The sequence below is a fragment of the Serinicoccus sp. CNJ-927 genome (assembly GCF_001942435.1).
Taxonomy (GTDB): Bacteria; Actinomycetota; Actinomycetes; order Actinomycetales; family Dermatophilaceae; genus Ornithinicoccus; species Ornithinicoccus marinus.
In genome coordinates this window covers 1-46,400 of sequence record NZ_MKKF01000012.1, presented here as the reverse complement: position 1 = coordinate 46,400, position 46,400 = coordinate 1, and the positions used below count along the sequence as shown (strand labels likewise).

General features: G+C 73.4%; 46 protein-coding genes and 7 pseudogenes. 26 read left to right on the top strand and 27 right to left on the bottom strand.

What is annotated here, in order from left to right:
- Window positions 1–285 precede the first annotated feature (285 nt).
- The 11 genes and pseudogenes from BJF86_RS06185 to BJF86_RS06130 all read right to left on the bottom strand — a co-directional run bounded on the left by BJF86_RS06185 (window position 286) and on the right by BJF86_RS06130 (window position 11,043).
- Window positions 286–1,293 (bottom strand): phosphodiesterase, encoded by a 1,008-nt coding sequence (locus tag BJF86_RS06185; protein WP_321166156.1) that lies wholly within the window; start codon window positions 1,291–1,293, stop codon window positions 286–288.
- 151 nt (window positions 1,294–1,444) lie between these two features.
- Window positions 1,445–2,196 (bottom strand): annotated as a pseudogene (cobS, locus tag BJF86_RS06180) (adenosylcobinamide-GDP ribazoletransferase).
- A gap of 6 nt (window positions 2,197–2,202) precedes the next feature.
- Entirely contained in the window at window positions 2,203–3,330 is a 1,128-nt protein-coding gene (cobT, locus tag BJF86_RS06175; protein WP_075817480.1) for a nicotinate-nucleotide--dimethylbenzimidazole phosphoribosyltransferase, read from the bottom strand.
- A gap of 5 nt (window positions 3,331–3,335) precedes the next feature.
- A complete protein-coding gene (cobU, locus tag BJF86_RS17405) occupies window positions 3,336–3,860 on the bottom strand; it encodes a bifunctional adenosylcobinamide kinase/adenosylcobinamide-phosphate guanylyltransferase (protein WP_022923631.1) in 525 nt (174 codons plus the stop codon).
- A 73-nt stretch (window positions 3,861–3,933) separates the two neighbouring features.
- A pseudogene (locus BJF86_RS18755) lies at window positions 3,934–5,096 on the bottom strand (CobD/CbiB family cobalamin biosynthesis protein).
- Complete coding sequence (locus tag BJF86_RS06155) at window positions 5,093–5,782, bottom strand: adenosylcobinamide amidohydrolase (protein WP_237768106.1); 690 nt, start codon at window positions 5,780–5,782, stop codon at window positions 5,093–5,095. The pseudogene BJF86_RS18755 and the gene BJF86_RS06155 overlap by 4 nt, the downstream one beginning before the upstream one ends.
- Window positions 5,779–7,407 (bottom strand): cobyric acid synthase, encoded by a 1,629-nt coding sequence (locus BJF86_RS06150; RefSeq protein WP_075817474.1) that lies wholly within the window; start codon window positions 7,405–7,407, stop codon window positions 5,779–5,781. The genes BJF86_RS06155 and BJF86_RS06150 overlap by 4 nt, the downstream gene beginning before the upstream one ends.
- Complete coding sequence (gene cobO, locus BJF86_RS06145; RefSeq protein ID WP_075817472.1) at window positions 7,408–7,983, bottom strand: cob(I)yrinic acid a,c-diamide adenosyltransferase; 576 nt, start codon at window positions 7,981–7,983, stop codon at window positions 7,408–7,410.
- Complete coding sequence (locus BJF86_RS06140; protein WP_083652761.1) at window positions 7,980–8,930, bottom strand: ABC transporter ATP-binding protein; 951 nt, start codon at window positions 8,928–8,930, stop codon at window positions 7,980–7,982. The genes cobO and BJF86_RS06140 overlap by 4 nt, the downstream gene beginning before the upstream one ends.
- Complete coding sequence (locus BJF86_RS06135) at window positions 8,927–10,006, bottom strand: FecCD family ABC transporter permease (RefSeq protein ID WP_075817470.1); 1,080 nt, start codon at window positions 10,004–10,006, stop codon at window positions 8,927–8,929. Before BJF86_RS06135 ends, BJF86_RS06140 begins: the two co-directional genes overlap by 4 nt.
- A 29-nt stretch (window positions 10,007–10,035) precedes the next feature.
- Window positions 10,036–11,043: an ABC transporter substrate-binding protein gene (locus BJF86_RS06130; RefSeq protein ID WP_075817468.1), complete on the bottom strand. Its 1,008-nt coding sequence runs from the start codon at window positions 11,041–11,043 to the stop codon at window positions 10,036–10,038.
- Between the two features lie 237 nt (window positions 11,044–11,280).
- On the opposite strand from BJF86_RS06130, the pseudogene BJF86_RS19515 reads away from it, so the two are divergent.
- A pseudogene (locus BJF86_RS19515) lies at window positions 11,281–11,337 on the top strand (hypothetical protein); the annotation flags it as partial.
- A gap of 97 nt (window positions 11,338–11,434) precedes the next feature.
- Window positions 11,435–11,935, top strand: a complete 501-nt coding sequence (locus BJF86_RS06120) for an SRPBCC domain-containing protein (RefSeq protein ID WP_075817466.1) — start codon at window positions 11,435–11,437, stop codon at window positions 11,933–11,935.
- Here the strand turns inward: BJF86_RS06120 and BJF86_RS06115 are convergent.
- Complete coding sequence (locus tag BJF86_RS06115) at window positions 11,919–12,830, bottom strand: aminotransferase class I/II-fold pyridoxal phosphate-dependent enzyme (protein WP_075817465.1); 912 nt, start codon at window positions 12,828–12,830, stop codon at window positions 11,919–11,921. The two genes, BJF86_RS06120 and BJF86_RS06115, sit on opposite strands and share 17 nt — an antisense overlap.
- A 121-nt stretch (window positions 12,831–12,951) precedes the next feature.
- On the opposite strand from BJF86_RS06115, the pseudogene BJF86_RS18750 reads away from it, so the two are divergent.
- The 3 genes and pseudogenes from BJF86_RS18750 to BJF86_RS06105 all read left to right on the top strand — a co-directional run.
- Window positions 12,952–13,059, top strand: a pseudogene (locus BJF86_RS18750) (IMP dehydrogenase); the annotation flags it as partial.
- 130 nt (window positions 13,060–13,189) lie between these two features.
- Entirely contained in the window at window positions 13,190–13,462 is a 273-nt protein-coding gene (locus BJF86_RS06110; protein ID WP_022923642.1) for an HU family DNA-binding protein, read from the top strand.
- Between the two features lie 146 nt (window positions 13,463–13,608).
- Window positions 13,609–14,433, top strand: coding sequence for an SGNH/GDSL hydrolase family protein (locus tag BJF86_RS06105; protein ID WP_075817463.1), 825 nt, complete (start codon window positions 13,609–13,611; stop codon window positions 14,431–14,433).
- A 38-nt stretch (window positions 14,434–14,471) separates the two neighbouring features.
- On the opposite strand, the gene BJF86_RS06100 is transcribed toward BJF86_RS06105, so the two are convergent.
- From BJF86_RS06100 to BJF86_RS06090, 3 genes and pseudogenes are all read right to left on the bottom strand, one after another.
- Window positions 14,472–14,936, bottom strand: a complete 465-nt coding sequence (locus BJF86_RS06100; protein ID WP_075817461.1) for a GNAT family N-acetyltransferase — start codon at window positions 14,934–14,936, stop codon at window positions 14,472–14,474.
- Between the two features lie 79 nt (window positions 14,937–15,015).
- Window positions 15,016–16,277: pseudogene (locus BJF86_RS06095) on the bottom strand (AAA family ATPase).
- Window positions 16,278–16,418: 141 nt separating this feature from the next.
- Window positions 16,419–17,180 carry a HEAT repeat domain-containing protein gene (locus BJF86_RS06090; protein WP_075817459.1) on the bottom strand — a complete coding sequence of 254 codons (762 nt, stop codon included), beginning with the start codon at window positions 17,178–17,180 and terminating at the stop codon, window positions 16,419–16,421.
- 126 nt (window positions 17,181–17,306) lie between these two features.
- Here BJF86_RS06090 and BJF86_RS06085 point away from each other — a divergent pair, with 126 nt between their 5' ends.
- Window positions 17,307–18,230 (top strand): cation diffusion facilitator family transporter, encoded by a 924-nt coding sequence (locus BJF86_RS06085; RefSeq protein ID WP_075817457.1) that lies wholly within the window; start codon window positions 17,307–17,309, stop codon window positions 18,228–18,230.
- 20 nt (window positions 18,231–18,250) lie between these two features.
- A complete protein-coding gene (locus BJF86_RS06080; RefSeq protein WP_075817455.1) occupies window positions 18,251–18,640 on the top strand; it encodes an ankyrin repeat domain-containing protein in 390 nt (129 codons plus the stop codon).
- A gap of 48 nt (window positions 18,641–18,688) precedes the next feature.
- Here BJF86_RS06080 and BJF86_RS06075 read toward each other — a convergent pair whose 3' ends face one another.
- Window positions 18,689–19,621, bottom strand: a complete 933-nt coding sequence (locus tag BJF86_RS06075; RefSeq protein WP_075817453.1) for a LysR substrate-binding domain-containing protein — start codon at window positions 19,619–19,621, stop codon at window positions 18,689–18,691.
- A 77-nt stretch (window positions 19,622–19,698) separates the two neighbouring features.
- Between BJF86_RS06075 and BJF86_RS19320 the strand changes: the two genes are divergently transcribed.
- Window positions 19,699–19,821 (top strand): hypothetical protein, encoded by a 123-nt coding sequence (locus tag BJF86_RS19320; RefSeq protein WP_022923650.1) that lies wholly within the window; start codon window positions 19,699–19,701, stop codon window positions 19,819–19,821.
- A gap of 30 nt (window positions 19,822–19,851) precedes the next feature.
- On the opposite strand, the gene BJF86_RS06070 is transcribed toward BJF86_RS19320, so the two are convergent.
- Window positions 19,852–20,853 (bottom strand): substrate-binding domain-containing protein, encoded by a 1,002-nt coding sequence (locus BJF86_RS06070; protein ID WP_143553705.1) that lies wholly within the window; start codon window positions 20,851–20,853, stop codon window positions 19,852–19,854.
- A gap of 4 nt (window positions 20,854–20,857) precedes the next feature.
- Window positions 20,858–22,180 carry an L-fucose:H+ symporter permease gene (fucP, locus tag BJF86_RS06065; RefSeq protein ID WP_075817451.1) on the bottom strand — a complete coding sequence of 441 codons (1,323 nt, stop codon included), beginning with the start codon at window positions 22,178–22,180 and terminating at the stop codon, window positions 20,858–20,860.
- A 107-nt stretch (window positions 22,181–22,287) separates the two neighbouring features.
- On the opposite strand from fucP, the gene BJF86_RS06060 reads away from it, so the two are divergent.
- Window positions 22,288–23,100 (top strand): SDR family NAD(P)-dependent oxidoreductase, encoded by an 813-nt coding sequence (locus BJF86_RS06060; RefSeq protein WP_075817449.1) that lies wholly within the window; start codon window positions 22,288–22,290, stop codon window positions 23,098–23,100.
- A gap of 24 nt (window positions 23,101–23,124) precedes the next feature.
- On the opposite strand, the gene BJF86_RS06055 is transcribed toward BJF86_RS06060, so the two are convergent.
- Entirely contained in the window at window positions 23,125–23,817 is a 693-nt protein-coding gene (locus tag BJF86_RS06055) for a response regulator transcription factor (RefSeq protein ID WP_158068379.1), read from the bottom strand.
- 142 nt (window positions 23,818–23,959) lie between these two features.
- Between BJF86_RS06055 and BJF86_RS18140 the strand changes: the two genes are divergently transcribed.
- From BJF86_RS18140 to BJF86_RS06020, 8 genes are all read left to right on the top strand, one after another.
- On the top strand, window positions 23,960–24,511 hold the full coding sequence (locus BJF86_RS18140) for a transglycosylase family protein (RefSeq protein WP_075817445.1): 552 nt from the start codon (window positions 23,960–23,962) through the stop codon (window positions 24,509–24,511).
- Window positions 24,512–24,659: 148 nt separating this feature from the next.
- Window positions 24,660–25,814, top strand: a complete 1,155-nt coding sequence (locus tag BJF86_RS06045; RefSeq protein ID WP_075817443.1) for an LLM class flavin-dependent oxidoreductase — start codon at window positions 24,660–24,662, stop codon at window positions 25,812–25,814.
- Between the two features lie 32 nt (window positions 25,815–25,846).
- Window positions 25,847–25,978 (top strand): hypothetical protein, encoded by a 132-nt coding sequence (locus tag BJF86_RS19510; RefSeq protein WP_321166155.1) that lies wholly within the window; start codon window positions 25,847–25,849, stop codon window positions 25,976–25,978.
- Window positions 25,975–26,493: a CE1759 family FMN reductase gene (locus BJF86_RS06040; protein ID WP_321166154.1), complete on the top strand. Its 519-nt coding sequence runs from the start codon at window positions 25,975–25,977 to the stop codon at window positions 26,491–26,493. Before BJF86_RS19510 ends, BJF86_RS06040 begins: the two co-directional genes overlap by 4 nt.
- A 29-nt stretch (window positions 26,494–26,522) precedes the next feature.
- On the top strand, window positions 26,523–27,233 hold the full coding sequence (locus tag BJF86_RS06035) for a matrixin family metalloprotease (RefSeq protein ID WP_075813299.1): 711 nt from the start codon (window positions 26,523–26,525) through the stop codon (window positions 27,231–27,233).
- Window positions 27,234–27,512: 279 nt separating this feature from the next.
- Entirely contained in the window at window positions 27,513–28,421 is a 909-nt protein-coding gene (locus BJF86_RS06030; RefSeq protein ID WP_075817441.1) for a LysR family transcriptional regulator, read from the top strand.
- 47 nt (window positions 28,422–28,468) lie between these two features.
- A complete protein-coding gene (locus BJF86_RS06025) occupies window positions 28,469–28,753 on the top strand; it encodes a ribbon-helix-helix protein, CopG family (RefSeq protein WP_075813293.1) in 285 nt (94 codons plus the stop codon).
- The gene (locus BJF86_RS06020) at window positions 28,750–29,178 is read left to right on the top strand and encodes a type II toxin-antitoxin system VapC family toxin (RefSeq protein ID WP_075817439.1); all 429 of its coding nucleotides are present in this window, start codon (window positions 28,750–28,752) and stop codon (window positions 29,176–29,178) included. The genes BJF86_RS06025 and BJF86_RS06020 overlap by 4 nt, the downstream gene beginning before the upstream one ends.
- A gap of 25 nt (window positions 29,179–29,203) precedes the next feature.
- On the opposite strand, the gene BJF86_RS06015 is transcribed toward BJF86_RS06020, so the two are convergent.
- The gene (locus BJF86_RS06015) at window positions 29,204–29,515 is read right to left on the bottom strand and encodes a DUF3072 domain-containing protein (RefSeq protein WP_083652758.1); all 312 of its coding nucleotides are present in this window, start codon (window positions 29,513–29,515) and stop codon (window positions 29,204–29,206) included.
- Window positions 29,516–29,622: 107 nt separating this feature from the next.
- Here BJF86_RS06015 and BJF86_RS06010 point away from each other — a divergent pair, with 107 nt between their 5' ends.
- Window positions 29,623–31,377 (top strand): AMP-binding protein, encoded by a 1,755-nt coding sequence (locus tag BJF86_RS06010; RefSeq protein ID WP_075817437.1) that lies wholly within the window; start codon window positions 29,623–29,625, stop codon window positions 31,375–31,377.
- On the opposite strand, the gene BJF86_RS06005 is transcribed toward BJF86_RS06010, so the two are convergent.
- The 3 genes from BJF86_RS06005 to BJF86_RS05995 all read right to left on the bottom strand — a co-directional run bounded on the left by BJF86_RS06005 (window position 31,378) and on the right by BJF86_RS05995 (window position 35,683).
- Complete coding sequence (locus BJF86_RS06005) at window positions 31,378–31,995, bottom strand: TetR/AcrR family transcriptional regulator (RefSeq protein ID WP_075817435.1); 618 nt, start codon at window positions 31,993–31,995, stop codon at window positions 31,378–31,380.
- 221 nt (window positions 31,996–32,216) lie between these two features.
- Window positions 32,217–34,994: a DUF4153 domain-containing protein gene (locus BJF86_RS06000; protein WP_075817433.1), complete on the bottom strand. Its 2,778-nt coding sequence runs from the start codon at window positions 34,992–34,994 to the stop codon at window positions 32,217–32,219.
- Window positions 34,991–35,683: a response regulator transcription factor gene (locus BJF86_RS05995; RefSeq protein ID WP_075817430.1), complete on the bottom strand. Its 693-nt coding sequence runs from the start codon at window positions 35,681–35,683 to the stop codon at window positions 34,991–34,993. The genes BJF86_RS06000 and BJF86_RS05995 overlap by 4 nt, the downstream gene beginning before the upstream one ends.
- A 90-nt stretch (window positions 35,684–35,773) precedes the next feature.
- Between BJF86_RS05995 and BJF86_RS05990 the strand changes: the two genes are divergently transcribed.
- From BJF86_RS05990 to BJF86_RS05980, 3 genes are all read left to right on the top strand, one after another.
- On the top strand, window positions 35,774–36,571 hold the full coding sequence (locus tag BJF86_RS05990) for a PIG-L deacetylase family protein (protein ID WP_075817428.1): 798 nt from the start codon (window positions 35,774–35,776) through the stop codon (window positions 36,569–36,571).
- A 37-nt stretch (window positions 36,572–36,608) separates the two neighbouring features.
- Window positions 36,609–37,844: an acyl-CoA dehydrogenase family protein gene (locus BJF86_RS05985; protein WP_237768105.1), complete on the top strand. Its 1,236-nt coding sequence runs from the start codon at window positions 36,609–36,611 to the stop codon at window positions 37,842–37,844.
- A gap of 119 nt (window positions 37,845–37,963) precedes the next feature.
- Window positions 37,964–38,542, top strand: a complete 579-nt coding sequence (locus BJF86_RS05980; RefSeq protein ID WP_075813283.1) for a LiaF domain-containing protein — start codon at window positions 37,964–37,966, stop codon at window positions 38,540–38,542.
- A 19-nt stretch (window positions 38,543–38,561) separates the two neighbouring features.
- Here the strand turns inward: BJF86_RS05980 and BJF86_RS17385 are convergent, their stop codons facing one another.
- On the bottom strand, window positions 38,562–38,864 hold the full coding sequence (locus BJF86_RS17385; protein WP_143553704.1) for a hypothetical protein: 303 nt from the start codon (window positions 38,862–38,864) through the stop codon (window positions 38,562–38,564).
- A gap of 208 nt (window positions 38,865–39,072) precedes the next feature.
- A complete protein-coding gene (locus tag BJF86_RS05975; protein WP_075817426.1) occupies window positions 39,073–40,107 on the bottom strand; it encodes a saccharopine dehydrogenase in 1,035 nt (344 codons plus the stop codon).
- A 79-nt stretch (window positions 40,108–40,186) separates the two neighbouring features.
- Between BJF86_RS05975 and BJF86_RS19315 the strand changes: the two are divergent.
- The 3 genes and pseudogenes from BJF86_RS19315 to BJF86_RS05965 form a co-directional block, all read left to right on the top strand.
- Window positions 40,187–40,672: pseudogene (locus BJF86_RS19315) on the top strand (SLC13 family permease); the annotation flags it as partial.
- 173 nt (window positions 40,673–40,845) lie between these two features.
- Complete coding sequence (locus tag BJF86_RS19310; RefSeq protein ID WP_269087260.1) at window positions 40,846–41,793, top strand: SLC13 family permease; 948 nt, start codon at window positions 40,846–40,848, stop codon at window positions 41,791–41,793.
- Between the two features lie 44 nt (window positions 41,794–41,837).
- The gene (locus BJF86_RS05965) at window positions 41,838–43,091 is read left to right on the top strand and encodes an MFS transporter (protein ID WP_083652757.1); all 1,254 of its coding nucleotides are present in this window, start codon (window positions 41,838–41,840) and stop codon (window positions 43,089–43,091) included.
- A gap of 98 nt (window positions 43,092–43,189) precedes the next feature.
- Here the strand turns inward: BJF86_RS05965 and BJF86_RS05960 are convergent, their stop codons facing one another.
- Window positions 43,190–44,341: a MalY/PatB family protein gene (locus BJF86_RS05960; RefSeq protein ID WP_075817422.1), complete on the bottom strand. Its 1,152-nt coding sequence runs from the start codon at window positions 44,339–44,341 to the stop codon at window positions 43,190–43,192.
- Between the two features lie 35 nt (window positions 44,342–44,376).
- Here BJF86_RS05960 and BJF86_RS19305 point away from each other — a divergent pair.
- A pseudogene (locus tag BJF86_RS19305) lies at window positions 44,377–44,721 on the top strand (hypothetical protein); the annotation flags it as partial.
- Between the two features lie 77 nt (window positions 44,722–44,798).
- Window positions 44,799–45,638, top strand: coding sequence for a glycoside hydrolase family 32 protein (locus BJF86_RS05950; RefSeq protein ID WP_075817420.1), 840 nt, complete (start codon window positions 44,799–44,801; stop codon window positions 45,636–45,638).
- Here the strand turns inward: BJF86_RS05950 and BJF86_RS05945 are convergent.
- Complete coding sequence (locus tag BJF86_RS05945; RefSeq protein ID WP_075817418.1) at window positions 45,628–46,194, bottom strand: hypothetical protein; 567 nt, start codon at window positions 46,192–46,194, stop codon at window positions 45,628–45,630. The genes BJF86_RS05950 and BJF86_RS05945 overlap by 11 nt on opposite strands.
- Window positions 46,195–46,400: the final 206 nt, after the last annotated feature.

The window sequence follows — 46,400 nt, the reverse complement described above, 5'->3', positions numbered from 1 at the left end:
CAACCTTTCGACGGTCACCCCCGACGGGAGGCCTCCGGCCGACCGGGAAAGTTCTGCCGGGGCAACCTTTCGACGGTCACCCCCGACGGGAGCCTCCGGCCGACCGGGAAAGTTCTGCCCGGGCAACCTTTCGACGGTCACCCCGACGGGAGCCCTCCGGCCGACCGGGAAAGTCGCGCCGGGGCAGGCATTCCACGGTCAGGTGGGAGACGGGCCGGGCTACTGACCGGGGAAATGGCGCCGGGGCAGGCATTCGACGGTAGGCCGTCACAGCAACCCGACCCGCTACCCGCTGTTGAGCGGGGATTTCTTGCGCGACACCAGCTCGCGCCGTTCCTCCGGGCTCATCTGCGCGAGCTGCGCGGCTGCCGCCGCGGGGTGCCCCGCGACCTCTGGGCCCGCAGCGACCGGGACGATCGAGTGGACGACGCGGTCGGCATACACGTGGACGACGTTGACCGACTGGTGCGCGTCGACCGCCGAGGTGAAGCGCGCGTCCGGCGCAGGGTCCTCGAGATAGCAGGTCGCCGCGGCCACGCTCACCGGGATCCCCGCGAACGTCGAGTGGGAGGAGAAGTGGAAGTGCCCGCCGAGGATGCTGACGACATCCGTGCCGGCGAGCACCGCGGCCAGCCGGTCCTGGTCCAGCAGCTCGATGATCGCCGCCGCCGGGACCAGCGGGACGGGGATCGGCGGGTGGTGCAGCGCGAGGATGGTGCCGTGCTCGGCAGGTGTCGACAGGACCTCCGCGAGCCACCGGAGCTGGGCCTTCCGCAGCTCGCCGTGGTGGTAGCCGGGCACCGTCGTGTCCAGCGAGATCACCCGCAGCCCGCCGATATCGTGCACCGCGTCCTGCGGCTCGTCCGTGGTCGCCTCGCGGTCGAAGAGGCCCGCGGCGTAGGCCGGTCGCTCGTCGTGGTTGCCCATCACCCACACGATCTGGGCTCCGAGGTCCGCGGCGAGCGGGTCGAGGAGGTCGCGCAGCTGCCGGTATGCCCCTGGCTCGCCCTGGTCGGCCAGGTCACCGGTGACGACGATCGCCTCGGGCGCCGGGTCGAGCCGGGTGAGCCGCTCGAGGGCGGTGCACAGCCGGGTGGTGGTGTCGATCGCGCCGAACTGCAGCGCCCCGTCGGCGAGCAGGTGGGTGTCGCTGAGGTGGACCAGCGTGCGCAGCGGTGCCGGGTGCTGGCCGAACTGCACCGGGTCGGCCGGCGTGTCGGAGGGGTCGGCATGATGGGATCGCTGCTCCGGCTCCGGCTGGTCTCCTGACTCCGGGCGTCCTGACTCACTCACGTGGGCCAACCTACCCACCGAGGGCCCGGGGGGCAGCCGGCTCTGCCCTCGGGATAAGGGGCAGCCGGCTCTGCCCTCGGGAGGCGGGACCGGAGAGTCGGTCGGGGCGCACCGTGCATCGAGGCAGAGGTGAGAGACAGTGAGCGGTGGCTCAGAGACCGGGCAGCGTCAGGGCGCCGAGCAGGGCAGCGAGCTGGGTGAGCACCGCGGTGGCCCCCAGCACGTCGCCGGTCACGCCGCCGAGCGTCCGCTCCGCCCACACCTCGACGAGCAGCGGCACGACGAGGGCGGCGAGCAGCACGCATACCCCCACCCAGAGCCCGATCGGCCAGAGCGCGAGCGTCGACAGCCCCGCCAGGCCGCCTGCCACGACCACCGGGCCGGTCCGCAACCCCCGCACGAGCGGCCCCGCCATCCCCTCGGGCCGCCCCGACGCAGCCGCAGCGCCACGGTGAGCATGCCCGAGCGCGACAGCGCGCCGACCGAGGCGAGCACCGCGACGACGCCCCACCACTCGAGCGACCCCAGCAGCGCTTGGACGGCCGCGATCTGCAGCACGAGCGCCAGCACCACTGCGGCCGTGCCGTAGACCCCGACGGCGTGGTCCTTCATGATCCGCAGCCGGCTCTCCCGGTCGCGCCCGCCGCACCCGTCCGCGCAGTCGGCCAGCCCGTCCAGGTGCAGGGCACCGGTGAGCAGGACCTCGGCCAGCACGGCGAGGGTCGCGGCCACGAGGGGCGGCACCAGCAGGCCGGCGCCCCAGGCGAGCGCACCCACGACCGCCCCGACACCAGCCCCCACGATCGGGAACGCCCAGGCCGCCCGGGCCAGGTCGAACCGCTCGCGCGCGGGCAGCGGCACCCGGGTCAGGAAGCTCGTCGCGTCCCGCAGCGCGGCGATCATCGGTGCTCAGGCACCGTCGGCCGACGCACCGCCGCCGCCCGCGCCCGCAGGCCCGCTGCTCAGATCGGCCAGCTCGCCCATGTCCTGCAGCAGCGCCAGGCTGGAGCGGATGAGCGGGATCGCGAGGGCCGCCCCGCTGGCCTCGCCGAGCCGCATCTGCAGGTCGAGCAGCGGGGTGAGCCCCATCTCCTCCAGCTGCATGGAGTGGCCGGGCTCGGTCGAGCGGTGCGCGGCGATCATCGCGTCGGCGGCGGACGGGCACAGACGCCAGGCGACCAGCGCCCCCGCGGTGCTGATGAACCCGTCCAGCAGCGCCGGCACGCGGTGCGCGGCGCACCCCAGCGCCACTCCCGCCAGCGCGGCGATCTCCAAGCCGCCCATCGCGGCCAGCACGTCCCACGGCTGCTCGACGTCGTCGTGCCGCGCGAGCACGGCGTCGACCGTCTCGACCTTGTGCGCCAGCGCCTCTCCCTCGAGCCCGGTCCCGGCACCCACGACGCGTGCCGGGTCGCGGTCGAGGATCGCCGAGGTGAGGATGCTGGCGGTCGTCGTGCTGCCGATGCCCATCTCGCCCAGCGCGATGAGGTCGGCGCCGTCCTCGATGAGCTCCTCGGCCAGGCGGATCCCCACCGCGACCGCCTGCTCGGCCTCGGCACGGGTCATGGCCCAGCCCTCGGCGCTGTTGTCGGTCCCGGCGCGCACCCGCCGGTCCAGCACCGGGGCATACGTGTGCGTGGGGTGCAGCTGCGGTGGCTCGACCACCCCGAGGTCGGCGACGACGAGCTGCGCGTCGGCCTGGTGCGCGAGGATCGACACGGCCGCTCGACCGCTGACGAAGGTCGTCAGCATCTGCGCGGTGACCTCCTGCGGGTAGGCGCTGACGCCCTCGCGCGCGATCCCGTGGTCGGCGGCGCACACCAGGACGACCGGGGAGTCGACCCGGGGCGTGGTGGTGCGCTGGATGCCGGCGACGCGCGCGGCGAGCCCTTCCAGGCGCCCGAGGCTCTGCCGCGGCTTGACCTTGCCGTCGAAGGCGCGGGCGACCGCGGCCGAGCTCTCGTGGTCCGGGCCGCCGATGGCAGCGATCGTGCGGTCGATCAGGGCGCGGTCGGCGCTCTGCCCGGTCTCGCTCATGCTGGTCAGTCCTCCGGAGGGTCGAGGGTGAGGGTACGGCCGGCGACGACGAGCTGCGCGAGGTCGGCCTCCGCGGCCAGGACGGCGTTGACCCGGCCCAGACGGTCACGGTAGTCCCTCGACACCGGGTGCAGGGGGACGATCCCCAGGCCGACCTCGTTGGTGACGACGATCACGCGCCCGCGGTATGCCGAGGCCCACCCTGCCAGCGAGCGTGCCCGACCGAGGGTGGTCGCCTCGTCGTCGCCGTGCTCCAGGAGGTTGGAGACCCACAGGGCCAGGCAGTCGACGACGACGCAGGCGCCGGGGTCGAGCGCCGCGCAGGCGTCGACCAGCTCGACGGGCGCCTCGACGGTGCTCCAGCCCGTCGGGCGCTCGGCACGGTGGCGGGCTATCCGGTCGGCCATCTCCGCGTCCCGCGGCTGGCCGGTGGCGACGAAGACCACCGGGTCGTCGCCGTGCCGTGCCCGGCGGACGGCGAGGGCGGACTTGCCGCTGCGCGCGCCCCCGGTGAGCAGGGTCAGGCTCATGCGGGTGCTCCTCGGCGGGTCGGCGCGGTGGCGGGGGGTGCCACCCCAGCGTCCCACGCCTGTCGGCGCGGCGTCATCGGTGACTCGATGGCGTCCGGGTGAGCGACCGCCGAGCCGGTAGCGCCGACCCTGCGCCCCTCGGGTGCCGGCGACGTCCCACGAGGGCCGCTGCACCGAGGCACCCGGCGACGACGGCGAGTTCGACCCGACCCACCAGCTGCCGTGCCCGGGCGATGTCGGCCGGACCGGGCCGTGGGCCTGAGCCGAGCCGGGGCCGCTCCTCGCGGCGGCCGGCATACTCCAGCGGGCCGCCGAGCTCGACGCCCAGCGCCCCCGCGACGACGCTCTCCGCGACGCCGGCGTTGGGGGAGGGGTGGGCCGGTGCGTCCCGGCGGACGATCTGGAGCACCTCGATCCCGGTCGGCCGCGGACCCGGGCCCGCGCCCTCCTCGTCGACCCACTCCTCGGACCTGTGCACGGTTCCCGCCCCCTGTCCGGACCTGTGCACGCTTCCTGGACCGGAGCGGAGGACATATCCGCCGCTCTGCCCAAGCAAGCGTGCACAGGCGGCGTCCAGGGCGACGAGGCCGGCGAAGAGCCGTGCCGGCGCCCAGGCCAGGACGTCGTCGGCGCGCGCGGCGACGGTGCCGAAGCGGGCATACCGGGGGCTGCGGTGGCCGACCATCGCATCCATGGTGTTGACCGCGCGGTGGACGAGCACGCCCGGTGCTCCCGCGACGAGACCCCAGAAGGCCGGGGCGATGACGGCGTCCACGGTGTTCTCGGCGAGCGACTCGACCACTGCCGCCGCCACGCCGGACCCGTCGAGCCGCTCGGGTCGCGCCCCACCAGCCAGGGCAGGCGCTCGCGGGCGGCGGTCAGGTCGCCGGCGCGCAGGAGCTGCTCGATGTCTCGCGAGGTATGCCGCAGCATGCGCCCGGCGCTCGCGACCCCCACCGCGAGCGCGAGGCCCGGGACACCGGCCCCGCCCAGCACGAGCCCGGCCCCGGCACCCAGGCCCGCACCCGCCGCGGCGTAGGCCGCGCCTGCGTCGCGGCGGTCGGCGTACAGGGCCTGCTCGAGACGGCCCATCACCGTCCCGAACCACGCGACCGGGTGCCAGGCGTCCGGCGGCTCGCCGAGGGCGCGGTCCAGCAGCAGCCCGGTGGCGACGCCGAGTGCGCGCCGGGCGAGGACGTGCCGGACCGAGGTCGGCCGCGGGTGGGCGAGACTCACCAGACCACACCTGCCCCACCCGACGCCTCGGGCTCCCACGGGTGGGCGGCCAGTCCGTCGCGGACCGCGCCGTGGACCACAGTGGCGATCCGCCCGCCCCACTCCGAGCGGACCCCGGCGAAGACGACGGTCCCAGCATGCCCCTCGTCGCCCGGTGGCTCCGGGCTGAGCACGACCACCGCGTCGCTGGCGGTGCCGGTGCCGGGCACGCCCGCCCTCACGAGGGCCTGCGCCTTGGCCTCCGTGGTCGTACCCACTGCCTGCACCAGCGCCGAGGCCGACAGCGGCACCGTCACGACCACCACGATGTTGATGGTGCCGGGCACGTAGCCCTCCCGATCGGACACACCGTCGTGACCAGCCCGCTCCGGCGGCACCGCCCATGTCGGCTTGGTGACGCCGACCGTCGCCCAGACCCGTACGCCGTCCACCTCGGTCGCCACGACCTGCGACACGTCGGCCGCGGTGAGCAGTGCCGTCCCCGGGCCGGAGACGCCGAGACCGTCCGCGCGGGAGGAGGCATACCGGTCGAGGTCGGTGCGGGTGAAGTCGTCCCCGACGCCGAGGTTGAGCACCCAGCACGGCCGGACGAGCCCGCCACCGACTGCTGCCGAGCTGAGCCCCCACCAGCCGCGGGGCACCCTCCAGACCAGCGCACCCTCGGCGCGCTCGAGCTCGACGCTCACCATCCGGGCGCCTCGTCGGGCGAGGTCGCGGTATACGCCAGCGCGCGGACCGCGGCCACGTCGAGGTGCTCCTCGACCCAGTCCGCCAGGTGGTCGAGGTGCGCGTCGAGGGCGGCGGCGTAGGGGACGGGGGAGGGCCGGAAGTCGCGCCCGTGCACCGCCGCGACCGCCCCGAGGAGGGCGTGCCGGAGGTCGTCCGCGTCCAGGATCCCGTGGACCGTCGTGCCCCGCACGCGGCGGTCCGGGCTCACGCACCCCTCGGGTTCGCCGCGCGCTGCCTGCCCGCCGCGCTGTTCGTCGTCCGGGTCAGGAGCGAGCAGCGTGAGCCACGGTTCGCCGTCGCCGTGCCGGCGCACCCGACCGAGGTGGATCTGGTAGCCCGTGACCGGCAGCCCCGGGGGACCGGCGGTCTGTCCGGTCGCCAACCGCACGACCTTGGGCCGGGCGAAGCGGGTCGACACCGGGAGAAGGTCCAGCCCCGGAACGGTCACCCTCCCGGTCGCGTCGCCCCCGGCCGCGGCGCCCGCGAGCCCCCCGTCCTCCGACCCGCTGTCCTCCACCCCGTTGTCCTCGATCTCCATCCCGAGCATCTGGTAGCCACCGCAGATCCCCAGGACGTGCGGCCCCGCCGGATCCGCCGCCGCCCGCATGACCGCGCCGGCCAGCCCCCGCCCCCGCAGCCAGCGCAGGTCGGCCACGGTCGCTCGCGTGCCGGGCATCACGACGAGGTCCAGGTCGTGCAGCTCGCCCGGCCGTGTCACCCAGCGCAGCTCGACCGACGGCTCCAGCACGAGCGGGTCGAGGTCGGAGGGGTTCGCCAGGTGGGGCAGCGCCACCACGCCGATCCGCACCGGGCGATCCGGCTTCTCGCCCGCGCCCATCCCGAGCCCGGGCCGCCCCGGGGCCCGCAGGTCCAGCGAGTCCTCCACGCCGAGCATGAGGTGCTCGCCCAGGTGCGGCAGCACCCCCAGCACCGGTATGCCCGTGCGCGCCTCGAGGTCGCGGACCGCCGGCCCGAGCAGCGAGACGTCGCCCCGCATCCCGTTGAGGACGACTCCGCGCAGGCACGCCCGCAGCCGGTCCGGCAGCAGCGCCCAGGTGCCGTAGGCCGCGGCGAAGGCCCCGCCCCGGTCGATGTCGACGACCAGGAGCGCGGGCATACCGGCCGCTGCGGCGAGCGGGAGGTTGACGACGTCGCGGTCCAGGAGGTTCGGCTCCGCGGCACCCCCGGCGCCCTCGCACACCACGAGCTCGTGCTCGCGACGCAGCGAGGTCAGCGCGTCGAGCACGACCGGCCGCAGCGCCCGCGCCCGGTCGCCGTAGCCGACCGCGTCGTCCACCGCGACCTTCTCGCCCAGGACGACGACGTGCGAGCGGCCACCCGACGGCTTGAGGAGCACCGGTCCCATCCGCCGGTCGGTCGCCACGCGCGCGGCGAGCGCCTGCATGGCCTGCGCCCGCCCGATCTCGCCGCCGTCCGGGGTGACGGCCGCGTGGTTGGACATGTTCTGCGCCTTGAACGGCGCGACGTCGACCCCGCGCCGCGCCAGCGCCCGGCACAGCGCTGCGGTGACCGTGGACTTGCCGGCACCGCTGGTCGCCCCCGCGACGAGCAGCGCGCCCACCTAGTAGTCGATCCCGCGCCGCGCCCGGATGCCCTGCTCGAAGGCGTGCTTGACCGGCACCATCTCGGTGACCGTGTCGGCGACGTCGATCACCGGCTGCGGCATCTCCCGCCCGGTGAGGAAGACGCTGACGTCCGCCGGCCGGTCGCGCAGCGCCGCGACGACGGCGTCGGTCTCGATCCAGCCCCAGTTCATCGGGTAGGAGATCTCGTCGAGCATCACCATCCGGTGCTCGCCCGCCGCGATCAGCCCGGCGCTGAACTCCCACGCCGCGACCGCCTTGGCCCGGCTCTCGTCGAGGTCGGTGCTGTCCCAGGAGAAGCCGTCGCCGGCGCTGAACCACTCCACCCCGAGCTGGCGCAGCATCGCCTCCTCGCCGGTCCGCCACTTCCCGGACTTGAGGAACTGCACGCACGCGGTGGGCCAGTCACGCCCCCGGCTGCGCAGCAGCGTGCCGAAGGCCGCGGTCGACTTGCCCTTGCCGTGGCCGGTGTTGACGAGCACGAGCGAGGGTGCGGAGCGCAGCTCGCGCCGGTCGTAGGGCCGCTTCGTGCGTGGTGCGTCGTGCTCGGTCACGAGACCTCCTCGATGGCGCCCCGCTGGCGGGGACGTCCGGACATCGGCCCCCGAGGCCCGTCGCCTACGGTGCTCGGTCCAGGACGGCGAGGGGGCGGGGTGGCCCGGTCCGGCAGGGAGATCGGCTCCGCCGCCGGGGTATGCCCGCTGCGCGCCTCCGGGAGCACCACCAGGTGGCCGTCGACGTGGTGGACCCGGACCGGATGGGCGTAGACGCGGCTGAGCAGGCCCTCGTCGAGGACCTCCTCGGGGGTCCCGAGCGCCACCGGGGTGCCGCGCTCCAGGAGCATCAGGCGGTCGGCATAGCGCGCAGCCATCCCGAGGTCGTGCATCGCCGCGACCACGGTGAGCCCGTCGCTGCGCCGAATCTCGTCGACCAGCTCGAGGACCTCGACCTGGTGACCGACGTCGAGCGCGCTCGTCGGCTCGTCCAGCAGCAGCACCGGGCTCTGCTGCACGAGGGCGCGGGCGATGACGACGCGCTGCGCTTCGCCGCCGGAGAGGTTGCGGACCTCACGCCGGCCGAAGGAGGCCAGGCCCAGGCGGCGCAGCACGTCGGTCGCGATGCGGCGGTCCCGCCGCGACTCCAGCGCCAGCCAGCCCAGGTGCGCGGTGCGCCCGAGCAGGACGTACTCCACCACGCTCATCCCGGGCGGCAGCTCGGGGGACTGCGGCATGAGCGAGAGGTCGGTGGGCCCGGGTTCGCTGCCGTCGCCGAGCTCGACGGACCCGGTGCGCGCGACCAGCCCCGCCAGCGCCCGCAGCAGGGTCGACTTGCCCGAGCCGTTGGGCCCGATGAGGCCGAGCCACTCGCCGGCCCGCAGGTCCAGGTCGACCCCGCCGACCACCTCGGCGCCGTCGAAGGCGACCCGCACCTCGCGGGTGCGGACCGCGTGGGCGGGGGTGAGCGGACGGACCTCGCCGTCGCCGACGGTCTCGCTGGTCACATCCCCGCCTTCCGTCGCCACAGGACCACGCAGAAGAAGGGCGCCCCGACGAAGGCCGTGATGACCCCGACCGGCAGCTCGGCGGGGGCCACGAGGGTGCGCGCCCCGATGTCCACGGTCGCCAGGAAGGCCCCGCCGAGGATCGCCGACAGCGGCACGATGAGGCGGTAGGAGTGCCCGACGAGCAGCCGCACCAGGTGCGGCGTCACCAGCCCGACGAAGGCGATGAGCCCGCTCACCGAGACCGCGGCCGCGGTGATGAGCGTCGCCGCGCCGACGACCACCAGCCGGGACCGCGACGGCTTCAGCCCGAGCGACCTCGCCTCGTCGTCGCCGAGCCGCAGCACGTCGAGGTGCCGCGCGTGCAGCCACAGCACCGCTCCGGCGAGCAGCACGTAGGGCAGGAGCAGCGTGACCGGCCCCCACCCGCTCGTCGCGAGCCGGCCGAAGAGCCAGGAGAGCACCTCGCGGGAGCGGGTCTCGTCGAGCCGGGTGAGGGCATACGTCTGCGTCGCGGAGAAGAGCGCCGCCATCGCGACGCCGGCGAGCAGCAGCGTCGCCGGGTCGCGGAACGAGCCGCGCGCCACCAGGACCGAACCGGTCACCGCGAGCAGCGCGCCGAGGAAGGCTGCCATCGGCAGCGCCGCGATCGGCCCCCACGACAGGTCGAGCCCGAAGCCGAGGGCGAGCACCGCTCCCAGCCCGGCCCCGGCGGACACGCCGAGCAGGTAGGGGTCGGCCAGCGGGTTGCGGAAGACGCCCTGGTAGCCGGCTCCCGCCATCGCCAGGCTCGCGCCGACGAGCGCGGCCAGCATCGTGCGCGGCAGCCGGATCTGCCAGAGCACCGCCTCCTGCGTCGAGGTGAGCGTCTGCGCCAGCTCCACACCGGGGAGGGCACCCACGAGCGCCCGGACGACACCCTCGACCGGCAACCCGGCCGCGCCCTGGGTGACCGAGGCGAGCACCGTGAGCACGAGCAGGGCGGTGCACCCGACCAGCGCCGGCACCGACAGCCGGAACGCGCGGTCGGCCGCCTCGTCCAGCGCGTCGGTCGGCGCGTGCGTGCGGGTGCTCATCGGGTATGCCCGTGCCCAGGTGTCGCCGGTCAGCGGCCCGCCGGGACCGTGACCTCGCTCATGGCGTCGGCGAGGGTGGTGACCAGCTGCGGCAGGCGCGGGCCCCAGCGGGAGGCGATGTCGGCGTCGACGGTGACGATGTTGTCGTTCTGCACCGCGCTGATCTCGGACCAGCCGGGGCGCTGCGCGACGTCCTCGGCGGTGTAGGACACCTGGTCGGTGATGACGATGAGCTGCGGGTCGGCCTCGATGATGGCCTCCTCGGTGAGCTGCGGGTAGCCGGTGCCGTCGGCGTCGGCCTCGTCGGCGATGTTGACCGCGCCGAACTGGCTGTAGACATCGCCGATGAAGCTGTTGCTGCTCGCGGAGAAGTAGGTGTCGTCGAGCTCGTGGTAGACCCGCAGCCCTTCCGCCCCGTCGAAGCCCGCGAAGGCGTCGTCCACCTGCTGGCGCAGGTCGGCGATGGTGTCGGCGGTCTCGTCGACGTGGCCGGTGGCCAGGCCGAGGGCGGCCATGCCGTCCCAGCCGGCCTCGATCGTCGTGGGCGCGGGGTTGTCGATGACGGGGATGTCGAGCTCGCCGAGCGAGGCGGTGAGGTCGCCGGTGTCGCCGGAGATGACGACGAGGTCGGGCTCGTAGCCGGCGATGGCCTCGACGTTGGGCTCGTAGCCCGACAGGTCGGTGGTCGGTGCCTCCTCCGGGTAGGTGGAGAAGGAGTCGGCCGCGACGACCTGGTCGCCGGCGCCGATCGCGAAGAGGATCTCGGTGGCCGACGGCGACAGCGAGACGATGCGCTGCGGCTGCTCCTCCAGGGTCACCTCACCGGCGGGGGTGTCGACGGTGACCGGGAAGTCCCCGGAGCCGGCCATCTCGCCCTCGGAGGTCATGTCGGCGTCGTCGCCCGCCTGGTCCGAGGCGCTCTCCTGCTCGGAGGCGGTGTCGCCGGCGTCGGAGTCGGTGCTGCCGCCGCCGCAGGCGGCGAGGGTGAGGCCGAGCGCCAGGGCGCCGACGAGCGGGAGGGGCTGGCGGAGGTGCATACGGTGTCTCCTGTCGGTCGAGGAGGGAGTGCTCGAGCGACCGAAGGGTTCCTCCGCCGTCCGAACCGGCCCTGGGTCCTCGCGGGGCGTGTGGCTTCGGATCGTCGGGCAGCTCGACCGGACTCGGTCCTTCGGGAAGGACTCCACCGTTGCGGGACAGTGCCGGGTTCGCACCGGACTTCGTCTGCACGACGAGCGCCAGTGTAGCGCCGCGGCGGATCCGCGCGGCGCGACCTCGTGGCGCGGCTCGCCGACGGGGACGCCACCGTCACCGAGCTGTCCGCGCCCTACGACATCAGCCTGCAGGCGGTGTCCAAGCACCTCAAGGTGCTCGGGGCCTGCGGCCTGGTGAGCCGGATCAAGCCCCACCGAGATCAGCGCCGACCCCGACGTGCCCGGCGTCCGGATCCAGCGCGTCTTCGACGCCACGCCCGAGCAGCTGGTGCGGGCGCATACCGACCCCGACCTCGTCGTCCGCTGGCTGGGCCCGCGCGACCTGACGATGACCATCGACCGGTGGGACGCCAGGACCGGCGGGGAGTACCGCTACGTGCACCATCGCGGCGAGGAGGAGTACGCCTTCCACGCGAGGGGCGGCGAGCAGTTCCGCGTCGTCCAGTTCACCCCGCCCGGCTCGTCCTGCTCGATCGTCTTCGGACGGGGTATGCCGACCGAGGCCGAGCCGGGGGCGCTCTCGGGCATGCACCTGGTCGTCGTCGACGTCGAGGCCGCCGTCGCAGATCTCCGCGAGAGGGGGGTCGAGGTCGGCGACCCCTTCCACTTCGGCGAGAGCGGGGTCCACCCCGAGCGGATCGACGACGGCAGCTACGCCAATCTCGAGGACCCGGACGGCAACACCTGGCTGCTGCAGGAGGTCAGCGGTCGCGACTGACCCGCAGCGCCGACCCCAGCCGCGTGAGCCCCGCCGCGTCGGGGACGGCGACCCGGGCGACGCCGGGCATACCGAAGGAGGCGCAGTCGCGCACCAGCACCCCGTGCGGTGCGAGGGTCTCGCGCAGCCCTTGCTGGTGCACCAGCACCCAGGGCGCGTCGGTGTCGTCGACGGTGAGGCCGTGATCGTGCAGCAGTGCGACGAGCGCGGCCCGGAGCTCGCGTATGCCGGCCGCCCACCCCGGCAGGTCGGCGGAGGCGAGCAGGTCGGGCAGCACGGCCAGGGCCAGCGAGCTCACCGACCAGCGCGGCTGCCGACGACGCAGCCGCTCCACGAGACCGGGGTCGGCGATGACGTAGCCCAGCCGCAGGCCGGGGCAGGCGAAGGTCTTGGTCAGCGAGCCGACCGTCACACCGGGCCGGCCTGCGGTCCAGCGCCCGGTGGCCAGGGCGTAGAACGCCTCGTCCCAGACGTCGGCCTGCTCGTGCGACGCGGCGAGCCGGCCGCTCGGGCTGTGCGGGTCCGAGCGCCAGCGCGGGCCGTCCGGGTGGCGCGGGTGCAGGCCGAAGTCGGGCTCCTCGCGGACCCCGCCGCCCAGCTCGGCCGCCACGAGCGAGATCGCCTCGCTGCCGCCGTTGGTCAGCAGCAGCGCCTCGGAGTCCACGCCCAGCGCCCGGGCCAGCTCGCGGGCCGCAGCGCGGTCGTCCGGGTAGGCCCGGAGCGCGCCCAGGTGCCGCCCGACCAGCGGCTCCACGGGCGGGGCCAGCGGGTTCATCGTCTGGCTGAGGTCGAGCAGGTCGGCCGGGTCCAGGCCCAGCGCCCGGGCGACCGCAGGCCCGTCCCCGCCGTGCGCTCCGGCCGGCGGGATCGCCGGCACCCGGCGCACGCTGCTCACCCGGCCCAGCCTATTGCCGGGCCGGGGGGCACCAGCAGTCCCTCCCACGGCCCTGGCGCCCGGGCATACCGTGGACGGCGACCCGGGCACGTCCCTGCCCGCCCGGTTAGCTCACCTGGGACGCACGATCGACCCGGGCAAGGTCGTCGACCTACCCCTGCCGCTGGAGGAGGCCGCCGAGGGCTACCGGGCGATGGACGAGCGTCGTGCCACCACGGTCATGCTGACGTTCGGAGGGGCCCCCGACACACCGTCGAGAGCCAGAATTCCGCGACGCGCCGGGCTTCGGAGTTGGCAAAACGCGCTGGTGTCTGCCTACGGTGTGGCCGACTCATTGGCTCTATCGAAAGGCTGTCAGCATGAGCAAGAAGGTTATCGTCGAGGCCGTCGCCCGCGAGGCGGGCATGACCCAGGCCGCTGCCGACAAGATCGTCAGCTCCGTGCTCGAGGCCATCTCGGCCGAGCTCGCCAAGGGTGAGAAGGTCTCCTTCCCCGGCTTCGGCACCTTCGAGGTCCGCGAGCGTTCCGCCCGCACCGGCCGCAACCCGCAGACCGGCGCCGAGATCCAGATCGCCGCGAGCAAGGCCCCCGCCTTCAAGGCCGGCTCCAAGCTCAAGGAGCGCGTCTCCTGAGCTGAGGCTCCACGCACCATCCACGACGCCCGGTCGGCCCGCGAGGGTCTGCCGGGCGTCGTGCGTCCCGGCACCATGCCGCGGGGGAGGTCGGCACGCCGGGTCCGGCTTCCGCCTGACGCAGCGTCAGTTCTTATCCTGCCGGTATGCCCACACGCCCTGACTCCCCGCAACCGCGGATCTGGGAGCGATTCGTGGCCCTGGGGGACTCCTTCACCGAGGGCCTGGTCGACGCCCACCCCGACCGCCCGGACGACCACGTCGGCTGGGCCGACCGTGTCGCGGCGGCGCTCGCCGCCCGCAACGCCGACCTCGACCGGCCCTTCGGCTACGCCAACCTCGCGATCCGTGGCCGGCTCATCGACGCGGTCATCGGCGAGCAGCTCGAGCCCGCCCTGGCGCTGAGTCCGGACCTGGTCAGCCTCTCCGCCGGCGGCAACGACGTGCTGCGGCCTCGGGTCTCGCTGCCCGCCGTCATGGAGCGGCTGGAGCAGGCGACGCTGCGCATCCGGGAGACGGGTGCCGACGTCCTGCTCGTCACCGCACCGGACGTCTCGTGGGCGCCGCTTATCAATCGGGTCCACCCGCGGATGGCGGAGTACACCGCCAACCTGTGGGCGGTCGGCCAGCGCACCGGGTCCTTCGTCGTCGACGTCTACACCCTGCGCGCCCTGCACGACGCCCGGATGTGGGGTCCGGACCGCATCCACTTCAGCAGCGAGGGGCATACCCGGATCGCCGCTCAGGTGCTGTGGACCCTCGGCCTGGAGCAGGACGAGGGATGGACCACGCCCTTGGAGCAGGCCGCGGCCGTCGGCCGGATCGAGTCGCTGCAGGCCGACCGGGAGTGGGTCTCGGCGCACCTGCGGCCCTGGATCCGGCGGCGCATCCGCGGCGAGAGCTCGGGCGACGACCGCGTGCCGAAGCGCCCGCAGATCACGCCGGTGGACGATCCGCCGGCGACATCCTGAGGCATCGACACCGCCCGGCCACGGGTCGTCACGGGTGCTCACCCGCCGAGGTCGCGGGTGAGCACGACCTCCTCGGTGACGTAGCCGAGCGCCGCGTAGAACGACTGCGCTGCGGTGTTGGCGGCCCCGGTCTCCAGCGTCAGCCGGGTATGCCCCTGCTCGCGCGCCCAGGCCTCGGCCCGGGCCATGAGCCGGCGTCCCGTCCCGGTGCGCTCGTGCGTCGGCGCCACCACCAGCTCGCCGACGTAGGCGTCGACCTCGCCCGACCAGTGCACCCGCGTGCCGGCGTGCACGACGCCGACGACCGCGTCCCCGTCGAGCGCCACCCAGACCGGCCCGGTCTCCGGGTCGACGACGTCGAGCGCCTCGGCCACCCAGGCGGTGACCGTGCGCCGCACCGCGACCGGGTCCCGCCACGGCGCCGTCCCCGTGGTGAGCCGTGCCGCGAGGGACAGGACGGCGTCACGGTCGTCTGGGGCGTAGGGGCGGATCGAGACATCCATGGCAGGACTGTGTCACGCGGGGGCCACCCTAAAAAGGGGGCGCTGAGCTGCGTCTTCGCACTTGCGCAGGGTCTGGCGCTCACCTCCGGCCCCACTCCCAGGTCGGGGTGGTGAGCAGCCCCTGGCCCGCGACGACGGTCTCGCCCAGGTCCTTGGTCAGCTCGTGGACCAGGAGCGGGGTGGGCCGCCCCGGGTCCACGTCGACGTCGCGGGGGTCACCCGCGAGACCCCGCTGCTCGCGGACGGCCTCGGCGAGGGCGTCGACCAGGTGCCGCGAGTGGGTGACGACGACGACCTGGGTGCGCCGCGACGCCGTCGCCACCGCGCGGGCCAACGGCGGCACCAGGCTGGGGTGCAGGCTCGTCTCGGGCTCGTTGAGCGCGAGGAGCCGCGGTGGGATCGGGGTGAGCAGGGCCGCGAGCCACAGCAGGTAGCGCAGGGTGCCGTCGGACAGCTCGGCGGACCGCAGCGGCCGCAGCATCCCTGGCTGGTGCACCTCGAGGTCGAACAGGCCGTGGGACTCCGCCACCGAGAGCCGGGCACCGTCGAAGGCGTCGGAGACCGCGTCGTCCAGGAGGGACCGGGAGCCTCCCGGATGGTCTGCAGGGCCGCGGCGACGTCGGAGCCGTCCTCGGCGAGCGACCAGGTGCGGGTGCCCACCTGCGGGCGACGGGCGGGGGCGGCGGCATCCACCCGGAAGCCGTCGTAGAAGCGCCACGTCTGCAGCGCGTCCCGCACCGCCCACAGCTCGGGAGCCCCGTGCGGGTCGACCACCTCGGTCAGCAGGCTGGTCCAGGGTGGCAGGCTCGCCGGGGCCTGGCCCCAGCGTCCCTCGTCGTCGCGCAGCTCCACCCGCTGGTGGCGGCGTCGGGCGACCTGCCGAGCGGGGCGCATCACCGGCCCCCGCCAGACCACCTCGCGCTTGATCTCCGGATCGCGGTTGAACAGCGTCGGTCGCGGGTCGGGGTCACCGGTGTGCAGCAGCGGGGTCTGCGACTGGACCGGGATGCCGAGGTCGACGAGGTAGGACAGCTCGTCGTCCTGCCCACCCACCCCGAGTCGGAGCGAGACGGGACCGGACCGCATGGTGCCCTCCACGGCATACCCGCGTCGTGCCTGCGCGAGCGACTCCGGCCCGGCCCAGAGGACCGAGCCCAGACCACCCTCCTGCGCCAGCGCGTGCACCGCCTCGCCGCGCCCGCAGGAGCCGAGCAGGCGCAGCGCCCGGTAGACGCTGCTCTTGTCCGAGCCGTTGGCGCCGGTGATCACGGTGAGGTCGCCCAGCGGCAGCACCACGTCGCGCAGCGAGCGGTAGCCGCTGACGGCGACGGTCGAGTACATGCCCGCGACGCTAAGGCTCACCACCGACATCCCACCGAGCGTCGCGAGTGGTTGTCCTCACACCGACCGAGCGCCGCGAGTGGTTGCCGGTATGCCGACGGCGACCACCTCAGAGGCAGTCGCCGTCGGGGAGACCGGTGCTCAGTCGCTGCGGCGCTCGGCGCGGTCGGCCAGGAGCCACTGCGCGGTGAGCGAGCGGAACCTGTCCTCGCCGTCGCGCAGCCGCTCCAGCGCCGGCTCCACCTCGGGGCTGTCGAGGGCGGCCAGTGCCTCGAGGGCGACCATCGCGACCTCCCGCTCGTCACCCTCGGCGGCGGCGACGAGGGCCGCGGCGGCGGGTCGGGCGGCGGGGTCGCCGACCAGCACGAGGGCGCGGGCGGCGTGCAGCCTGACCTCGACGTCGTCGTCCGCGAGCGCGGCGGCCAGGCCTGTCACGCCGGGTTCACCGAGCTGCTCCAGCGCGCGCGAGAGCTCGCGCTGCTGCTCCTCGCCACCGCGGCCGAGATGGGGCAGCAGGGCAGGCGCGGCCTCCGGGGTGCCGGTGCGGCCGAGCGCCCACCACGCCTTCATCGCGACGGCGGGGTCGTCGTCCTCGGCGAAGGGCAGGATGCGCGCCACCGCCTCGGGCGCCTGGATCTTGCTCAGCGCGTGCAGCACCTGCACGCGGGACCCCGGGGAGGAGTCCAGGGCCGCCAACAGGTGCGGCAGCGCCACCCGCGGGTGGCGGCAGACCGCCCACGTCAGCGTCTCGCGCACGAAGAAGTCGGGCTCGGCGACGAGGAGCGCGACGAGCTCGGCCGTGTGCGAGGCGTCACCGTGCGTCCCGAGGTGCACGGCGGCACGCTGGCGGGTGGTGGGGCTGACGTCGTACACGGCCCGGCGGGCCTGCTCCAGGGTGGTCACTGGTCTCTCCTTCGTGTGCTCCGACGCGGAACGCGTCTGCCCTCATCCTCATTCCTCACGCCGGGTGAGGGTCAACCGAGATTTATACCCTTGGGGGGTATGCCTATCCTGTGTCATACTCGGACCATGAGCGCCGAGCACAGCCACGACCACGCGGCCGGGGCGAGCAGCGCACGACTCCTGCTGGCCTTCCTCATCACCGCCACGATCCTCGTGGCCGAGGTGGTCGGCTCGGTGCTCACCGGCAGTCTGGCGCTGCTCGTGGATGCCGGGCACATGCTCACCGACGCCGGTGGCCTGCTCATCGCCCTGCTCGCCGCGCGGCTCATGGCCCGGCCCCCGTCGGAGCGGCGCACCTGGGGCTTCGCGCGGGCGGAGGTGCTGGGGGCGGGGGCGCAGGCGACCGTCCTCCTGGCGGTCGGGATCTACGCCGTCGTGGAGGGTGTCCAGCGGTTGCTGAGCAGCGAGCCGACCGAGGTGACCGGCGGACTGCTGCTGGTCTTCGGTGTCGTCGGGCTGCTCGGCAACATCGCCTCCCTGCTCATCCTGGCCGGCGGGCGGGACAGCAATCTCAACCTGCGCGCGGCCTTCCTCGAGGTGGCCGCTGACGCGCTGGGGTCGGTCGCGGTCATCGTCTCGGCCGTGCTCATCCAGACCCTGGGTTGGACCAGGGCGGACGCCGTCGCAGGTCTGGTGATCGCCGTGCTCATCATCCCGCGAGCGGTCTCCATCCTGCGCGAGGCGGGCAGCGTGCTGCTGGAGTCCGTGCCCCCGGGGCTGGACCTCACCGAGGTGCGCGAGCACATCCTCGGGGTCGACCACGTGCTCGACGTGCACGACCTGCACGCCTCCCGCATCGGCACCGGCACCCCGGTCCTCACGGCCCACGTGGTGGTGGAGTCCGGCTGCTTCGAGGACGGCCACGCCCCGCAGATGCTGGATGCGCTGCAGACCTGCGTCGCGGGCCACTTCGACGTCAGCGTGGAGCACTCGACCTTCCAGCTCGAGCCGCCGCAGCACGCCGAGCACGAGCACGAGCACCACCGCTGACCCACGTATGCTGCGCGACCATGACCGACTCCGAGCAGCCCGATCCCGCCGCAGCGGCGGTGGAGCTCGCGCACGCGCTCTTCGACCTCGCCCGGGCGGGGGACGCCGAGCGGCTGGCGGCGTATGTCGACGCCGGCGCCCCGGTCGACCTCACCGACCCGGCGGGCAACACGCTGCTCATGCTGGCGGCCTACCACGGGCATCCGTCCACGGTCGCGGAGCTCGCCGACCGCGGCGCCGACGTCGACCGGCTCAACGACCGGGGTCAGTCGCCGCTCGCCGGGGCGGTCTTCAAGGGCGAGGCGGAGGTGGTCGCGACCCTGCTGCGGCACGGCGCCGACCCCGAGGCCGGGCAGCCGACCGCGCGGGAGACGGCCGCCATCTTCGGCCGCGAGGACCTGCTCGCCTGACACAAGGCGCGGCCGCTGGGTGCATACCGTGCGCTCGGTCGGGGGGAGTCAGGTGTCGGTCGGGGGCACCGGGCGCGGCAGGAGGCCGGCCTCGGCGCGGTCGAGGACGTGGCGGCGGAAGAGCTGGGCCGCGGGCAGCAGCCGGCGGCCGGGGGCCCAGGACAGCCCGACGTCCCGGGTCGCGGTGCGGTCGCTCAGCTCGAGCACGTGCAGCCCGGCCACGGGGGCTGCGACCGAGCCGCCCCACCCCGTCGGCGCGACCGCGACCCCGAGCCCGGCCGCGACATACCCCCGCAGCGTGGGCAGGTCGGCGGCGACGAAGGCGACCTCGGGCACGAAGCCGGCCTCGCGGCACAGCTGGTCGGTGTGCTTGCGCAGCACCGAGGTCGGCACCATGGCGACGAACGGATCCTGCGCCACCTCGGCGAGCTCGGCCCGGGACCGCCCGACGAGCCGGTGCTCCGGCCCGACGAGGAGGCGCAGCGGCTCGGCCACGAGCGCCCGCCAGCGTGGCTGGTCCTCGCCCGGGTGCGGGCGCAGGGTGGACAGCTCCAGGTCGACCGCGCTGTGCGCCCCGACCGCCGCGAGCGTCTCGTCCTCCTTGGACCGCAGGTCGAGCCGCACGTCCGGGTGCTCGGTGCGGAAGCTCGTGACGAGGTCGGGGACGAGCCACGTCCCGAGCGAGGGTTGGAAGGCGACGGTGACGGTGCCCGTCTCCGGGTCGAGGAGCTGGTGGACTGCGGCGAGCCCGTCGTCGAGCTGGTGCAGCACCCCGTCGACGTGCCGCTTGAAGACAGTGCCGGCGTGGGTCATCCGCAGCACCCGCCCCTCGCGGCGCAGCAGCAGAGCCCCCACCTCCTGCTCCAGCCGGCCGAGGGCCCGCGAGACCGCGGGTTGGGAGACCATCTCGATCTCGCTCACCTCGGTGACGGTCACCCCGTCGGCGACGAGTTGGAACCAACGCAGGGAAGCGACGTCCATACCTATGACGCTAGCGCATGATTTGGGGTCACGACCGACATTGGACGTATGGGTGGCTGCTGCCGGATCGTAGAGGCATGGCCAAGTTCCTGCTCTCGCTCATGGTCGCCGGCTCCCGCCACGACATCCGTTCTCTCCCCGCGACGCGCAGCGCCGCCGTGGTCGCCTGGCCGACCGCCGCGCAGCGCAGCACCCGCTGAGCCCGGCTCGGCGCATCGCCTGCTGAGGTCCTAGGACCCCCAGCAGGTCCGCACCCCGAACTCGACCCGGCGCGACTCCACCCCCTCTGCGGGGTGGTCGCTGATCAGCTCGGTCCCGGTGTCGAGGTAGCCGGTCGGCTCATCGCCCTCGCGCACCGCGTCGACGATCGCCTCCACGCCCTCGCGCGCCATGTTCTGTGGGTACTGCGACGCGGTCGCGTCGATCAGCCCGGGGCGCACGCCCTCCCGCATCGCCCGGCACCCGCCGTCGACCGACACCAGGACGATCTCGTCCATGTCGGCACCGGCGTCCTCGAGCGCGGCCAGCGCCCCGAGCGCTGCCGGCTCGTTCACCGTGTAGACCACGTTGACGTCCGGGTTGTCGGCGAGCACCTGCGTCATCGCGACGGCGGCGTTGTCGCGGTCGCCCTCGGTGTCGACCGAGGCCACGACCGCCTCGTCGCCCTCCTCGATGCCGAACCCGGACAGGAAGCCGGTATGCCGCTCCTCACCCGTGCTGACGCCTGGCGTGAGGTCGAGGGTGACGATCTGGGGGTCGAGGCCGAGCTCCTCGGCCTTGGCCGCGGCATACTCTCCGATCAGCTCACCGGCCCGCTCGTTGTCCGTGGCGAAGGTCGCGTCGACCGCCCCGGGGGGATCGGTCGGGGTGTCCACGGCGATGACGAGCACCCCCGCCTCCCGCGCGGCGGTGATGGCCGGGTCGAGCGCCTCGGCGTCGGTGGGCGCGATGAGGATGCCGTCGGCGCCCTGCTCCACCATGTCCGCGATCGCCGCCTCCTGCGAGGCCACGTCGGTGTCGCTGGTCCCGGTCGCGGTGAGCAGCTCGGCGTCGAGCTCCTCGGCCGTCTCCTCCGCGACTTCGCGCATCTCGACCCAGTAGGGGTTCTCCTCCTGCTTGGTGATGAGCCCGACGGTGACCGGCTCCTGCTCCTCACCGGTGCAGCCGGCGAGCCCGATCCCGGCGAGCAGCGCCGCTGCCGTCGTCCACGTCCGCGTCCGCATGGTCGTCATCACCTCACGCCTCCACCGTCTGCTCGCCCACGGCTGGTCGGGTGTTGCGCAGGTCGAAGACCGCGTACCCCGCGACCAGGAGCAGGCATACCCCCGGCACGACGTAGCCCGCCGAGGAGCCGTAGCCGTCCATGACTGCCGCCTGGATCATCGGCACCAGTGCCCCGCCGAGGATCGCCATGACCAGCCCGGCCGAGCCGAACTTCGCGTCCGGCCCGAGCCCCTGCAGCGCGAGCCCGTAGATCGTCGGGAACATCAGCGACAGCCCGGCCGAGATCGCCACCACCGCGACCAGGCCCACGATGTTGAGGACGAACATCGAGGTGAGGCAGCAGGCGGCGCCGAAGAGCGCCATGACGAGCAGCAGCTTGGCCGGCCGGAAGATGCCCAGCAGCCAGGTCATGACGAAGCGCGAGACCAGGAAGATCAGCAGGCTGGCCTGCAGCCACCAGCCCGCGGCGTCCTGGCTGAGCCCCACGACGTCCTGGGCGTAGAGGATCGTGAACGTCCAGGTGCAGGTCTGGGCCGCGACGTTGAAGAACTGCGCGACCACGCCGTAGCGGTAGTGCCGGTTGGCCCACAGTCGGGCGAAGGTCCCGCCCCCGCCGGAGGTGAGGTCGACCGCCTCCGGCTGCGTGGGCAGGTGCATCTTGCGGAAGGCGATGAGCAGCCAGATGAGCACGAGCACGCTGGCGATGAAGACGTAGGGGCGCAGCACCTGGAAGAGGTCCGCCTCCTGCGCGGCGAGGAGCTCGGCCTCGCTCATGATCGTCTTGCTCTCCTCCGGCGTGAGGTTGGGCAGGATGAGCACCGCACCCATGAGCACGCCGAGGTTGGCCCCGACCGGGTTGAAGGACTGCGCCAGGTTGAGCCGCTGGGTCGAGCTCGCCTCGTCGCCCATGGCGATGACGAAGGGGTTGGCCGAGGTCTCCAGGATCGACAGCCCCGCGGCCAGCACGAAGAGCGCCAGGAGGAACATGTTGTAGGCGAGCATCTGGCTCGCCGGGATGAAGAGGAAGCCGCCGAGAGCCGCGAGCCCCAGGCCTACCAGCACGCCGGCCTTGAAGCCGAAGCGGGAGTTGATGAAGGCCGCCGGGATGGCCAGCAGGAAGTAGGCGCCGTAGTAGGCGAACTGCACCAGTGAGGACTGGAAGTTCGACATGTCGAAGATGCCGCGGAAGACCCCGACGAGGACGTCGGTCAGGTTGGCGGCCATCCCCCAGGCCGCGAAGCACAGCAGCAGCAGGATGAACGGCACCCGCAGGTGCTTGGCCACCAGCGGTGCTGCGCGCTCATCCGTGCTCGTCTCGGTCGGCACCGTCGCCATACCGTCCCTCCTGACGCAACGTCAACTCTGTCGTGCGGCTGACTGTAACCCAGTGACGACGCGCGCACTACCCTGAGCCCTCTAGCCAGCGACGAGACGGAGCACCCGTGCAGATCTCCCACCAGACCTTCGTCGTGACCGGCGCCGGCAACGGCATCGGGCGCGAGATCGCCCTCGAGCTGCTGCGCCGGGACGCCCGGGTCGCGGGGGTCGACCTGCGGGAGGAGGCACTCGCCGAGACCGCCCGGCTCGCGGCGGCGGGGGAGCGGCTGTCGGTGCACACGCTCGACATCACCGATCGCGAGGCAGTGGCGGCGCTGCCCGAGGCCGTGGTCGCCCACCACGGCCACCTGGACGGCCTGCTCAACGTCGCCGGCGTGATCCAGGAGTTCGTCCCCTTCGCCGAGCTCTCGCCCGAGGCCATGCACCGGGTCGTGGAAGTCAACCTCTGGGGCACGGTCCACACCACCCAGGTCTGCCTGCCGCACCTGGTCGAGCGGCCCGAGGCCTGCGTCGTCAACGTCTCCAGCATGGGCGGCCTGGTCCCGGTGCCCGGGCAGACGCTCTACGGCGTGAGCAAGGCCGCCGTCCGGCTGCTGACCGAGGGCCTGTATGCCGAGCTGCGCGGCACAGCGGTCGCGGTGAGCGTGGTCTTCCCCGGTGCGGTCGGCACCGAGATCACGACGAACTCCGGCGTGACCGTCCCCGGTGGTGATGCCGAGGCGCGCCGGGAGCAGGGCGGTCACCGGACGCTGTCGCCCGCGAAGGCCGCGAGCACCATCGTGGACAAGGCGGTGGGCCAGGGCGACTTCCACGTGAGCGTCGGCTCCGACGCCGCGCTGCTGGGTCGCCTGTCACGGGTCTCGCCGCAGCGGGCGACCGACCTCGTCGCGAGGCGTGTGGCCGACCTGCTCGGCTGAGCCGCTCTGTCGTACCGACCCGGCTCAGGCGGCCGGGTCGAGGCGGTAGCCTCGCCCCCGCACGGTCTGCAGCGACCGGCGGCCGAAGGGGGTGTCGATGCGTCGACGCAGGGCCGCGACCGACTGCTCGACGACGTTGGAGGTCGGGTCGTGGGCCGGGTCCCACACCGCCTCGACGAGCACCGCGCGGGTGAGCACCTGGCCGGGGTGCCGGGCGAAGGTCTCCAGCAGGGTGAACAGGTGCGGCGACAGCTCGATGGTGTCCTCGCCCCGACTCACCCGCTGTGCGCCGAGGTCCAGCGTCAGGTCCCCGACGACGAGCCGAGGCGTCGGCACGACCGGCTCGCGCCGGGCCAGGGCCCGCAGCCGGGCGACGATCTCCGGGAGCCGGACCGGTCGGCAGACCACGTCGTCGGCACCGCTGTCGAGGGCCGCGACGACATCGTCGGTGGCAGCGCGCCCGGCCACCACGAGCAGCGGGGTGGCGATCCCGGCCGCGCGCAGGCGCAGCGACAGGTCGCACTCGACCCGGCCCGTGGTCGGCACGCAGGCCACGGCCACCGCGATGCCCCCTGGGCTCTGCGGGGGCGACTGGCCGCAGACCCATACCGCCTCGGCGATGCCGCCGAGCACGTCGACCACGCACCCCTCGGCATGCAGAGCACGAGCCAACCGCTGCGACCCCTCGTCGCCCAGATCGATCAGCAGGATCCTCATGTCTCCCACCGTCCCGGCGCTCGCTGTGCCCGTCCTGTGCTGCGCGCCGGTCCGAGATGTGGATCCGGCACACGGACGGCACATCGACGGCACACCTGTGCGGGTGAGCCTGACAGCGCAACCCCGATCGAAGGAGTGACAGATGAAGCTCATCACCCGCACCCTGGGCACCGCTGGTGCCACCGTGGCGCTCGCGGGCGCCGGCGTCGTGATCGCCGGCTCCGCCTCGGCCGCCGACACCGGGATCCCGGTGCTCGAGGCCATCAAGCAGTGCGAGAGCGGCGGCAGCTACACCGCGCAGAACCCGACGTCCACGGCGTCCGGCGCCTACCAGTTCCTCGACAGCACCTGGCAGGGCATGGACGCCGCCGCCGGCTATGCCCGCGCCGTCGACGCGCCGGAGTCGGTCCAGGACGCCGCCGCGATCGAGCTCTACACCGAGCAGGGGACCACCCCGTGGTTGGCCTCCGCCTCCTGCTGGCAGGGCATGGGCTTCGAGTCGACCAGCGGCTCGGGCGAGATGGCAACCGCGACGGACACGACGTCGGCCGACACGGGCACGGCGGCCACCGTGGGCGACACGAGCACGACGACCACCGCGGGCGACGCGGGCGGCGCACCGGGCGCGCAGGGCGCGGCCGGGGCCCACGGCGCGGGCCGCGGTGGCGGAGCGGCGGGCGGCTGCTCCCGCTGACGCCACCGCATACCCGGCCGGGCCACCGACTCCCCTGCGGTGGCCCGGCCGGTGCGCGTGGAATATCGCGGGCCGTCCTGCCTTGATATAGTTGATTCGTCAATCAGACGTCGATCAGCCGCTCCACATCCCAGGAAGGGTGAGTCAGATGCAGTTCGGGATCTTCAGCGTCGGTGACGTCACGCAGGACCCGACGACCGGTCGCACGCCGAGCGAGGGTGAGCGCATCTCCGCGATGAGCGCGTATGCCCTCAAGGCCGAGGAGGTCGGGCTCGACGTCTTCGCGACGGGCGAGCACCACAACCCGCCCTTCATGACCTCCGCCCCGACGACGCACCTCGCGTGGATCGCGGCGCAGACGCAGCGGCTGCAGCTGTCCACCTCGACCACCCTCATCACGACGACCGACCCAGTCCGGATCGCGGAGGACTACGCCTTCCTCCAGCACCTGTCCGGCGGCCGCGTCGACCTCATGACGGGCCGCGGCAACACCGGCCCGGTCTACCCGTGGTTCGGCAAGGACATCCGCCAGGGCATCCCGCTGGCGATCGAGAACTATCACCTGCTGCGTCGGCTGTGGCGCGAGGAGGTCGTGGACTGGAAGGGGAAGTTCCGCACCCCGCTGCAGGGCTTCACCGCCACCCCGCGACCGCTGGACGGCACCCCGCCCTTCGTCTGGCACGGGTCGATCCGGTCCACCGAGATCGCGGAGCAGGCCGCTTACTACGGCGACGGCTTCTTCCACAACCACATCTTCTGGAACATCGAGCACACCGCGCAGATGGTCGACCTCTACCGCCGCCGGTTCGAGCACTACGGGCACGGGTCGGCCGACCAGGCGATCGTCGGGCTCGGCGGGCAGGTCTTCATGGCCGGCTCCGAGGCGGAGGCGAAGAAGGCCTTCCGGCCCTACTTCGACGAGGCCCCGGTCTACGGCCACGGCCCCAGCCTGGAGGAGTTCACCCGGATGACCCCGCTCACCGTGGGCACGCCGGAGATGGTCATCGAGCGCACCCTCGGCTTCGCCGACGCGGTCGGCGACTACCAGCGGCAGATGTTCCTCATCGACCACGCGGGCCTGCCGCAGGACGTCGTCCTGGAGCAGATCGAGATCCTCGGCCGGGAGGTCGTGCCGGTGCTGCGCCGCGAGTTCGAGGCGCGTCGCCCGGCCCACGTGCCCAGCGACCCGCCCACGCACGCCTCGCTCGTCGCCGACGGCCCGGGCGCGCCGCACCACCTGGTCGCTCCGGCGGCCAAGGTCGACCTCACCGTCCCCACCACCGGGGCGCGCGCCACCGCCTGAGCGGCGCGCGGCATACCGAAGGGAGCACGCCCATGACCAGGCGCATCGTCGTCCTCACCGCGGGCCTGTCGCAGCCCAGCTCCACCCGGCTGCTCGCCGACCGCCTCGCCGACGCCGTGACCACGCAGGTCTCGGCACGCGGCGAGGCGCGAGCGTCGAGGTGATCGAGCTGCGCGAGCTCGCCCACGACCTCGCGACCACCATGACCACCGGCGGGCTGCCGACGCCGGCCGTGGAGGCGGCGCGTGAGACCGTCGCCGCAGCCGACGCGGTCATCGCCGTGACCCCGGTCTTCGCTGCGAGCTACTTCGGGCTGTTCAAGATGTTCATCGACGTGCTCGACCCCGAGTCGATCACCGGTATGCCGGTCCTCATCGCGGCGACCGCGGGCACCGCCCGGCACCAGCTCGTGCTGGACCACGCGCTGCGGCCGCTGTTCAGCTACCTGCGCGCGGCAGTCGTCCCGACCGGCGTCTTCGCGGCCACCGACGACTTCGGTGGGCCGGGCTCGCCGGACCTGGGGCACCGGATCAGCCGCGCCGCGGGGGAGCTGGCCACCGCCGTCGTCTCGGCTGGGGTCGAGGGCTTCGGCCAGGAGGCGCGACGTCGCTCGGTCCGCAGCGTGACCGACGGCGAGGTCACCGACTTCGAGGACCTCCTCGCCGGGCTCGGTCAGTAGGACCGCGTCCGCCCCGGCACACTGGAACCATGAGCGAGCGGCGCGGCGGCGGGTGCACGAGCGTGCTGAGCCTGCTCCTCGTCCTCGGCCTGGTCATCAGCATGGTGGTCTACGTCTCGCCCGGCCTCGACCTCGGCAACGTCCGCCGGGCCGTCTCTCCCGACCGCGCCGCGGGCGTGCCGGGATCCGGTGGCGAGGGCTACACCTTCATGGAGGTCACCGACGGAGGTGGCCCGGTCACCTGGGAGTGCGGCGCGGTCATCGAGCTCGAGGTGAACCCGCAGGGGGCGCCAGAGGGGTATGCCGACCTCGTCGCGGCCGCCGTCGCGCAGGTCGACGAGGTCTCGGGCTTCACCTTCGAGGTGATCGGCGAGACCGACGACCGCGAGTTCACCGGCCGCGGCAGGGGGCCGGTCCTGCTGGGCTGGGCGGACGAGGGTGAGGTGCCTGAGCTCACCGGGCCGACCGCCGGCCTGGGCGGGGCGTCCTACGTCATCGGCCCCGGTGGCGGGGCCAGGTCGGTCGGCGGCATGGTCGTTCTCGACACCGACCAGCCCGGCGGGTGGCTCGGGGGCCTGGACGACCAGACCGTGCTGGTGCACGAGCTCATCCACGTCCTGGGGCTGGGCCACTCCGAGGACCCGGACCAGCTCATGGCGGCCGAGAACTCGGGGCAGGACGAGCTCGGCGAGGGCGACCTGGCCGGTCTCGCGGCGCTGGACGACGCGGCCTGCGGCTGATCCCCGCCACCGGCGGCACCCGGATGCGACAAGAGCCGCCCTCGGACCAGGTCCGGGGCGGCTCTCGCGGGTGCTGAAGGGTCAGCCGCGCAGGTGCTCGATCGGGCGCCAGGAGCGACCGATCTCGAGGATCACGTGGGTGCTGCTGCGGAGAGCCTTGGACAGAGCGGTCATGATGGCCACCTTTCTTCGTGTCGGGGTCTGACAGGTACTACTCTGACAGGATTTTTCTGTTAGGACAAGCGAACATTTCTTACGAGTATGTGTCAGACTTGCTACATGTTTTCTCCCGAGCAGCTGGTCAGTCTGAAGGCCGTCGTCGAGGAGGGCACGGTGCTCGCCGCGGCCGACCGGCTGGGGCTCACCGCCTCGGCTGTCAGCCAGCAGCTGAGCCGCCTGCAGCAGGAGGCCGGGCAGCCCGTGCTCGTGCGCCGCGGACGCAACGTGGTGCCTACGGACGCCGCCGAGGTCCTGGTCCGGCTCGCCACCCAGGTCGAGCAGCTCGACGAGGCCGCGCGGGCCGAGCTGGAGCACCTGACCAGCGACGTCTCCGGGCCGCTGGTGCTGTCCTCCTTCGCGACCGGGGTCGTCGGGCTGCTGTCGCAGGCGCTCCCCGGACTGCTGCAGACCTACCCGCTGCTGCGTCTCACCGTCCGTGAGCTGGCGCCCGAGGCCTCGCTCGGGGCCGTGCGACGCGGCGAGGTCGACCTCGCCCTCGTCCACGACTGGACCGACCACCACATGACCTTCCCCGGCGGGCTCACGCCGACCGAGCTCGGGCACGACGTCGTCGACCTCATCGCGCGCGAGGACCACGGCCTGCGACTGAGCCGCAGCGGCGCGGTGGACCTCGCCGACCTCGACGGCCGGGAGTGGGTGGACGACTCCCCGGGCGTCTTCAGCGAGTGGCTGCTCTCGGCGCTGCACCAGCGGAGCCTGGACTACCGGATCGCCGCGACGGCCGACAGCTTCCCCAGCAAGATCGCGCTCGTGGCCGCTGGCTTCGGCATCGGCCTCATCCCCCGCCTCGGCCGCCCCCCGCTGCCGGACGGGCTCGTGTCCCTCCCGGTGCGCAACCCTCCCACCCGTCGCATCATGCTCGTCCACCGCGACTCCAGCGTGCGCCGCCCCGCGGTCGTCGCCGTCGGGCGCGAGATCCGGCGCATCTGGTCGGACCAAGAGGGCTGAACCTGCATACACATGAGCATGCGCATGCCGCCTGCTACCCTGGATCGATGTCGGTCATGGATCGTCGGTTGCAGCTTCTGCTGGACGCGGAGCGGTATGCCCGGGTGTCCCAGGAGGCGGCGGCCTCTGGCCGGAGCGTGGCGGCGGTGATCCGCGAAGCCATCGACGCCCGCTTCGCCCCGGACGACGACGCGGCTCTCCGCACGGCCGGGAGCGAGCTTCTGGAGCGCGCTCGTCTCGCCCGGGCAGACGCGCCACATCCTGGCGAGGGTCCGGATGATCTCAAGCGGGCCTACGCGACGTCGGTAGACGCCAAGCTGGCTCGTCGATGAAGGCCATCTTCGTCGACTCCTCCGTCCTGCTCCTCCCCTTCGGTGGCGAGCACCCGGACCGCGCGGCCTGCTCCCGGCTCCTCGAGCTGGCCGCGACGGGGCGGGTCCGGCTGCACGCCAGCGTCGAGGCCGGGCAGGAGTTCCTCCTCCACCGCCTCCGGCGTGGTGCGACCGCCGTGGCCGTCGAGGACTTCGACGCCCTCGATCGGCTGGTTGTCTGGCATGACTTCGACTCCGCCGTCCTGCGCCGGAGCCGGGATCTCGTCGAGGCGGAGGAGGCCCGAGGCCGTGACGCGGTCCACGCGGGCACGGCGCTGTGCGCGGGATTCGCCCAGATCGTCACCACCGATCAGGACTTCGAGGGAATCACCGGTCTGGATCGCGTCGATCCACGTGACCTCGGGCCGGCGGACGCGACGAGCTGACGCCGGCAGGAGGCCGCCCGTGCCGTCAGGACTCGCGCGGCTGCATCCCGGTCTGGCCCTGGAGCCGGTCGATGTGCTCGGAGGCCTGCGCCTTGGTGAGGCCGTCGGCGGGGATCTGCTCGCCGGCAGCACTGGCCAACCGGTCGAGGTAGGACTTCTGCGCCTCGGTGGCGGGGTCGTCACCGGTGGCCCAGTCCTCGGGGTCGCGCTCGACCTGCTCCTGCGGCGACTGCGGGCTGCTCGCACCGAGCATCTCGGCCCCACCAGGCTGCTGGTCGGGCTGGGCTCGGTGGTCGGGGTCGGTCGTGGGGGTCGTGTCGTCCGTGGGGTTCGTCATGCCCCCGACTGTAGGTGCGGGGTCCGACAGCGTCGCGACGAAGCCGTCGGCCGATCGGGCCCGGGCCCGGCTGGCAGGCATACGGGCGCGGGTGTAGGCATGGGGTCATGACGCCGACGTCCACGGACCAGCCGACCACCGCGGCCTACCGGGCCGCCCGCGACCAGCTCGTCGACCTGCACGGAGACCCCGAGCGCGCCCGCGCGGAGTTCCGCTACCCCGACGTGGGGGAGCGCTTCAACTGGGCGGTCGACTGGTTCGACGCGATCGCCCGCGGCAACGACCAGCCCGCGCTGATCGTGGTCGAGGAGGACGGCAGCGAGGTCACGCTGACCTTCGACGAGGTCGCCACCCGCTCCGACCAGGTCGCCGCGCGGCTGGCCCACCTCGGCATCGGCAAGGGGGACAGCGTCATGGTCATGCTCGGCAACCAGGTCGAGCTGTGGGACACCATGCTCGGCGTGATGAAGCTGGGCGCGGTCATCATGCCGACGACGACCGCCGCCGGGCCGGCCGACCTGCGCGACCGGCTCGAGCGCGGGGCTGCCCGTGCCGTCGTCGTCAACGCCGCCGAGGTCGACAAGTTCGACGACGTGCCGGGTGACTACCTGCGGGTGAGCGTCGGCGAGGCATACGGCTGGGAGGACCTGCGCGCGGCCTACCGCGAGCACGTCGAGCCGGTCGAGCATCCGGGCACCGCACCGCAGGACCGGCTGCTGCTCTACTTCACCTCCGGCACCACCAACCGGCCCAAGCTGGTCGAGCACACCCAGGTGAGCTACCCGGTGGGGCACCTGTCGACGACCTACTGGCTGGGCCTGCGGCCCGGTGACGTGCACCTCAACATCTCCAGCCCCGGCTGGGCCAAGCACGCGTGGAGCTGCTTCTTCGCGCCGTGGATCGCCGAGGCGACGATCCTGGTCTACAACTACGCCCGCTTCGATCCTGCTGCCCTGTTGCAGGTCATCCGCAGCCACCGGGTCACGACCTTCTGCGCCCCGCCCACGGTCTGGCGGATGCTCATCAACGCCGACCTGTCCGGTGGGCCGGGCGCGCTGCGGGAGGTCATCGGCGCCGGGGAGCCGCTCAACCCCGAGGTCATCGCGCAGGTCCAGAAGCAGTGGGGGCTCACCCTGCGCGACGGCTACGGCCAGACCGAGACCACCGCGCAGATCGGCAACTGCCCGGGCGGGCGGGTCAAGCCCGGGTCGATGGGTATGCCGCTGCCCGGCGTCCCCTCGGTGCTCGTCGACGTCGAGAGCGGGCAGGTGGTCGACGGCCCGGGCGAGGGTGAGATCTGCCTGGACCTGTCCGCCTCGCCGGTGGCGCTGATGACCGGCTACCAGGGCGACGAGGGGCGCAACGCCGAGGCGATGGCCGGCGGTTTCTACCACACCGGCGACGTCGCGGAGCGGGACGCGAACGGTCTCATCACCTACGTCGGGCGCACCGACGACGTCTTCAAGGCCAGCGACTACAAGATCAGCCCCTTCGAGCTGGAGTCGGTGCTCATCGAGCACCCGGCGGTGGCCGAGGCGGCCGTCGTGCCCGCCCCGGACGAGGTCCGGCTGGCCGTGCCGAAGGCCTACGTCGCACTGGTCGACGGGCACGAGCCCACCGCGGAGACCGCGCGCTCGATCCTCAGCCATGCCCGGGAGCACTTGCAGCCCTGGCAGCGGGTGCGCCGGGTCGAGTTCTACGAGCTGCCCAAGACGATCAGCGGCAAGATCCGCCGGGTCGAGCTGCGGGCCCGTGAGGAGGAGCTGGCCGGCGCCGGTGAGGCAGCGGGTGGCGCGTCCGGTGGTGGTGCGCAGGCTCAGACCGAGTGGCGCGACAGCGACTTCCCGGACCTCAAGGGCTGATCAGGCCAGCAATTGAGGGAGCACCGCGGCCACCCGCTCGCCGAGCTGGTCCGCGGCCGCCTGCGGGTCGTCGGCCGCGGCGACCAGGGCCTGCTCGAAGAGTCCGTCCAGGAGGGCATACACGGTGGGGGCGTCCAACAGCGCCGTCGTCCCGGCGAGCGCGGCGTAGCGCGACACGATCCGCCAGGTCATCGCCTCGAGCAGCTCGTCGATGGCGCGCACGTCATCGCGCAGCGCCCCCTCGAAGAGGCTCTGCGTCCGTAGGTCGTACCAGTGCCGGTGCATCGGCGTCTCCTCGACCAGGGTCCGGGTCATCCGCTCCAGGAAGCCCGCGGCCAGCTCCTCCGGCGTGACGGCCGACTCCACGACCTCGTCGTAGCGGCGCGAGCAGATCGTCTTGTAGTGCCGGACGCAGTAGGAGATGAGCTCCACCTTGTCGCGGAAGTAGTAGTGGACGACGCCGTGGCTGAACTCGGAGTTGCTCGCGATCTCGCGCAGCGACGTCCGGGCATACCCGAGCTCGCCCAGCGTCTTGAGGGCCGACTCGGCGAGCTCGAGCCGACGCCGCCCGACCTTGTCCAGGGGTGCGGGTGTCCCCTCGGTGGTCGCGATCCCCATACCGGCCTCCTTCGCCGACACTCCAGCCTAGCCCTCAACCGCGCCGGAGCCGTTCCTTGACGATCGTCGACCGGGCCAGGGACATGATCATCAGCCGCGGCTCCAACGCGTCGCCGCCCATCGCCGACTCGTGGCGCCTTGGTGTTCTCGTGCCCAGATGCAGCCGGCCATAGGAACACGAAGGCGCCACGAGTGCGGGGCCTCACCGTCGTTCGGCCGCGTCAGCGGCCCGGGAGCTCCACGGGGCACGTGCCGAGAGCGTATGTCGGGTAGCCGGTCCCGTCGATGGTGGTTAGGCTCACCGCGCCGGCCGCCTCGGCCCTGGCCCGGCCGAGGTTCCAGCTCAGCGCGTCCTCGGTCAGCTCGTCGTCCGGGCGCCAGCCGACGGCGCAGTCGGCCAGCATCACGCCGTCGTCGTCAGCCACCGTCCGGCCGACGACCTGCTCGTCCCCCAGGCCCTCGCGGATCGTCGGCACCGCGTCGGCCCCGAGGGTCTGCAGGTAGGTCAGGTCGAGGCGACCGGATTCGGCATACCGGTCGATGTTGCGCTGCGCGACCCAGGCCTCGGGGTTCGCCAGACCGATGACGAGCAGGAACGCCGCCCCCGACACCAGCGCCGCCCGCGGCAGCCAGGCGCCGCGCAGCCGCCAGCCCGCCACCATGACCAGCACGACCAGCAGCCCGAGCCACAGCTCGAAGGCGTCGACGAGCACGCGCAGCACGGTGAAGCCGTAGGCCTCCTGATAGACGTGCATCCGGTAGAGCGCCGAGCCGACCACGACGAGCGTGAGGCCGCAGAGGACGCCGAGCACGCTGCGCAGCAGCACCCGGTCGCGCGCGGTCTCCCGCGAGGCCCGGCGGCCGACGATCGCGACCGTCACCAGCGTCAGCGCGGTCGCGAGCGTCAGCTGGCCGAAGCCCTGGTGGACGGACTCGGCATACGTCATGCCGGTGGTGCGCTGCACGAAGTCGTGCCCGCCGAACATCGCGGCACCCTGCGCGAGCAGGAAGACGACGAAGGTCGCGATCACCACGCCGACCGGCACGACCCACTCCCACGCGCGGGTGACCTGGCGCCCTGCCGGCAGCTCGACCAGGTCGACCCTCGGCGGGTTGAGCGCGAGGTAGCACGCCGCCAGCACGATCCCGCCGACGACGAACCACGTGAAGCTACGGAGCACGAGGGACTCGGCGATGTCGACCTCCGGGAGCAGGTCGCCCACCCAGGCCCCGACCACCGCGTCGCCGGAGGCGAAGAGCCCGCCGAAGACCACGAGCGCGACGAGCGAGATCGCGGCCGTGCGCACGACCGGCCAGAGCAGGGTGTGCCGGGACGTCGCCGTGATCGTGCGGCCCAGGAGCGGCAGCCCGCGCAGCCCGCTGAGCACCCACGCCGCGGCGCTGGCGACCATCGCGGGCATGCCGCGGGCGCCGGTCAGCGCGGTCGTGACCAGCAGCGCCGCGGTGAGCAGCGCCAGGACCGCGAGCCACTCGGCGGCCCGGAGCACGAGCAGGCTGGCGAGGCCGACGCAGAGCGCGGCAGAGGCGAGGGTCCACGGGTCGCGCCGCCGCGGCGAGAGCCGCAGGACGAGGGCGCCCGCGGCGAGCAGGACGAGGGCATACGCGATCCCGATGCCGCGGTAGGGCAGGAGCACGGCGGCGAGCGCCCCGATCCCCACCGAGGCCCACAGCGCGACGGGCGCGGTCCGCAGGGGTGTCGGCTCCGGCCAGAGCCGGCCGAAGAGGGTGTCGAAGACCGACGGGGTCGGCACCGGGATGGGGGTGCCCGAGACTGGTGACGCGGGCACGTCGGCAGGCCGGTCAGCGGCGTCGTCGGCGGTGCGCTGCGCCGGGAGCGGCGGGCTGTCATGGGTGGCCATCGGGCTCTCCTCGCGGTCGTCGGTCGTCTGAGCTGTGGTTCTGGACATCGCTTCCTGGGGAGGGGGTCCCACGTCCCGCTGTCCACGTCGGTATGCCGGGGGCGTGAGCGGCAGCTCGACCCGCACGACGGCTCCGGTCGCCCTCTGGCGCGGCTCCGCCTCGAGCGCCCGGACCGTGCCGCCGTGCAGCTCGCACACCCAGCGGACGATGGAGAGCCCGAGGCCGGTGCCGCCGCCGGCGTCGTCGCCGACGCCGAACCGGGCGAACATCTCCTCGCTACGGCCGGGCGGGAAGCCCGGCCCCTCGTCGTGGACCTCGAGCGACCAGCCGGTGCCGGTGACGTCGGCCACCACGCGGACCGTCCCGCCTGCGGGGCTGTGCCGGACGGCGTTGTCGAGCAGGTTGGTGACCACCTGGGCCAGCCGGGCCCGGTCGGCCCGGACCTCCAGGTCCTCGGGGACGTCGACCTCGACGGACACCGCGTGGCCGCGCGCGGCGACCGTGGCCCTTGCCTCGTCGGCGCAGCGCGCCAGGAGGTCGGCGACCTGCACCGGCTCGACGTCCAGCGTCGCGACGCCGGCATCCACCCGGCTGAGGTCGAGCAGGTCCTGCACCAGCGCGCTCAGCCGCTCCGACTGGTCCAGCGCGGTCTGCAGCGCCCGGTCGTCCGGGGTGACGACGCCGTCGACGAGGTTCTCCAGCAGCGCCCGCTGCGCCGCCAGCGGCGTCCGCAGCTCGTGCGAGACCGTGGCGAGCAGCTCGCGCCGCTGCCGGTCGGCGCCGTCCAGCTCGGCCGACATCGTGTTGAAGGCGGTGCCGAGCTGGCCCACCTCGTCGCTGGCGCTCGCGGTGACCCGGGTCGAGTAGTCCCCACCGGCCATCCGCCCGGCGGCCACGGTCATCTGCCGCAGCGGCGAGGTCATGCCCCGGGCCAGCCACTGGGTGACGAAGAGCGCTGCCGCGACGGACACCGGGATCGTCAGCCAGGCCGAGACCCCCGCGCGGTCACCGACCTCGGAGACGACGACGGCGGCCAGGATGCTCAGCGTGACGAGCACGCCGATCTTGACCGTGATCGAGCCGACGCCGTCGAGCGGGCGCTCGGGTGCCCGGCTCACCGGCCGCTCTCCAGGGCATACCCCACGCCGTGCACGGTGCGGACCCGGGCGCTGCCGATCTTGGCGCGCAGGGCCTTGACGTGGCTGTCGAGGGTGCGGGTGCCGTGCGCGTCCGACCAGCCCCACACCTGCGTCATCAGGTCCTCCCGGCCGCGCACGCTGCCCGGCCGCTCCGCGAGCGCACCGAGCAGGTCGAACTCCAGCGGCGTCAGGTGGATCTGCTCGCCGGCCACCCGCACCCGGCGCGCGGAGGCGTCGATCTCCAGGTCGCCGACGGTCTGCACCGGCAGGCGGGTGTCGGCGAGCTCGGTGGCCCGCTCGACGCGCCGGAGCAGCGCCTGCACCCGGGCGACGACCTCCCGCATCCGGAACGGCTTGGTGACGTAGTCGTCGGCGCCGGCGGCGAGGCCGACGAGGATGTCGGTCTCGTCGGTCTTCGCGGTGAGCATGAGGACCGGGACCGGGCGCTCGGTCTGCAGCCGACGGCAGACCTCCAGGCCGTCCAGGCCGGGCAGCATGAGGTCCAGCACGACCACGTCCGGGGTGTGCCGGGCCGCCTCGGTCAGGGCGGTCGGCCCGTCGACCGCCCGCGCGACCGCGAAACCCTCGGCGGTGAAGCGGTCGGCCAGCGCCTGGTTGATCGTGAGGTCGTCCTCGACCACCAGCACGGTGCGCGTCGTCTCGGTCATGGGTTCGAGCCTAGGTCTGCGCTGGTGGAGAGGGTGCTGGGCAGATGTGGAGGTTGTGTGAATGTCGCTGCCTGGCCCTAGGTTGGCGCCGTGAGCACCATCGTCTTCCTGCACGCCCACCCCGACGACGAGGCGAGCCAGACCTCGGCCACGATGCGGCTGGCCGCCGACGCCGGGCACCGGGTGGTGTGCGTCTACGCCACCAACGGCGACCACGGCACCGTTCCCGCGGACCTGCGGGAGGGGGAGACGGTGGTGGACCGGCGTCGCGCCGAGGCCCAGGCGTCGGCCGTCGCGCTCGGCACCGCGCGGGTCGTGTGGCTCGGCTACGCCGACTCCGGCATGACCGGGTGGGAGCAGAACAGCCACGAGCAGTCCTTCCACGCCTGCAGCACCGACGAGGCCGCGGCGCGGCTGGCGCGGGTCCTGGACGAGGAGGACGCCGACGTGGTCGTCGGCTACGACTGGCACGGTGGCTACGGCCACCCCGACCACGTCAAGGTCCACGCCGTCGTGCACCGGGTGGCGGAGCTGGCGGCGCGGCGCCCACGGCTGCTCGAGGCGACGATGAACCGCGACCACCTGCGGCGCATGTTCGAGGCGGCCACGGCGGCCGGGATGGCGCCCGAGGACGCGGACTGGGATCCGGACGCCCCCGCCGACGACGGCAACCCGGTCGGCACCCCCGAGGCGGAGATCCACTGGCACGTCGACGCCCGGCCGGTGCTCGCGGCCAAGCGGGCGGCGCTGTCCGCGCACGCCAGCCAGGAGGACGTCGGCTGGATGCTGGGTATGCCGGACGAGCAGTTCGCCGCGGCCTTCGGGGACGAGTGGTTCATCGAGCCCGGGCGGGAGCCGGGGATGACTGACGGTCACCCGGTGGGCTGAGGGCGCGACCGGGGGAGGCGGCGCCTACCCTCGAAGGATGAGCGACGAGCCGCAGCCGATGCCCGAGTCCGACCGCGCGGTGCCGGACGGCGCCGACCTCGGTCGGTCCCTGGGCACGGACTTCATGCACCTGGACGACCTGCTCACCGACGCCGAGCGCGAGCTGCGGGACGGCGTGCGCGCCTGGTGCGACGACGAGGTCGTCCCGGCCGCGCAGGAGTGGTGGGAGGCGGCGCGATACCCCGTCGAGATGGTGCCGGGGTATGCCGCGACCCGGGTCGCCGGTGCCTCGATCGAGGGCTACGGCTGCGCCGGGGTCTCCACCCTCGCCGACGGCATGATGTGCGCCGAGCTGGCCCGGGGGGACGGCTCGATCGCGACCTTCAACGCGGTCCACTCGGGGTTGGCGATGACCTCGGTGCACCTGCTGGGCAGCGAGGAGCAACGGGAGCGATGGCTGCCGGGGATGGCCCGGGTGGAGACGGTCGGCGCGGTGGCGCTCACCGAGCCCACGCACGGTTCCGACGTGGTGAGCATGGAGACCCGCGCCCACCGCGACGGCGACCACTGGGTGCTCGACGGCGCGAAGCGGTGGATCGGCAACGGGTCGGTGGCCGACCTCGTCGTGGTCTGGGCGCGCGACGACGACGGCGACGTGGGTGGCTTCGTCGTCGAGTCCCCGCAGCAGCTCAACGGCTGGGACGCCCAGGTCATCCGGGGCAAGATCAGCAACCGCGGCGTGTGGCAGGCGCACATCCGCCTCGACGGGGTGAGGATCCCGGCCGACAACCGGCTCGCGCAGGCGCGCACCTTCGCCGACACCAACCGGGTGCTGGCCCGCTCGCGGCAGGCGGTGGCCTGGGAGGCCATCGGCCACGCGGTCGCGGCCTACGAGGGCGCGCTGACCTATGCCCTGCGCCGCGAGCAGTTCGGCCGCCCGCTCGCCAAGAACCAGCTCATCCAGGACGACCTCGCCCGCATGGTCACGCTCATCACCACGATGCAGCTCACCTGCACGCGGATGAGCCAGCTCGAGGACGAGGGACGCTGCACGATCGAGCACGCGGCGATGGCCAAGCTGCACACGACCACGGCGGCGCGGGAGGTCGTCGGCATCGCCCGCGACATGCTCGGGGGCAACGGGATTCTGCTGGACCACCACGTCGCCCGGCACTTCGCCGACCTCGAGGCGACCTACACCTACGAGGGGAGCCGCACCGTGCAGTCGCTGCTCGTGGGCCGCTCGGTGACCGGCACCAGCGCCTTCCGCTGAGCCGCCCCCGACCCCATGCGGACCGGGCGTCGTGAGTGGTTGGCTCCGGTCCGACCGAGCGTCGGATCTGGTGACGGCTGTCATGTCCGGCGGTCACGCGGCCTGGCTAGGGTGACGGTATGCCCGATCCCGCCGCGCCCGACCCCTCCGCCCAGGGACCCTCGGACGTGCCGCCCGACTGGCGGCCCGACATACCGGTCCCGGGGCAGCGCCCCGCACCTCGCGAGGAGCTGCCGGCGCAGTGGCGCGGCAACCACCCCGCCGCCGCTGCGGACCGGGACGCGCCGGTGCCCATGCGGGCGCCGACCCAGACCCTGGGGACCCTCATGGGCGACGTCGTGCGGACCGGCGCGTGGGACGCGGCGGAGCGGACGACGACGATGCTGCTGGTCGGCGATGTCAAGCTCGACCTGCGCGAGGTGGTCCGGCCCGGCGAGACGCTGGAGATCTCCTCCTTCACCGGGATGGGCGACATCCGGATCGCGGTGCCCCCCGGCACCCGGGTCGAGCTGTCGGGCTTCAACCTTCTCGGCGACCTGCGGCACGACGTCGACCCCCAGGCCCAGTCCTCGGCCGACACGGGTGCCTGCGTCCGCATCAACGCCACGAGCCTGCTCGGTGACGTCTCGGTGCGCACGATGCCGCCCGACGACGGCACCAAACCGCCCCGCGGCTGGCGCTGGACCCGGAAGCGCTGAGCGCCGGTGGGTCGGGTCTCTACCAGAGCGGCAACATGCCCCAGCGGCCGAATACCAGGATCGGCACCAGGAAGACGACGACGAGTAGGCCGAAGAGGACGAGCAGCCGTGGGCGAAGGGCCGAGCCGGTCACGGTCTGCACCGAGACGATGAGGAGACCGATCACGCCCAGCGCCACCCCGAGCGCAGGGGCCAGCGCACCGGCGAGGAGGGCGGCTACCGCGAGCGCGGCAAGGCTACCCGTAGAGGTGGCAGGTTCCGCTGCCGTCGTACGTTGCATTTGCGTTCCCCCTTGCCCGAATGCAGAGGTGCCTGCGCTCATCGACGGGACCTCTAGCGACGAACTGTCTCTGATGCAAGGCTCTAGCGATGTTGTTGGACAGGACATGGTGGTTGTTGAGCGTCACGCCTGCATCACACGTGAGGTGAGCATCTTGCCACTGTCCGCTCATCCACGGTGAGTAGACTCGTGGTCCCCTTCCGGACGCCCTCGCGCTCATATCACTGAACACAGGCCCACGATGTTCGAGTCAGCCCAGGGGCACGTGCCGGCGGAACCACTCCAGGCTCGCCGCCCACGGGCCACGCCGCTCGGCGAGATCCTCCAGCAACGGCGTCAACTCGGCGGAGAAGCTGATCGAGGACTCCAGCGGCAGCAGCGACGGGAGGTTGTCGATGGCGATGACGTCGAGCGGGGCGTCGGCGGTGCCGACCTGACGCACCGGCTCGGCCCACGTGGTGACCGCGGTGTTGACGGGGAGCAGGTTGTTGTCGGAGGTGACGTCGCAGGTCACGTCACCGATCGTGCGCAGGCGACGGGTGGCCGCCACGTCCTCGCCGCCGACGAAGGGCTCGCGCGGGGTGCTGCTCACGACGCAGTTCACGAGGATGTCGTGGTCCAGCAGCGCTGCCTTGTCCAGCTCGACGGTGTCGGCCCGGTCCCAGCGGGTGACCGCGCAGCCGGCCAGCTCCAGCGACTCGACCGCGCCGCGGCCGGAACGCCCGCGGGAGCCGATGACCAGGGCGCGCTCCGGCTCGTGACCGGCCGCGCTCTCGCGCAGCTGGCCGTCCAGCTCCTCGCGGCCCATCGGTGCGACCCCGCCGGTCAGCAGGCCGCGGTGCCGGAGCACGGCGAGCGCGGCACCGACATACCCCGCCCAGAAACCGAACGCGACGACCCGCTTGCCATCGAGCGTGAGGTACTCCACGTCCAGCAGCTCGCCACCACCGCGGCGGAATCGCTCGAGCGTGACGTCCGCGCCCTCCTGCCCCTTGTAGGCGTGGGCGAAGAAGACGTGCGTGTGCGCCAGGTCGGGCGGGTCCTGCGGCAGCTCCTTGATCCCGACGACGACGGCGCCCTCGGGGGCGTCGGTCCACGAGCCGTAGGGCGCGACCGAGCACCCGGCCGCGACGTAGTCCTCGAGGTCGACGACGCGGCTCGGTGACTCCTCGACGGTGACGACATAGCCGTCGGCGACGAGGCGCTGCGCGTCGGCGGGGACGATCGGCACGCGCTGCTCGCCGGGGCGGGCCTCGGCGCGGATCCACAGGTGCGGTCGGGTCATGGAGCCAGGGTATGCGCCCGCGCAGGTTGTCCTTGCGTTAGGTTGACCCGATCACACACCGGAGTGGAGGGGTTGCGACATGAGCGGCGAGGTCGTGCGCGAGCAGGGCGAGTTCGACGACGAGCCCAGCGACCGGGAGCCACCACGCGCCGCCGGTCGCACTTGGGCCTTCCGGCTGGGTGGGCTGGCGCTGGCCGTCGTGGTCTACCTCCTCCTGGGTGGCGCCGAGATGTCCGGCGACGCCCGCTTCGTCGCTGCCATCGCGGTGCTCATGGCCGTCTGGTGGATGACCGAGGCGATCCCCCTCGCGGCGACCTCGCTGCTGCCGATCGTGCTCATCCCGCCGCTCACCGGATTGGGCGTCTCCGACGCGACGGCGCCCTACGCCAACTCGATCGTCTTCCTCTTCCTCGGCGGCTTCCTCATCGCCATCGCCATGCAGAAGTGGAACCTGCACCGCCGGATCGCGCTGCTCACGCTGCGCCGCGTCGGCACCCACCCGCGCCGGATCATCCTCGGGATGATGATCTCGACGGCCTTCCTGTCGATGTGGGTCTCCAACACGGCCACCACGCTGATGATGCTGCCCATCGCGATCTCGGTGCTGGCGCTCGTCGTGGAGAACAGCCAGCGTGGCGTGGCCGCCGCCGACGGCGACGTGGCCGAGGAGGTCTCCAGCGGGCGGGCGGTGAGCGACGTCGTCGACGACCCGGACGTCCGCATCTTCGGCGTCGCCTGGTGCTGTCCATCGCGTGGGCCGCCTCGATCGGCGGGCTCGGCACGCTGCTCGGCAGCCCGCCCAACGCCATCGTCGCCGGATATCTCGCCGACGAGGTCGGCCAGGACGTGGGCTTCCTCGCCTGGATGGTGCTGGGCGTGCCGATCGTCGTCGTCTTCATCGGGATCGCCTGGCTGCTCATCACGCGGCTGATGTTCCGCTTCACGCTCGAGGAGATCCCCGGCGGCCGCCAGCTCATCGACACCGAGGTCGATGAGCTGGGCCCGACGAGCCAGGGGGAAAAGGTCGTGCTCGCGGTCTTCTGCGGCGCCGCCTTCCTGTGGATCGTCCCGGGCCTGCTGTCCAACATCCCCGCCCTCGGCGAGGCGCTGCCCTGGCTCGGGGAGCTGGACGACACCGCCATCGCCATCGGCGCGGGCATCGTGCTCTTCCTCATCCCCGGCGACCGCGAGGGCCGGATGACGCTGGAGTGGGACGACGCGGAGGAGGGCCTGCCCTGGGGCGTGCTGCTGCTCTTCGGTGGTGGCCTCAGCCTGGCCGCCGCGGTCGCCGGCACCGGCCTGGACGAGTGGTTCGGCCAGCAGGTCACCGGGCTGGGCTCGCTGCCGATCGTGCTGCTGCTCGCCGCTGTCGTGACGATCGTGCTCTTCCTCACCGAGGTCACGAGCAACACCGCGACCGCGGCGACCTTCATCCCGGTCCTGGGCGGTGTCGCCGTCGGCATCGGTGTCGACCCGATGACGCTGCTCATCCCGGCCGCCCTGGCGGCGACCTGCGCCTTCATGCTGCCGGTCGGCACCCCGCCCAACGCGATCGTCTTCGGCACCGGGGCGGTGAAGATTCAGGAGATGGCCCGTGGTGGAATCGTCCTGAACGTCGTCGGGGTGGTGCTCATCACCCTCTTCACCGTCCTCATCGGTCCCTTCGCCCTGGGGCTCGTGCTGTAACGGCCGGCGGCAGGTCCGATCACGGGAGGAGGACGCGGCACCGCATGTCCCCTGCCCCCCGCCGTGGCCGGTCCGCCCTGGTGATGGCGGTCGCCTCCGCCGTCACCACGCTGGGCGCCCTGCCGCCGTTCCTGCTGGGGGCTCAGGCGGTGGCGATCCGCGACGACCTCGGCTTCGGGCTCGGAGCCTTCGGTGTCGCGGTCAGCCTGTTCTTCGCCACGGCGGCGGTGGCCACGCTGTCCACCTCGACGTTGGTCGACCGGATGAGCCGCGGCCTGCTGCTGCTCCTGGCCGGAGGTGTCGTGACCGCCGGTGGCCTCGCCATGAGCCTGCTCGTCTCCGGGTGGTGGTCGCTCATGGCGGTCATGGTGGTGCTCGGCCTCGGCAACGCCGCCTGCCAGGCCACCGCGAACTCGTTGATGGCGCGCACCCTCCCGCCCGGTCGGCGCGGGCTCGGCTTCGGCGTCAAGCAGTCCGCCGTGCCGCTGGCGATCATGCTGGGCGGGCTCGCGGTCCCGACGACCGGGGCGCTGTGGGGGTGGCGCTCGACCTTCGTCGTGACCTGCTGCCTCGGGGTCGTCGTCATGCTCGGGGCGGTCGGGCTGCTGCTGCGTGGCCGGCGTCGCGGACCGCGAAGACCCGCTGCGTCCGCTGCCGACCTGCTCGAGTCCCCGCCGACCCTGCCGCTCGTGCTCGCCGCCCTGGCGATCACGCTGGCCAGCGCGGCCGCCAACTACGTGGGCGCCTTCGCGGCCTCCTGGGGCTTCGAGGTCGGGCTGACACCCTCCCAGACCGGTGTGCTCATGGCGGTCGGCTCGGGTGGCTCGATCGCGATCCGGGTCTTCTCCGGGTGGCGCGCCGACCACCGGCACGGGGCGAACCTGCCTGTCGTCGCCACCCAGATGTGGGTCGGCGCTCTCGGGTGCCTGGGCCTGATGATCGACGCGCCCTGGGCGGTGTGGGTCTTCGGGCTGCTCGCCTTCAGCATCGGGTGGTCCTGGCCCGGTCTGCTGCTGTATGCCGTCGCCCGGCTCGGGCGCGACAACCCGGCCCAGGCGTCGGCTGCGATCCAGGCGGGCGCCTTCGCGGGCGGGGCGCTGGGCCCGGCGGTCCTCGGCGGGCTCTCGGGAGCCGCCGGCTTCCCCGTGACCTGGGCTGTGGCCGCGGGCTGCTTCGCGCTCGCCGGCGCCCTCATCCTGCTCTCCCGCCGGCTCTTCACCGCCGACCTGCTGGCCCGGCCTCCCCGCGAGCCCCTCACCTACGGACGCTCCAAGGTCACGCCGCCGCGCGAGCCGTGAGCCAGGAGGTCGCGCGTTCCGGCGACACGCCGACCGCGACCGGCTCAGCCGCACACGTGAACGCCTGAGCCGCTCTCCTCCGGCGTGTCGTCAGCACGTCACTGCAGGGCCTCCGCCATCCGGCGGACCGCCTCGCCCATGAGCTCGGCGCTCGTGCCGATGTTGAGCCGGGCGAAGCCCTCGCCGGTGGCCCCGAACGCCGGCCCCGGCGACAGCAGCACCCGGCCCCGCTCCAGGAAGGCCTGCGACGGGTCGTCGCCGAGGCCGAGGTCCCGGCAGTCCAGCCAGGCGAGGTAGGACGCGTGCCCCGGGTGGAAGCGCACCTGCGGCAGGTGCTCCTGGAGCAGCGCGGGCAGCTCCTGGGTGCGCGCCTGCAGCTCGGCCACCGTGCCGGCGAGCCACTCGCGGCCCTCGGTGTAGGCGGCGATCGCGGCATACTGCCCGAGGATGCTCGGCGCCCAGTCGGTCTCCGCCTGCGCCTGCGGCCAGCGTCCCTCCACCGCCGTGAGGCCCAGGGCGAGCTTGAGGCCCGCGGTATTCCACGCCTTGGAGGGCGAGTGCAGGGCGATGCCGACCTCGCGGGCCGCCTCGCTCACGGTGAGGAAGGGCACGAAGGGCCGCGGGCTGCCGGGGTGCACGAGCGGGGCGTGGATCTCGTCCGAGATCACCACGGCGTCGTGCTCGGCGGCCATCTCGGCCAGCGCGGCCAGCTCCTCGCGCGAGTAGACGTAGCCGAGCGGGTTGTGCGGGGTGCACAGCAGGACCACCTTCGCCCCGTCGGCGAGCGCCGCGCGCATGCCGTCCAGGTCGAGGCGGCCGCCGGAGGCGACGTCGAGCATCGGCACCTCGAGCGGCTCCAGGCGCAGGTCGCGCAGCCAGGGGTAGAAGGAGAGGTAGACCGGGGGGTTGAGGACGACCCGGTCGCCGGGTGAGGTGAGCGCGCGCAGCGTCTCCTTGGCCCCCTGGCCGACGTCGGCGAAGAGCCTGGTGCGGCCCGGCGTGCTCTGCGGGTCCCAGCCCCAGGTGTCGCGGGCGAAGCCGGCAAAGGCGTCGATCACGGCAGAGGGCTCACCGGCATACCCGAAGTCGGAGCGCTCGATCGCCGTCTGCAGCGCCTGCGCGATGGCGGGGGCGGTGCTGACGTCCATCTCCGCCGTCCAGGCGGGGAGCACGTCGTCCGGGACCCGGCTCCACTTGGCGCTGCGGTGGGTGCGCATCTGCTCCAGGGACAGGTCGAAGGGTGAGTTCATCCGCCCAGCCTGCCCTACCCGTCACAATCATCGGTATGCCCCCCGCGACCCCCGGCCACGCAGTTCACTCCACGCCTGGCTCCACACCGCTCGTACCCGAAGCTGGGCCGGGTGCGACGACGACCTTCCACCTGCGCCCGGCGCAGGGCTGGCTCAACGACCCCAACGGCATGGTCCGGCACGAGGGGCGCTGGCACGCCTTCTTCCAGCACAACCCGGACGCGCCCCGGCACGACGCCATCGCGTGGGGCCACTGCAGCAGCGCCGACCTCGTGACCTGGCGAGAGCACCCGGTCGCCTTCACCCCCACGCCGGGAGGTCCGGACAGCTCCGGCTGCTGGTCCGGGGTCTTCGTGCCCGGGTTGTCGCGCCCGGCCGTCGTCTACTCCGGGCTGGCCGGGCCGGGCTTGACCAGCACGGTCTGCCTGCGCTGGGGGTCCGGTGCCGACCTCGACGAGTGGTCGCCACCCGTGTGGTCGCCCGCCAGCCGGAGGCCGACGGGGTCGCGGTCATGCGCGACCCCTTCGTGCTCACGCACGAGGGTCATCGGTTCGCCCTCGTGGGCGCCGGCCTCGACGACGGGACGCCCGCGGTGCTGCTCTACTCCTGCGACGACATCGAGGCGTGGGACTACCTCGGCGTCTGGCTGCGCGGCGCGGACCTGCCGTCGCCGGGAGCCGGCCCGGCCGACGTGTGGGAGTGCCCGCAGCTCGCGGTCGAGGGTGAGCGTGCCGCCCTCCTGCTCTCGCTGCACGACGACGGCGTGCTCGGCGACGTGGTCGCCTGCGCGGGCCGGCTCGTCGACGACGGCGGGCGTCCACGGCTCGAGGTCGAGGACGTGGGGGTGCTGGACCGCGGTGACGCGTTCTACGCACCGCAGATCGCGGACGACGGCGGCGAGGGGTGGTGGCTCATGGGATGGGTCCGCGAGGACGGCCAGCAGCCCGGCGGCAAGGACCAGGCGGGCTGCCTGACGCTGCCGCGACGGCTCACGGTCGACCCGTCGGGGGTCCGGCTCGAGCTGGACCCCGCGGTCGGCGAGACGCTGCCCCTCGGCCCGGCCCGTGCCGCGGAGGGCGAGCTCCCGCCCGCGGCGGTGGTCGAGGTCGGGCCCGCCGGTGCGGAGCTCGTGCACCCCGCGATCGGCACCCGGCCCATGCCCGAGGGGACCAGGGCCGTCGTCGACGGGGACGTGCTGGAGGTCTACCGGCCGGACGGCCTCCCGGCGACCTTCCGGCACCCGGTCGCGTGGCAGGTGCGGGGCGACGCCGAGCTGCGGCCGGTGCTCAGGCCGTGAAGGCCCAGCGGTCGAGGACGCGCTGCAGCTCGTCGACGTGCCACCGGGGGACGTAGGCGACGGTGATGCGCTGGCCGTGCCGGACGAAGGCACTGGCCTGGCCGGGCAGGCACACCGCGTCGAAGATCCACGGCAGGACGGCCATGTCGGCGTAGTCGTGGTCCAGGCGCGGGTGCAGCTCGCGGGTGATCTGGCCGACCCGGAAGCGGACGACCCAGCGGTTGCGCTCGCGGTCCACGCCGCCGTGCACCTCCCCGAGCTCGCCCGTCGACCCGGCGGCGGCCAGCTTGCGCACCAGGTCGGGGTAGGAGTCCGGGCCGACGACGTGCTCGAGGTCGACGGTGGTGACGTGCGGGTGGTGGGTCAGCTCCCCGTCGGCGTCGCGGGCCAGGCAGTGCAGGAGCGCGAGGTAGGGATGCCGGCGGATGGCCTGCGCGACCTCACGGTCGGCGAGCAGGTCGGCCTCGGTGACGCCGTCCTGGGCGCTGAGGCCCAGGCGTTCGAGGGTCGCCAGCTGCTCGCGCGCGGAGGGGCGAATGGCCGGGGTGACGAGCAACGGCTGGTCAGAGCTGCCGTCGCTGTGGCGGGCGAGACCTCGTCCAGTCTCATGGTCCAAGACTGCCACCGCCCACGGGACGGCACAACGCCTCGCGCCGCGTCCGGATGTCCTTGGTGTCGTACCTTCCGGCGTAGTGCGCCTGTGCTTCCGTGACAACCGCGCGGACGAACTCGGCGACGTCCTCCCATTCCGATGGCGGCATC

What these genes read in the sequence shown, in the direction of transcription:
- BJF86_RS17385 (WP_143553704.1), bottom strand. Translation starts at nt 38,864, where the DNA reads ATGAGCGCAGGCACCTCTGCATTCGGGCAAGGGGGAACGCAAATGCAA.
- BJF86_RS05975 (WP_075817426.1), bottom strand. Translation starts at nt 40,107, where the DNA reads ATGACCCGACCGCACCTGTGGATCCGCGCCGAGGCCCGCCCCGGCGAG.
- BJF86_RS05995 (WP_075817430.1), bottom strand. Translation starts at nt 35,683, where the DNA reads ATGACCGAGACGACGCGCACCGTGCTGGTGGTCGAGGACGACCTCACG.
- BJF86_RS06100 (WP_075817461.1), bottom strand. Translation starts at nt 14,936, where the DNA reads ATGGATGTCTCGATCCGCCCCTACGCCCCAGACGACCGTGACGCCGTC.
- BJF86_RS05980 (WP_075813283.1), top strand. Translation starts at nt 37,964, where the DNA reads ATGCCCGATCCCGCCGCGCCCGACCCCTCCGCCCAGGGACCCTCGGAC.
- BJF86_RS06015 (WP_083652758.1), bottom strand. Translation starts at nt 29,515, where the DNA reads ATGACGAACCCCACGGACGACACGACCCCCACGACCGACCCCGACCAC.
- BJF86_RS06005 (WP_075817435.1), bottom strand. Translation starts at nt 31,995, where the DNA reads ATGGGGATCGCGACCACCGAGGGGACACCCGCACCCCTGGACAAGGTC.
- BJF86_RS05965 (WP_083652757.1), top strand. Translation starts at nt 41,838, where the DNA reads ATGTCCCCTGCCCCCCGCCGTGGCCGGTCCGCCCTGGTGATGGCGGTC.
- BJF86_RS06025 (WP_075813293.1), top strand. Translation starts at nt 28,469, where the DNA reads ATGTCGGTCATGGATCGTCGGTTGCAGCTTCTGCTGGACGCGGAGCGG.
- BJF86_RS06020 (WP_075817439.1), top strand. Translation starts at nt 28,750, where the DNA reads ATGAAGGCCATCTTCGTCGACTCCTCCGTCCTGCTCCTCCCCTTCGGT.
- BJF86_RS19510 (WP_321166155.1), top strand. Translation starts at nt 25,847, where the DNA reads ATGACCAGGCGCATCGTCGTCCTCACCGCGGGCCTGTCGCAGCCCAGC.
- BJF86_RS06070 (WP_143553705.1), bottom strand. Translation starts at nt 20,853, where the DNA reads ATGACGACCATGCGGACGCGGACGTGGACGACGGCAGCGGCGCTGCTC.
- BJF86_RS05960 (WP_075817422.1), bottom strand. Translation starts at nt 44,341, where the DNA reads ATGAACTCACCCTTCGACCTGTCCCTGGAGCAGATGCGCACCCACCGC.
- BJF86_RS06035 (WP_075813299.1), top strand. Translation starts at nt 26,523, where the DNA reads ATGAGCGAGCGGCGCGGCGGCGGGTGCACGAGCGTGCTGAGCCTGCTC.
- BJF86_RS05985 (WP_237768105.1), top strand. Translation starts at nt 36,609, where the DNA reads ATGAGCGACGAGCCGCAGCCGATGCCCGAGTCCGACCGCGCGGTGCCG.
- BJF86_RS06130 (WP_075817468.1), bottom strand. Translation starts at nt 11,043, where the DNA reads ATGCACCTCCGCCAGCCCCTCCCGCTCGTCGGCGCCCTGGCGCTCGGC.
- BJF86_RS06030 (WP_075817441.1), top strand. Translation starts at nt 27,513, where the DNA reads ATGTTTTCTCCCGAGCAGCTGGTCAGTCTGAAGGCCGTCGTCGAGGAG.
- BJF86_RS06105 (WP_075817463.1), top strand. Translation starts at nt 13,609, where the DNA reads ATGCCCACACGCCCTGACTCCCCGCAACCGCGGATCTGGGAGCGATTC.
- BJF86_RS06135 (WP_075817470.1), bottom strand. Translation starts at nt 10,006, where the DNA reads ATGAGCACCCGCACGCACGCGCCGACCGACGCGCTGGACGAGGCGGCC.
- BJF86_RS06085 (WP_075817457.1), top strand. Translation starts at nt 17,307, where the DNA reads ATGAGCGCCGAGCACAGCCACGACCACGCGGCCGGGGCGAGCAGCGCA.
- BJF86_RS19320 (WP_022923650.1), top strand. Translation starts at nt 19,699, where the DNA reads ATGGCCAAGTTCCTGCTCTCGCTCATGGTCGCCGGCTCCCGCCACGAC.
- cobU (WP_022923631.1), bottom strand. Translation starts at nt 3,860, where the DNA reads ATGAGCCTGACCCTGCTCACCGGGGGCGCGCGCAGCGGCAAGTCCGCC.
- BJF86_RS06045 (WP_075817443.1), top strand. Translation starts at nt 24,660, where the DNA reads ATGCAGTTCGGGATCTTCAGCGTCGGTGACGTCACGCAGGACCCGACG.
- BJF86_RS18140 (WP_075817445.1), top strand. Translation starts at nt 23,960, where the DNA reads ATGAAGCTCATCACCCGCACCCTGGGCACCGCTGGTGCCACCGTGGCG.
- BJF86_RS06055 (WP_158068379.1), bottom strand. Translation starts at nt 23,817, where the DNA reads ATGAGGATCCTGCTGATCGATCTGGGCGACGAGGGGTCGCAGCGGTTG.
- BJF86_RS06110 (WP_022923642.1), top strand. Translation starts at nt 13,190, where the DNA reads ATGAGCAAGAAGGTTATCGTCGAGGCCGTCGCCCGCGAGGCGGGCATG.
- BJF86_RS06080 (WP_075817455.1), top strand. Translation starts at nt 18,251, where the DNA reads ATGACCGACTCCGAGCAGCCCGATCCCGCCGCAGCGGCGGTGGAGCTC.
- fucP (WP_075817451.1), bottom strand. Translation starts at nt 22,180, where the DNA reads ATGGCGACGGTGCCGACCGAGACGAGCACGGATGAGCGCGCAGCACCG.
- cobT (WP_075817480.1), bottom strand. Translation starts at nt 3,330, where the DNA reads ATGAGCGAGACCGGGCAGAGCGCCGACCGCGCCCTGATCGACCGCACG.
- BJF86_RS06010 (WP_075817437.1), top strand. Translation starts at nt 29,623, where the DNA reads ATGACGCCGACGTCCACGGACCAGCCGACCACCGCGGCCTACCGGGCC.
- BJF86_RS06075 (WP_075817453.1), bottom strand. Translation starts at nt 19,621, where the DNA reads ATGGACGTCGCTTCCCTGCGTTGGTTCCAACTCGTCGCCGACGGGGTG.